We start from the raw sequence: 56,709 nt of genomic DNA, 5'->3' as shown, positions 1-56,709 counted from the left end.
CGACGCCTTCAAGGTGATGCAGGACTACCTGACGAAGTACCCGAAGATCGACGTCGTCTGGTGCCAGGACGACGATATGGCCGTTGGCGTTCTGCAGGCGATCGAGCAGGCCAAACGCACCGACATTCAATATGTCGTCGCCGGCGCCGGCTCCAAGGACATGGTCAAGAAGGTCATGGACGGCGACAAGCTGATCCCGGTCGACGTTCTCTATCCCCCGGCAATGGTCGGCACGGCAATGGAGTTGACGGCGGCGGCACTCTACGACCAGGTCCCGGTTCACGGCAACTACATCCTCGACGCGACGCTCGTCACCAAGGAGAATGCCAAGAACTTCTACTTCCCGGATTCTCCGTTCTGATCACTTGATCGGGCAGGTGCGCCCATTCGCAAGGATGGGCGCATTTTTATGCCCTCACCTGGCGGACGGCGAAAATGCTGCACGTACCTCTTGCCCGCCACAGCCCATCATGATTAGGTCGCAGCCATACCGCATCTGGCCTCGCGCCAATCCGGCGGCAAGTGCGAGGAGGCACCTTGCTCCCGCCGAAATGCGTGCTACAAGTTCTTCAGAAACGTTTACGGTCGATATTCAGGGAGGAATCTGACATGAAGACGATCAAGGGTCCCGGCCTTTTCCTTGGCCAGTTCGCGGGCGATACCGCGCCTTTCAATTCCTGGGACGCGATCACCAAATGGGCGGCCGACATCGGTTACAAGGGCGTTCAGGTTCCGACCTGGGCGAGCCAGCTGATCGATCTGAAAAAGGCAGCAACCTCCAAGGATTATTGCGACGAGTTCGCCGGCAAGGCCCGCGAAAACGGCATAGAAATCACTGAGCTCTCGACCCATCTGCAAGGCCAGCTGGTTGCCGTTCATCCCGCCTATGATGAAGCATTCGACGGCTTTGCGGCCCCCGAGGTGCGCGGCAATCCGAAAGCCCGCCAGGAATGGGCGGTCGAGCAGGTCAAGATGGCGCTGACAGCATCGAAAAACCTCGGCCTCAAGGCGCATGCGACCTTCTCCGGCGCGCTCGCCTGGCCCTTCATCTATCCCTGGCCGCAGCGTCCCGCCGGTCTGGTGGAGACGGCCTTCGACGAGCTTGCCCGCCGCTGGACGCCGATCCTCAACCATGCCGATGAGAACGGCATCGACGTCTGCTACGAGATCCATCCGGGCGAGGACCTGCATGACGGCATCACCTTCGAGATGTTCCTGGAGCGGGTGAAGAACCATCCGCGCGCCAACATGCTCTACGATCCCTCGCACTACATCCTGCAATGCCTCGACTATCTCGAGAACATCGACATCTACAAGGACCGCATCAAGATGTTCCACGTCAAGGATGCTGAGTTCAATCCGACCGGGCGCCAGGGCGTCTATGGCGGTTACCAAGGCTGGGTGGAACGCGCCGGCCGCTTCCGCTCGCTCGGCGACGGTCAGGTCGATTTCGGTGCGGTATTCTCGAAGATGACGGCCAATAATTTCGACGGCTGGGCTGTGGTCGAATGGGAGTGTGCGCTGAAACATCCGGAGGACGGCGCCCGGGAGGGGGCCGAATTCGTGGCCGCACATATCATCCGCGTCACGGAAAAGGCCTTCGACGATTTCGCGGCCGGCGGCACGGACCAGGCGGCCAATCGGCGGATGCTGGGGCTTTAAGATATAGGTTTTGCCGCGAGGCTGCCCCTCACCCTAACCCTCTCCCCGTTCTGACGGGGAGAGGGGACGTGCCTTGCGAGAGCGAGCGGGGAACGGAGAGACTGCGGCATATCCCTTCTCCCCGCGAGCGGGGAGAAAGGTGGCGGCAGCCGAATGAGGGGCGCGCATCCGCACCAGGTTAAATTTCAGGAGGACAAGAATGGCAATCGAAGCATCATCGGAACAGACACGCGAGCCGCGCATCCGGCTGGGGATGGTGGGCGGCGGCGCGGGCGCGTTCATCGGTGCGGTGCACCGCATCGCAGCCCGCATCGACGATCAGTACGATCTCATCGCCGGCGCATTGTCGTCGACGCCTGAGAAGGCGGTTCAGTCCGGCCGCGACCTTGGACTCGACCCGTCGCGGACCTATTCCAGCTACCGCGAAATGGCGATCCGCGAGGCGAAGCTGAAGAACGGCATCGAAGCGGTCGCGATCGTTACCCCGAACCATGTGCATTACGACGCGGCCAAGGAATTCCTGAAACGCGGCATCCATGTTATCTGCGACAAGCCGCTGACATCGAACCTTGCGGACGCGAAGAAGCTGAAGAAGGTGGCCGACGAGAGCGGCGCGCTCTTCGTGCTGACGCACAACTACACCGGGTATCCGATGGTCCGTCAGGCGCGCGAGATGGTCGCGAACGGTGAGCTCGGCGATATCAGAGTGGTCCAGGCCGAATATCCGCAGGACTGGCTGACGGAAGCGGTCGAACAGACCGGCCAAAAGCAGGCGGCTTGGCGCACCGATCCGGCCCAGTCCGGCGTCGGCGGGTCCACAGGCGATATCGGCACGCATGCCTATAATCTCGCTTCGTTCATAACTGGCCTGGAACTCGACAGCCTGGCTGCCGATCTCGACAGCTTTGTTCCCGGCCGCCGGCTTGATGACAATGCTCATGTCATGCTGCGTTTCAAGGCGAAGGGCGCGGAAAAGCCGGCCAAGGGCATGCTCTGGTGCAGCCAGGTGGCGCCCGGCCATGAAAACGGCCTGATGGTTCGCGTCTACGGAACCAAGGGCGGGCTGGAATGGACCCAGAAGGACCCGAACTATCTATGGTACACGCCGTTCGGCGAGCCGAAGCGGCTGATCACCCGCGGCGGCGCCGGCGCCGGAGCGGCGGCCGGTCGTGTCTCGCGGGTGCCGTCGGGGCATCCGGAAGGTTACCTTGAGGCATTCGCGACGATCTATACGGAAGCCGCACATGCGATCAACGCCCGCAAGAAGGGCAAGGCTGTCGACAAGGCTGTGGTCTACCCCACAGTCGATGACGGCGTGAAGGGCGTGGCCTTCGTCGAGGCCTGCGTTGCCTCTTCGAAGAAAAACGGCGCATGGGTCAAGGTCTGAGTTTACCGATCGGCGTGGCTCGAGGAAAATGCCGAGGTGGGCTCAGGTCGCCTCGGCGTTTTGCTTATGGTCATTAGGCAGCAGCGCGGCCACGCTTCAGCAGGTTATCGACGCTGAGCGGGCCGGCGCCTGCCGCCACCAGATAGAGAAACACGAAGCAGAACAGGATTGCAGCGACGCCGCCGTTCTGGGCGGGATAAAAGCTTTTGCCCGCATGACCGATAAAATAGGCGAATGCCATCAGCCCCGAGAGCACGAAGGCTGCGATGCGGGTCTGGAATCCCACCAGGACGAGGAAGCCGAGGATGAGTTCGATCAGTCCGGCAATCCAGGAGAGCGAGCCCATCGGCGGCACGCTTGCCGCGGCCGGAAAATGCAGGATCTTCTGCGTTCCATAGCTGAAAAGCACAAGCGACGAGACGATGCGCAGCAGGCTCAGCAGATGCGGCTGCAGCAGATGGATTGAAGAGAGCATTGGGTTCCTTTCATGTTTGGCGATGCCTTCGCTGTGTAGTGATCATGGGCTCGGCAGCAAGTCACGACTGCTGACATTCGCGTTATGAGAGCAATCGGAGGCGAAAAACGCGGCAAGTCGAAGCGGCTGGCTTGCCCAGTCTCCGCCGCTCGGCAGCCTATACTGTAACGTTGCAGTTTTTCTGCTGCCGGGCCTGTACTTTGCTTGCCGGCTTGGCTAAATCCGAGCCCCACGGTCAATTCAGATGCTGAGAGACAGGATTTACAGATGATCGATGCGAAGACGCTTGCAAGCCGCTTTCCCGGTGATTTCACCTTCGGTGTTGCCACCGCCGCCTTCCAGATCGAGGGCGCCGGTAAGGCCGATGGCCGCAAGCCGTCTATCTGGGATGCTTTCTGCAACATGCCCGGCCGCGTCTACAATCGCGACAACGGCGACGTTGCCTGCGACCACTATAACCGCCTGGAGCACGACCTCGATCTCATCAAGGAGATGGGTGTCGAAGCCTATCGCTTCTCCATTGCCTGGCCGCGTATCGTCCCGGAGGGCACGGGTCCCGTGAACGAGGCGGGCCTCGACTTCTACGATCGGCTGGTCGACGGTTGCAAGGCGCGCGGGATCAAGACCTTCGCGACGCTCTACCATTGGGACCTGCCCCTGCTGCTCGCGGGCGATGGCGGTTGGACGGCGCGCTCGACTGCCTATGCCTTTCAGCGTTACGCCAAGACTGTCATGAGCCGCCTCGGCGACCGCCTCGATGCCGTCGCCACCTTCAACGAGCCCTGGTGCATCGTCTGGCTGAGCCACCTCTACGGTATCCATGCTCCGGGTGAGCGCAATATGCAGGCTGCCCTTCACGCCATGCATTACATGAATCTTGCCCACGGACTCGGCGTCGAGGCAATCCGTTCGGAAGCTCCCAATGTGCCGGTCGGGCTTGTGCTCAACGCCGCCTCGATCATCCCGGGCTCCGACAGCCCGGCCGATCTTTCCGCCGCCGAACGTGCGCATCAGTTCCACAACGGCGCCTTCTTCGATCCCGTCTTCAAAGGCGAATATCCGAAGGAATTCGTCGAGGCGCTCGGTGACCGCATGCCCGTCATCGAAGACGGCGATCTGAAGCTCATCAGCCAGAAGCTCGATTGGTGGGGTCTGAATTACTACACGCCCGAGCGCGTCGTCGACGATGCCGAACGAAAAGGCGATTTCCCCTGGACGGTGAAAGCGCCGCCGAGAAGTGACATCAAGACCGATATCGGCTGGGAAATCTATGCGCCGGGGTTGAAGCTCCTGGTCGAGAACCTTTATCGTCGCTATGACCTGCCGGAATGCTACATCACCGAAAACGGCGCCTGCGACAATACTGGTGTTGTCGATGGCGAGGTCGACGATACGATGCGTCTCGATTATCTCGGCGATCATCTCGACGTCGTGGCCGACCTCATCAAGGACGGTTACCCCATGCGCGGCTATTTCGCCTGGAGCCTGATGGATAATTTCGAATGGGCCGAAGGCTACCGTATGCGCTTTGGCCTCGTCCATGTCGATTACCAAACGCAGGTCCGCACGGTGAAGAAGAGCGGCAAATGGTATAGCGCACTTGCGGCAGAATTTCCGAAAGGCAATCACCTGCCGGCTCAGCAGAACAAACTGAAAAAATAGACCGGCGGAAAGCTGCAACAGGCAGTTGCTTAAACGTTTCTGAACCCTTGACTGGCAAACTCCGCTGGTCAGGGAGCCGGAATGCAAATACTCGAAAAATTGCAGGGCAGGGGATCGGCCATAGGCCGTCACATCACCGTCACGGGCGTGCTGTTCTCCTTTGCTGTCATCGTCGCGGTCGCCACCATCATGGTTTTGACGGCACTCGAACGCGTCGCTGAGAACGCCAATGTCCTTGACGACGAGCGCTCGCGCGAAACGACGATCGGCGCGTTGAAGACCTTCGAGGATCAGCTCGGCGCGACGCTCGACGATTATGCCGCCTGGGATGATGCCGCCGCCAACGTCTATGCGTCCGATGGCATGGCGTGGACGGTCAGCAACTACGGCGAGATGTCGGTCAACAGCTCGCTTTTCGACATGGCGATCCTTGTCGATGATGCGAAGAATTCGATCATGGCCTATCGTGACGGCAAGCCGATGGAGGAGCCGCCGGCGGATTTCTTCGCGCCTTCGCTGTGGAAACTGTTCGACGCGGTCAAGACGGCCGGCACGGCCGAGACGCCCCAGGCGGTCGGTTTCATCACCAGCAAACGCGGCATTGCCGCTGTCGGCGTGGCATTGGTGCGGAAGAAATCCGGCGCGCTTGATGCGCCTGCCGGGCAGCACCGTTATCTTATTTTCGCCCGCCATCTCGATGACGACAGGGTGGCCGGGCTCGGGCAGACCTATGTGATCGGCGGACTGAGGCTAGCGCCGCCGAATTTCGCGGCCGAATATCTCGTACCTATCGCCGATCCGTCGGGGGCAACGATCGGCAAGCTCGTCTGGAATTCTCGCTCACCCGGCAATATCGCCTACGCGCAGGTGCGGCCGATGGTCATCCAGGCACTCGGTCTCGTTGGGCTCTTCTTCGTGGTGCTGCTGGCCATCGGCTGGTTGGCCGGCCGACGCCTGAAGGCGGAGGAGAACAGCGCGCGCGAAGAGGCGCTGCGCGACAGGCTGAGCGGCCTTTCCAATCGCGACGGCCTCGGGCTCGCCGTCGATCGTTTTGTCCTCGAAGCGCGCCAGAGCAAACGCAATGTGCTGCTCCTCTATCTCGACCTCGACGGTTTCAAGGAAGTCAATGACAGCTATGGCCATGGTACCGGCGACCAGTTGATCCGCGCGGTCGCGGCCGGCCTTAAGGTATTGATCCCGCAAGGCGCAGTTCTCGCCCGCATCGGCGGGGATGAATTTGCGATCGCCTTTCTCTCCGATGCCGAGAACGCTGCCGCCCTCCAGCTTGCCGAGCAGATCCTTGATTTTCTCGTCGAGCCGCTGGAGATCGGTCGCCGTGTTGTCGTCGTTGGCGCCAGCATCGGCATCGCCATGTCGCCTGCCGGTGCAATCGATCGCGAGGAACTGGTGCGCCGTTCCGACCTTGCCATGTACAAGGCGAAGGAGGCGGGCCGTGCGCGGATGACGCTTTACGATCCGTCGATGGATGCGGACCGGCAGCAGCGCAATGCGCTGGAGCTCGATCTCAGAATCGCCATTGAAAGCGGTGACCTGACGCTTGCCTATCAGCCGCTGGTCGATGCGGGGACGCATGCGCTGACCGGCGTCGAGGCGCTGGTGCGCTGGAACCGTCCGGGCCACGGCCCGGTTTCGCCCGAGGTGTTCATTCCGATCGCCGAGACCAGCGGCCTCATTGAATCGCTCGGCCTGTTCGTGCTGCGCAAGGCCTGCGAAACGGCCAAGCAGTGGCCGGAACTGAACGTCTCGGTCAATGTCTCGCCCGGCCAGTTTCGCAATCCCGCCTTCACCGATTATGTGCGCTACGTGTTGAAGCAGACGGAGATCGAGGCCAGCCGCATCACGCTCGAGATCACCGAAGGTTATATGATCCAGAATCCGCAGCGCACTCGCCAGTCGATTGAACGGCTGAAGGGGCTGGGGGTTAAAGTGGCGCTCGATGACTTCGGTTCCGGCTTCTCTTCGATCGGCTATCTCAGACAGTTCGGCTTCGACCGCATCAAGATCGACCGCTCACTGGTCATGGGCGTCAACGAGGACAAGCGCCAGCGCGAAATGCTGCAGGCAACGGTGGCGCTCGCCCGCTCTCTCGATATCCCAGTGACGGCGGAAGGCATCGAGACCGAGGGGCAGGCGGTTGCCATGCGCCTGTTCGGCTGCGACTGTCTGCAGGGCTATTTGTTCGGAAAGCCTCTGGCGGCCGAGCGAATTACCGAGATGCTGAACGAGCTTCGTACTGCGGAGCAATCAACCCGGCGCCTCGGCGCGGCCTGACGGCGAAATTCCCGGGGCGCGAGCTCATCAGCTGCCGATATGCCGTTGACCGCGTTTTTTCGCCAGCGCGATCTGATGCTGCCGCTGACGGTAGCGCAGCCGGTCTTCCTCTGTCCTCGTGTGATAACAGTGGCTGCAGGAAACGCCTTCCTCATAAAGCGGCGAGGCAATTTCCTCTGAAGTGATCGGGTTGCGGCAGGCGTGGCACAGCCGGTGCTCGCCTTCCTTCAAGCCGTGTTCGACGGATACACGCTCATCAAAGACGAAACAGGCGCCCTCCCAGAGGCTTTCTTCCTGCGGCACTTCCTCCAGATATTTCAGGATGCCGCCCTTTAGATGATAGACCTCATCGAAACCCTCGGCCTTCATGAAGGCGGTGGCCTTCTCGCAGCGTATGCCGCCGGTGCAATACATGGCGACTTTGGGCTTGTTGTGCAGCCCCGTATTCCGGCGCACCCAATCAGGAAATTCGCGGAATGTCTTGGTCTTGGGGTCGAGCGCGCCGCGAAAGGTACCGATTGCCGTCTCATAGTCGTTGCGGGTGTCGATGACGATCGTATCGGGATCGGAGATCAGCGCGTTCCAGTCCCGGGGCGCCACATAAGTACCGACAGTCTTATTGGGGTCGATGTCCTCGACGCCCATGGTGACGATTTCCTTCTTCAGCTTCACCTTCATGCGCAGGAAGGGCATTTTCGAGGCGCGGCTTTCCTTGTGCTCCAGGCCCGCAAATTCCGGCTGGGCACGCAGGAAGGCGAGCACGGCGTGAATGCCGGCATCCGGTCCCGCGATCGTACCGTTGATGCCCTCATGCGCCAGAAGCAGCGTTCCCTTGATGTCGTTTTCCTCGCACAGCGCCTGCAGCGGGGCCTGCAAGGTGGCAAAGCGCGGCACGGATACGAAATGGTAGAGCGCCGCTACGAGGAACGGGCCGGTGTGTGTCAGGCTGTCGGTCATGGGCGGGAAATACAGAAAATTGACCGTTCGCGCAATTGCCTTCCGCGCAGGCGGCCTACCGTCTTCAGGATCGCGCCTGCCCATCGCTCAATTCGCAGCCGTCAGCCAGAGAAGCTCGATACGCTCCGATTCCTCATCGGGATCATCGGCGAAGACGGTTTCGGCTTTGAGGAGGGCGTGCCGCCGGTCTTCCTGCTGGCGGAAGATGATCGCGTCAAGAAGATGCGCCAGATCGTCGTTGCGGGTGAAGAGCTGCGGTTCGGCTTCGACCAGCTCACAGAGTACGGCAAGGTCATGGATGTGGCCGAGATCCTCGACCAGTTCCTTGGCCGCATCGCGCTTGGCCTTCATCGCGGTCGGCCAGATGTCGCGCAAAAGAGCGTGGTAGAGCCGATAATCATAGGTGCGTTTGCGCAGATCATGGAAATCCCCGGCCGATGCATCGCCGTGACATCTGGCAAGTGCCGCCTTTGCCTTGCGCGCGGTGCGTCGCCAGCTCTTCGCCAGCATGCGTGCGTTCTTGCGGTGGCTGCCATCGAAGGAAATGCCATCCAAAGCCGCGATTGCCTCCTTCAGCACGCCTGGGGCTTCTATCAGCCGCTGTTGCAGGCCGCTCTCGGCCTCCGCCATCCAGTCGCGGCGTCCCTCGAGAATGGTGACGATCCGGCCGAGCGCCTCGCTTTCCTCTTGCCCGCGGGCTGAATGCTGCAAATATTGGGCGGTGCCGATGAGCGCGGCAGCGTCGCGGATTGCCGAAAGCGAGCGCGCGGCATCGCGCAGTCTTGCATTTTCCTGTTTCTGGAAATCCGGCACCTCGCGCGCGACGAGCCGGTAGAGCGAGCGCAATCGCTTCAGGTTTTTTCGGAAGGAATGGATCGCCTCGTGTGCACCGTCCGGCCGCTCTTCGAGAAAGGTAATGGCACCTTCCAGCTGCTCAGTCGCGACGCTCCTGAATGCCTCGGTGAAATCGTCGTCAGGCCGAATGCGATAGGCCATGCCTGTCGTGCCCGTATTCTGTGGCAAGGGCCTGGTTGGAGTAGCGGAAATCGCCGGTCACTTCGCGGCCAAGCCAGGCGGGCAGGACGGGTTTGTCAGTTTCTGCCGTCATCTCAACTTCGGCAATCACCAGTCCGCGATGCTCACCGGCAAAGACGTCGACTTCCCAGACGAAGCCTTGATGCGGGACGCGGTAGCGCGTCTTCTCGATGACGACGCCGATCGCGCTCTGCAACAGCTCCTCGGCATCGGCAATCGGGATGTCATATTCGAATTCGTCACGGGTGATGGCACTGCGGCCAATCTTGATCGTCAGCTTCGCTTTCCTGCCGTCGAGGGTGCGAACGCGAACGGAACGGTCGTCCATCGAGGCGATGTAACCCTGCCTCAGGACAGACTTGCTCTCGACGGCGGAACGCCATCCATCGCCGCGTACAAGAAACTTCCGCTCGATCTCTTTCGCCATGTCGGTGAACCTTTTGTGACGATCGCCGCACGGTAGACCAATTTCCAGGCATTTCATACCCTTCTTCTCACGCAGCCGGGTTTTATCTCGACAAGGTTCGGCGAGGGCGTTATTCGGAATGCAAATTTCAATCGTTTCAAGGAGGTCGTGCAATCATGGGCGAGAAAACAGAGAAGCTCCTTTCCATCCTGAAACTCCAGCCGGTCGTTCCAGTCCTGATCGTTGACGATGCCAGGTCGGCGGTGCCGCTGGCCCGCGCGCTCGTCGCAGGCGGCCTGAAAGCAATCGAGATCACCATGCGCACGCCGGCGGCACTCGATGCCGTGCGCGCCGTCGCCGCCGAGGTCGAGGGCGCCGAAGTCGGCGCCGGCACCATCCTGAATGCCGCCCATTGGCAAGCGGCTGTCGAGGCCGGCTCGAAGTTCATCGTCAGCCCGGGCACGACGCAGGAGCTGATTGATGCCGCCGCCGATTCCGACGTGCCGCTGCTTCCGGGAGCTGCGACCGCCAGTGAAGTCATGGCGCTGCGTGAGGAAGGCTATCAGGTGCTGAAGTTCTTTCCGGCTGAGCAGGCCGGGGGCGCCGCTTATCTCAAGGCACTCTCTTCGCCGCTCGCCGGCACGCTGTTCTGCCCGACCGGCAGCATTTCGCTGAAGAACGCCAGGGATTATCTTTCGCTGCCGAACGTCGTCTGTGTCGGCGGTTCGTGGGTTGCGCCAAAGGAAATGGTCGCAGCCGGCGACTGGACCGGCATTACCAAGCTTGCGACTGAGGCCGCCGCGCTGAAGGCCTGAGGTTGCATGGGCGGGGTATGAGCGCCAGGCACAGCCCCCACGCCCAATATTTGTATTTCAGCCGTCGCAAACCTATGTTCTCCTCCGGCCTCAAACAGGGAGACGACGAGGAATGTTCGACGCAAAGAAGCTTCTCGACCAGTTCTTGGGTTCGCAAGTGCCGGGTCTCGGCGGTTCAGTCCGCGACAGAGCGGACGGGGCTATACAGACGGCAAAGAACAATCCAATGAAGACCGGCGCGATCGCAGCCGTACTTCTCGGCACCAAGACCGGTCGCAGTATCGCCGGCAATGCATTGGCGATCGGCGGTCTTGCCGCTATCGCCGGCCTTGGCTATCAGGCCTACAAGAACTATCAGTCGGGCCAAGCGCCCGCGGCCCCCTCGGATGCGCCGTCGGCGAACAACCCAGTGCTGCTGCCGCCGCCCGTCGAATCCGGTTTCGGACCGGCATCGCCTGCTGGCAGCAACGAATTCGTGCTGGTGCTTATCCGGGCGATGATCGCCGCAGCCAAGGCCGACGGCCATATCGACGACGCCGAACGCGCCCTGATTATGGACAAGATCAAGGCCGCTGACGTCAGCGGCGAGGCCGCTGCTTTCATCGAGGGCGAACTTGCGTCACCGACGGATATCGACGCGCTCGTGGCTGCGGCGGTCACGGAAGAACAGCGCGTCGAGCTCTACACCGCCTCGCGGCTGACCATCGATCCGGATTCGCGCGCCGAGCGCGGTTATCTCGATCTGCTCGCCGGCCGGCTCGGCCTCGCCGATCAACTGGTCGACCATATCGAGGCGACGGTGTCATCCGCCAAGACGACCTTGTCACAGTGACATCCAGGCCGGTTGCCTTTATCGGGCGACTGGCCTATCCACTCCCGGAGCCTTCCCCGGTTAAATTGACGCTTTCGCCAATTTATCCGGGGAAGGCTCTGGAATAGGGGAGTGAACATGCGCGATCTTGCAAATTTCAAGGGCTGCCCGGCGCCGAAGCCGGTTACGCTGAAAGGCCGTTTCGTCACGGTCGAGCCCTATCGTCGCGAAGAACATCTCGAGGCGCTGTGGGACGGGCTCGGCGGCATGGGCATCAACCGGCTGCTTCTTTATTTCGCGCAAGACGACTTCTCCGGTATCGAGGATTTCGCCAACTGGCTGGAAAGCGTCTACACCAAGTCCGGCTGGCTCACCCATATCTTCCGTGACAACGCCACAGGCAAGGTCGTCGGCATGGCGAACTACATGCGCGCCGACCCGGCAAACGGCGTCGTCGAAATCGGCGGCGTGGCTCATGGTCCCGAGATGAGCCGTTCGCCGCTGTCCACCGAAGCGCATTACCTGATGGCCAAACATGTTTTCGAGGATCTCGGCTATCGCCGCTACGAATGGAAATGCGACAACAAGAACGAGGCGAGCAAGGCGACGGCACTGCGCTACGGCTTCAGCTTTGAAGGGGTGTTCCGTCAGCATATGATCTCCAAGCATCGCAATCGCGACACCGCCTGGTTCTCGATGATCGACGCCGAATGGCCGCTGATCAACGATGCTTTCGAGGCCTGGCTTTCCCCCGAAAATTTTGACGCGGCCGGCAAACAGATCCGCCGCCTGCAGGATATTCGTGCGGATCTGGAAAAGGAAAGGCTCGCGTGAGCCCGGAAAGCCGCTCGCAGGCGATCGCCGCCGCTGTCATCCTGCTCGGCGCGGGCATCGTCCTCTATTTTCTGCCGACCATCGTTCTATGGATCGGCAATTTCTCGCCGACGCTGGGAATTACAGTCGGCTTCTGCCTGATCATGGCGTTTTTTGCGGTCTTCTGGCTGCGGGCGCGCTATCAGCGCCACAGAGGAAAATAGTCTACCCTTGCAGGGAGGCCCCGAGCAGGACGGCGCCCATCAGGATGACTAGCAGGGCGCCGAGGATTTCAATGGCGTTGCCAACCCAGACGGAAGCCGTCGAGCCGCGTCCGGAGAGGCGGACCGCCGCACTCTTGGCGGTGACGGCAAGGGTCGCGAGCACGGAAACCGTGATCGCCGTGCCGAGCGACATGGCAGCGACCGAAAGCGCGCCGCCGAGATAGAGGCCGTTCAGCAGCGAAAACGTCATGACAAGCAAAGCCCCGGAGCAGGGTCGAAGGCCGACGGCTACGATCGCCGACCAGGCCTCGCGGACGCTGAACCTGTCGCCGGCGAGCAGCGCCGGATCGGGCACATGCGTATTGCCGCAGGTCTCGCAGGCCATGCCGGGAACCAAGCTGTGGCCGGCGTTCACGGCCTGCGCCTTCCCGTTGAAGGCATAGGACTGGCGTTCGGCTGCGTTATCCTTCCATTCCAGCATCATGGACACCGGACCGGCCGACGTCGCCACCAGCCGGCGGCGCGGCAGATGACTTGCCATCGAACGCAGTTTGCGGAACAGCAGCCAGCCACCGAAGAGGATGACCATGATGAAGCTCATGATTTCCATGGCATGAGTGGCTGTCGTCAGCGTAATCCCGGTGCCGCGCAGCACCAGCCAGGCGCCGCCGACCAGCGCCATGGCGACGACGCCCTGAATGAAAGCCGAAATGAAGGAAATAACCACGCCGCGCTTCAGCTCGACCTCGTTGGCGATCATGTAGGAGGAGATGACCGCCTTGCCGTGACCGGGGCCGGCGGCATGGAAGACGCCGTAGGCGAAGGAAAGGCCGATCAGCGATGTCAGCTGCCACGGATCTTCGCGCATGCCCTTCAGCGCACCAGTCAGCGCCCTGTAGAAGGCCTGCTGTTCATAGTTCACGTAGAGCAAAAGCGGCGCAAACGGTCCGCCTGTCGGTTGAAAACTCGGTTCGGCCGTGCCGATGCCGAGCGGCGATTGCGCGTGGGCGAGGCTTGCCGCCGTCAGGAGCGCGAGCAGTGCTGCGGAAAGGATGAGGGACGGGCGTTTGATCAGCATGTGAGCTCCAGCCGTGTGGCGAAGAGTTTGGACATGTTGGTGCCGGTGGGGTCGTTGAAGAAGGCGTCCGTCAGCGACTGCTTGTTTTGCGATATCACCTCGTCGGCATCCGGCCTTACCACCTGGTGTTTGCAGGCCTTGAAGCCGTCGCCCACCGTTGTCAGCTCGTTGTCTGTGGGAAAATCAATCGACGTATAGAGCGTCGGATCGTAGACGCCGAAGGTAAGCCTGCCCTTGAGCGGCATCTTCTCCGCCGGCTTGACCGCAAAGAACATCAGGAGCTGGCCGTTCTTATAGTCGACATGGATGATGTCCGGCTGCTGGACGGTGATGCTCTTCCCGTTGATCGTCAGGTTCATGTAATAATCGTAATCGGCAAGCGATTGCTTCACCGTTTTGCCGACCTGCGCGAGTTCGTTCGGCTCCAGCTTCAGATCGGTGTTCTTGTCGAAATCCATGACGACCGAAGAGGAAAAGACCTCGTCAAAGCGCCAGACATTACGCAGTTCCTCGACGCTGCCGTCAGCGCCAGCCACGACTTCGAGCCGCGCCTCCACGAAGATGTGCGGATGCGCAAAGGCGGCGGCCGGCGCCAGCGAAAGAAGCGCGGTGATCAATGGTATGGATTTGTTCATGCGTCCCGCTGCCTTATTCGCTCGACCCGAGTTCTTGCCAGAAATTGGGACGGAATTGGGACCGGTTTGTCGGTGAGTCCCCATCGGCACCGCTCCATCGTCCGACCGGACAGGTCCTGCCGTGCAGATCTCAAGGATGCTTCCTGAACCAATTGTGCAGGTAATCGACAAAGATCCTCACCTTGGCCGGCAGGTATCGACGGTGCGGATAGACGGCGTAGATGCCGCGGTCGGTCGGGATGTAATCGTTGAATAGCGTCACCAGCTCGCCACTTTCGATCGGCTTGCGGGCGATGAAATCGGGAATAAGGGCGATGCCGATGCCGGCAAGCGCTGCGCGCAGCGTCGCGTGCGGGCTGTTGACCTCAATCGGCCCGGAGACGGCGACGGCGAAGGTTGTGTTGTCAGGATTGTGGAAGCGGATGCTGCCCTGGGTGCGCGAATTGGTGTCGACGATAAAGGGGAGATTGGAAATGTCGCTTGGATGCTCCAGATCGGGATGGCGCTCCAGAAAATCCGGGGTGGCGCAGAGGTGGACGCGGAAATCGGAGATCTTGCGGGCAATCATGCCGGAATCTTCGAGCTTGCTGATGCGGATCGCCACGTCGAATCCTTCCTCGATCAGATCGACGAATCGGTCATCGGCAGAGATCTCCAGCGCAAGGTCCGGGTTCTCGCCGGCGAAATCGATCAGCGACTGGCCGACGTCGGCGTCGACGAAGGTGCGGGGGACGGAGACGCGCAACCGTCCCTTCAGCTGTGCATTGTTTTCGCGCACGAGATCGGCAAGGTTGTCGATCTCCTTCAAAATATCGGAGGCGCTGCGATAATAGGTGTGGCCGGCCTCCGTCATGGAGAACTGCCGGGTGGTGCGGTTGAGCAGCAGTGCGCCGAGCTCGTCTTCCAGTTCGCGCACATATTTGGACAGCAGAGCCTTTGAGCGGCCGGTGCGCCTGGCGGCGGCGGAAAAGCCCTCAGCCTCGACGACATCGATGAAGGCGCGTATGCGCGTCAAGGTATCCATGGTGCTTTCCTAGAACTGTTTCGGAACATTGAACAAATTGGCCCGTCCTGTTCAATTATTTTTTTGCCCACAGGATCAAAAAATCGCTTGATTATGAAGGCGAATATTCTTATCTCCCACTCAGCCCAAAGTCGCACGTGCCCATGGGTGTCCGCCGAACCCTCGAATTGGTGAGGAAATCGGTAAGGTACCTGGAATTAACCCCTCCAGTCGCTATTCCGGCCAACCGGAAAATGCGAGGACGCCTGAAGCAACGACGGTGCGGGCCTTTTTGTTCTCTCCCTGCTTTCCATCAGTGGGGGTTACTGAAGAGGCACACCATCATTGCCGGAAGTGCGGTTGGGACTCTCCCTCCAATCCATGGCAGACAAAGCCGAACTTACACCGCGTCCGCGGCGTTGGTTCACTATCCGCGCATCGAGCGCTTGCTATGGTTCCGGGGTCTCCACCGGCTGGTTCCAATGCGAGTTCTCGTATGCCCTTTGTCCTCCGGTTCATGCCGGAGCTCTGGAATTGGAAGAGGGAACTGAAATGACCACCCAGCGCATCCGCGACTTTCTCGCAACCCGACGCCCCGACGGTCCCTGCCTCGTGGTTGACCTCGATGTTATCAGAGACAATTTCCACGCCTTCCGTCACGCCATGCCGGATAGCGCCATTTACTACGCGGTCAAAGCCAACCCGGCTCCGGAAGTGCTGAAGCTGCTCGCAGGCCTCGGCTCCAATTTCGATTGCGCATCCGTTGCCGAAATCGAAATGGCGCTCGAAGCCGGTGCGACTGCTGCCCGCATCTCCTATGGCAACACGATCAAGAAGGAGCGTGACGTTGCTCGCGCCCACGCGCTCGGCGTCAGCCTCTTTGCGGTCGACAGCCACGAGGAAGTCGAGAAGATCTCGCGCGCCGCTCCCGGCGCCCGTGTCTTCTGCCGCGTGCTCACCGATGGCGAAGGCGCCGAATGGCCGCTGTCGCGCAAGTTCGGCTGCGTTCCGCAGATGGCGGTCGACGTTCTCGTCTACGCCCATCAGCTCGGCCTGCAGTCCTACGGCGTCTCGTTCCATGTCGGGTCACAGATGACCAAGGTCGATGCCTGGGATTCGGCTCTCGCCGATGCCAAGCGTGTCTTCGTCCAGCTTGCCAAGCAGGGCATCCACCTGCAGATGGTCAACATGGGCGGCGGCTTCCCGACCAAGTATCTGCGTGACGTTCCGTCCGCGGAAGCTTACGGCAAGTCGATCTATCAGGCGCTGCGCACGCATTTCGGCAACCAGATCCCGCAGACGATCATCGAGCCGGGTCGCGGCATGGTCGGCAATGCCGGTGTTATCAAGGCTGAAGTCGTGCTGATCTCCAAGAAGTCGGACAATGACGACGCCCGCTGGGTCTTCCTCGACATCGGCAAGTTCGGCGGTCTCGCCGAAACCATGGACGAGGCCATCCGTTACCCGATCCGCACGGAGCGCGACGGCGACGAGATGGAGCCCTGCGTGATCGCCGGCCCGACCTGCGACTCGGCCGACGTGCTGTATGAAAAGAACCTCTATCCGCTGCCGCTGTCTCTGACGATCGGCGACGAGGTGCTGATCGAAGGCACCGGCGCTTATACGACGACCTACTCGGCAGTCGCTTTTAACGGCTTCGAGCCGCTGAAGGCCTACGTCATCTAAGGTCTTGTTTCTGCTAGTCCCGTAACCAGCCGGGGCGGCAAATCCACAATTTTCCGAAGTCACCGTCTGAAACGGTTTTGAGTGCGGGAGGCCACGATGGCCGCTGTTCTTGATTCTGTCCGCGCATTCTTTGCGCCCTCCATTTTCACCATCGATGCCGAAAATCCGTCGGATGTCGTCGCGCGTGAAAACCTGCTCGATCGCGTCATGGGCACTGACCGCCGCAAGAAATCATCGGAGAAAATCCGTCGCAACCGCATTCCGGCCGAAGGACTTGCGCTGGTCGCGCGTGATCGCGACGGCCATCTGATCGGCACGGTACGGCTCTGGAACGTCGAGGCCGGCGTCAACGCCGAAGGCACGCCGATCAACGCGCTGCTGCTCGGTCCCCTGGCCGTCGATTGCCGTCACGGCGGCAAGGGCGTCGGCTCGGCCCTGATGCGCGCGGCAATTCTCGAGGCGAAGAACCGCGGGCATGGCGCCGTCCTGCTCGTCGGCGATGCCGCCTATTACGAGCGTTTCGGCTTCTTCGCCGAAAAGGCTCGCCATCTTGTCATGCCGGGCCCGTTCGAACGTTCGCGCTTTCTCGCGCTTGAGCTCACCGAAGGCTGGCTTGACGGCGCGGCCGGCATGATCGTTCCCTCGGGATGCATGCTGGCCAGCGCGCCGGTTCGCCGCGCAGCTTGAGCTGCGCGCCCGCCGGTGGGATAGGGAACTTTCCCTGCCGGTATTATCCGCGCCGCTGATCATGCGGGAGGCGGGCCTGTCGTGGTTTGCGGCGCGGATTGTCTTTCCAGCCGAGAGGATGAGGCGCAGGTATCGGCTCACCAGCAGACACGATCGCGTGAAAAGTGCCATGGGCACGCGAAGATACTGCGGCGATATCCTATCTTCGGCCGCATGATCCGTATTTTTTCCCTTCTCCTTTTCTTCTGCCTGCCGTTTGGCGCAACAGGCCTGGCGTCCGCCCAGACCATGGCGTCCGCCGCCGGGCTTGGTCCGCGGCTCGACCAAGCGGCGAGCGATCCGGCGCTGCGGCCGCTGAAGACGGTGATCGTCGCTCGCGACGGACGCGTGCTGACCGAACGCGGCTTCCGTGGTCATTCGCCGTCGGAATCGACCAATATCAAATCCGCTTCGAAATCCATCATTTCGGCGATCGTCGGTATCGCGATCGACAAAGGCTTGCTTGCTGGGCCGGACCAGAAGATCGCGCCGATCCTGAAGGCCGATCTTCCCTCATCGCCCGACCCGCGGCTCAACGACATCACCATCGGCAATCTTCTCTCCATGCAGGCGGGGCTCGACCGTATGTCCGGGCCGAATTATGGCCGCTGGGTCTCCTCGCGCAACTGGGTGCGCTTTGCACTCTCGCAGCCTTTCGTCGATCAGCCCGGCGGGGAGATGCTCTATTCCACCGCATCCACGCATCTGCTTTCGGCCATTCTGACCAAGGTCAGCGGCCGCTCGACCCTGGCGCTCGCCCGCGAATGGCTCGGTCCTGTCGAGGGTTTCCGCATCGGCGCATGGGAGCGCGACCCGCAGGGGATCTATCTCGGCGGCAATCAGATGGCGATGAGCGCCCGGTCTCTGCTTGCTTTCGGCGAGCTCTATCGCCAGGGCGGGCGCACGGCCGACGGAGAGCAGGTGGTGCCTGCCGACTGGATCGCGCAATCGTGGCAGCATCGCACCAATTCGCGCTTCTCCGGCGACGAATATGGCTATGGCTGGTTCACCCGCGTGATCGGCGGTGAACAGGTGCATTTCGCCTGGGGTTATGGCGGTCAGATGCTCTACATCGTGCCGTCGCTGGGTTTGACCGTCGTCATGACCTCGGAAGAGAGCGGTCCCTCGGCTCGAAACGGCTATCGGGATCTGCTGCACGGTCTGCTGGCCGATATCATCGGCACGGTGCGGGCCGCTTGATTCCAGCGCCGCGCCGTTTCAGACGCGCAAAATCCGGCGATTGTTCAATTTTTAACGAAGGCTCCAATCAAACCGCAAAATGCTTGCTGTAGGTTCCGCAACCAGAACCACGGAAAACCCCATGCTGCTGGATCTCAGGACGATCTATTTCATTGTTGCCGTGAGCTGCTTCGTGCTGGGCATTCTCCAGCTTGCAGCCTATGCAACCGGCCGCTTCGAGAGGTGGCCGCTTTGGTGGGGCTTGAGCAACCTCTTCGTCGGCGTCGGTTCGTTCCTCGTCGCGCTGCGCAATTTCGTTCCCTACGCGGTTTCGGTCGACGGCGGCAATGTCGTCACCATCGCCGGCTATATGCTGATGTTTTTTGCCGTGCGCATCTTTTCAGGCAGGGTTCTCGACCAGCGCACTTTCTGGCTTGCCATCTTTCTCGTCAGCGTTCCCGTCGTGCTGATCGTCAGCGATCCCTCGGCGGTTTCGGCAAGGCTTCTTTACGTCTCCGTCATCTGCTGCTTCTGCGATCTTGCCGTCGCAAGGGAGGCGATGAGCATCGTCCGCCGTGAGAAGCTCTATTCGGCCGGACTGCTCGTCGGCCTCTATGTCTGCACCGCCACGATCTTTGCGGTCCGCAGCATTCTCGCGGCGACCGGCGAGATCGGCGGCCCGGATCCCTTCGGCGGCAGTGCGGTCCATAGCTGGATGGCGGTATCGGCGGTCGCTTTCATCATGCTGCGCAGTATGGCCATGGTGCTGATGGCGGCCGAGCGCAGCCGAAATCAGTTGATGGAACTCGCTCACCATGATCCACTGACCGGCGCGCTCAATCGGGGCGGTCTTGCCCAGCACGTGCCCACTTTCGCTTCCCAGCCGATATCGCTGCTGATCATCGACATCGACCATTTCAAGCAGCTGAACGACAGGCACGGCCACGGCGCCGGCGACGAGATCCTGCGGCTCTTCGCCAACATTTCCAGGGGCATCATGCGCTCAGGCGATCTGCTCGCCCGGCAAGGCGGGGACGAGTTCCTGGCGGTGCTGAAAAACATCTCCCAGGAAGGCGCGGTGACGATTGCCGAGCGTCTCCGTCTCGACTTCTCCGCCGCCGTCATACAGCGGCCGGATCTCGCCGTCTTCCCGACGCTGAGCATCGGGGTCGCCACGCGGGAAAACGGCGGAGAGTTCGAACGGCTCGTGCACAAGGCCGATGAGGCGCTTTATCGCGCGAAGCGCGAAGGGCGCAACCGGGTTGAAGCCTTCGGAGAAAATCAGCAGGCTGCCTAAGGGCCGTACATATCGGCGAAGCCTCAGGGGCCGCCGTTGATGTATTTGGACGTCGTAGAAAAGCCTCACTTGAAATCGCATTTGCGCAGGGCGAACGCATCGCGTCGCATACTGAACCTGACTATTTGCTTATAGAGAATTTTGATGTCGGTAATTCGCAAACTCCTATTCGGGCTGGCCGCAGCTTTGGTCGTTATGATTGTTGTCGGTGCCGGTTGGCTTTGGCAGGTTGCCGGCGTTTATGGGTTCAACACGATATTGCGCCGTGGCGGAACCTACTGGATCACCGTGAAGCCTGACGATGAGCGGCTGTCGGCCTCGATGCAACTGGCGCTGAAGAGCCCAGTCCCGGCCGCGCAGCCGGGGGCGCTGGTCTGGCAAGAACCTGAGGTTGGCTTCGAGGTGGCGGAGCTGCTGGTGCTTGCCGATGGTCGCGAAGTCGATCACATTTTCCTCAGCAGGATAGATCCCACGCGCTTCCGCTTCGTCGTCCACAATGCGCACAGGGGTGATAGGGGCATTGACGAATGGGAGCATGCCTTGCCCCAGGCCGTGCTGATCGTCAACGGCAGCTACTACGACATGCATGGCCGGCCCGACACGCCCTTCATCAGTGAGGGTGTAGCAATGGGTCCCCAGCAGTATGATGCGAAGGCCGGCGCCTTCGTCGCGGACGCTGCCTCCGCCGACATCCGTGACCTGACCCATCAAGATTGGGGAAGCGCCTTTGCCGGGGCGACCAATGCGATGGTTTCTTATCCGCTCCTAATCGGCGACGATGGTCAGACTCATGTGAATGTGAAAAGCCGCTGGCTGGCCAATCGAACCTTTGTCGCTAGGGATGGCTCAGGTCGCATCGTGATCGGCACGACGAAGGAGGCGTTCTTTTCTCTCGATCGGTTGGCGGAATTTCTCAAGGCGTCGCCGCTGGATCTCAAGGTAGCCCTTAATCTCGACGGTGGCCCCCTCGCGCACCGCAGCGTCCGGCTGAACGGATATAGCCAGAAATTTTATGCGCGATGGGAGGCGCAGGTCGAGGGTGACAATGTCAAATTGCTACGTTGGCCGCTTCTTCAGGCCACTTGGGCTATGCCGATGGTTTTGGCGGTCGAGCGGAGATAGTTTGAGGTCAAAGCCGCAACTCGAATACTTGCCGATCTCCGCCGATATTTCGCTCGCCCGCACCCAATACAAGTTGTCGATTTCCTCTGTCGGTCGCAGCGTGACTGAGACCTGCTAAGCGCGCTCGGCACCAGGTTTCGCGAGTTCGGCTTTCGTCAAGGCATCATTCAATGCCCGTAACGCGACCTCAAGCCGAGATATCGATGACGCCGCAATCGCCGGCTTCCGAGGCGAAGGCGAGCAGCTTGCCGTTTGCGCTCCAGCTCATCGCCGTGATCGCGCCCTTGCCGGGGCGGCGCAGCAGCGCTTCCTTATTGTCGGCAACGCGTACAGCGAGGATCATGCCGTCGACGAAGCCAATGGCGAGGATATCCTCCAGCGGATGGAACTTCACCGAGGTCGCCATGATATTGGCGCGGGTGCCGAGCTCCAGCGGTGCCTTGCCCATCGGCCCGTCCTTGCCTTGGAAAGGCCAGACGATGGCAGCCGGCGCCCCCGAGGAGGCGAGCCATTTGCCCTTGACCGACCAGGAGAGGGATTTCACCTTGGCGGGATAGCCGGTCATGCGCATGTGCCGGGCCTCGGCGCCGGGCTTGCTGTCGAGCTTCCAGCCGTGCAGCGCGTTTTCCTGCATCGAGGTGACGAGAAAGTTGCCATCCGGCGAGAAGGTCACGCCGGTATGCGCGCCTTTCCATTCGAGATCGACCGGTTTGGCGCTCATGCCGACCCAGTGGAGCGACACGCCGTTGTAACGGGCGGCGGCGATGCGCAGACCCTTCGGCGCGAAGGCGATGCCTTCGACCGTGCGCTCCTCTGCGAATTCCTTGGTCGTGCCGTCGGCAAGACGCACGAGCGTACTCTTGCCATAGGAATAGGCGATGGTGCCCTGGGGCCCGGCCGCGACCTGCGAGATCCATTTGCGCGGCGCGCTCGCGAGTTCGCTGACGCTGCCGTCGGCCGCGATGCGCAGGACCTTGCCGTCCTCGCCGCCGGAGATCAGGCTTTCGCTATAGGGATCGCGGATCGCTGTGAGCATGCCTTGATGGGCTTCTGAGACCCTCTCGCCGCCATCCAGCCGGTGAAACGTGCCGTTTGCGCTTGCGAAGAAGGGAACATCACCTAAAAATTCGACGGCCAGAACGTGGCCGTCGAGATCAAGCGGTGCAACTGTCGGCATCAGGCGGCTGCCTCGCAGGCCTTGAACGAAGCCTCGAGTTTTTCGCGGTCAAGATCGCGGCCGATGAAAACGAGACGGCTTTCATGCTTCTCGCCATCCTTCCACGGACGCTGGTGATCACCCTCGATGATCATGTGCACGCCCTGGACGACGTAACGCTGGGGATCGTCCTTGAAGGCGATGATGCCCTTGAGGCGAAGAATGTTCGGGCCCTGCATCTGGGTGATCTTCTGGATCCAGGGGAAGAAGCGTTCGGGGTTCATCTGGCCGCCGCGCAGCGACACCGACTGCACTGTCACATCGTGGATCGCCGACATGGCGCCATGATGATGATGATCGTGCCCGTGGTGATCATGGTGATGATCATGATCATGATGATGGTGGTCGTGATCGCAGTCCGGGCCGCAGACATGGTCGTCATGGTCGTGTTCCAGGAAATGCGGATCGTTTTCGAGTGCGCGTTCCAGGTTGAAGGCGCCCTGATCGAGCACGCGGGCGAGGTCGACGCCGGAGCGGCTGGTCTTGTAGACGCGGGCGGCCGGGTTGATGGCGCGGACGATGTCTTCGATCACATCCAGTTCTTCCGGGGTGACGAGGTCGCTCTTGTTGATGACGACGACGTCGGCGAAGGCGATCTGGTCCTCGGCCTCGCGGCTGTCCTTCAGGCGCAGCGGCAGGTGCTTGGCGTCGACAAGCGCGATGACGGCGTCGAGCTCGGTCTTGGCGCGCACGTCGTCGTCCATGAAGAAAGTCTGAGCGACGGGTACCGGATCGGCAAGGCCCGTCGTCTCGACGATGATGCCGTCGAAACGGCCGGGGCGGCGCATCAGGCCTTCGACGACGCGGATCAGGTCGCCGCGCACCGTGCAACAGACGCAGCCATTGTTCATCTCGTAGATTTCTTCATCCGATTCGACGATCAGGTCGTTATCGATGCCGATTTCGCCGAACTCGTTGACGATGACCGCATATTTCTTGCCGTGGTTTTCGGAGAGGATGCGGTTGAGCAAGGTCGTCTTGCCGGCACCGAGATAACCGGTGAGCACGGTGACGGGAACAGGCTTCTGGGTGGAGATCGCGTCGGTCATGAGAACCTCTAAATTAGGCGTACGGCCGAACGGCTAGGGATCGGCCTTTGAGCGGTTGGTCTCATATAATGGCATGGGCACCGCAGTTCAAAGGATTTTATATGTTATAAGATCACGTCGCCGCCCGATGCAGACGATCGCTTTTTCAACGGAGTTCGCCGACGTCGAATGCATCGACATCCTCCAAAAGTTCCACCAGTCCCTTCACCGCATGGGCAATCAGCGCCTCGCCCTTTTCGGCCGTCGCAGCCGCGGCATTGCCAGCCACGCCTTGTTCGTTAATGTCCGACATCTTCCAGCCGAAGGCATGCTGGCCGTAGGCGCGCAGGTGCTTGAAGCGGGTGGCGAATTCCGTCTGCCTCGAGGAAAAATCCCCAGCCTTTGCCATGTCTACCTTGTCGGGGTGAAGCGCCAGCATGACCGAGGTCTCGATATCGCCGCCATGGATGCCGATCGCCTTTTCCTCCGGCGCAATCACGCCATCTGGCAGGCCGAAGCGGGTCCAGCTCGTCGCCACCGCCAGCATGGCAAAGCGGACCCGCGCCTCGGTCGCGACGACCGATATCAGAGGCGAATTGCCGCCATGGGCGTTCAGCATAACGAATTTGCGAATGTCTCTCTTCGCCAGCCCTTCGGCAATGCCGAGCCAGCGGTTGACCGCTTCGTCGAAGGCGAGCGTCTTCGTTCCTTCAACATCCATATGTTCTACGGAATAGCCGACCGATTCGGTGGGAAGGAAGGTGACCGACAGTCCGGCGGGCAGGGCCTTCTTCAATCTTCCGGCGATGCCGTCGGCAATTAGCGTGTCGGTTTCGAAGGGCAGGTGAGGGCCATGCTGCTCATGGGCACCGAGCGGCAGCAGGGCGATCGGGCGGCCTGCGCCGGAGGCACGGACCGAGCCGCTGTCGTCGAAGCGGGGCGAAGGCGTCATCATCCGGTCGTTGCCTCTTGTTTATGACGAGATCATGGGCAATGTCATATCGCAGCGGCGTCGGGGCTTAAAGATCAAAGGGATGGCTATGGGAAAGAAGCATAAGGACGGCAAGAAGAGCAAGTCCAAGAAGAAGGACCAGACGGAGTACACGCTCGTCGATCTTTCTCCGGCGCTCACCCAGGCGGCCCGTTCCATGCGCACGGTGCTCTCGCGCAACCTGTTCGAAAGCGGTCTCTATGCCGGCCAGGACGGCGTCATTCTCTCGCTTGCCGAGAGCGACGGTATGACGGCGGGCGGCCTTGCGCAAAAGCTCGGGGTCAAGGCGCCGACGATGACGCGGACGATCGGCCGCATGGAGGCGCAGGGCTTTCTCGAGCGCAAGCCCGATGCCGAGGATGCGCGCCTCACCAAGGTCTATCTCACTGCGCTCGGACGTGACAGCGTGCGGGCGATCGAAATGGCGGCCTCGGCCTGTGACAGACTGGCGACGCAGGAATTTTCAGAAAAGGAAATCCGCAATCTGGTTCGCCTGCTGAAGGCGATCGACGCCAATCTGCAAGCCGAAGCGCATGGTATCGAAGAACCGGACGAAGACTGAAATTTCTCCTGAAAGACGAATTGCTTCCGCCGGTTAAATCTTTTAATTAAACATTTTAAGGGACCGCGCCGGTTGCCGTGCGGTCTTGCTGTCTTGCGTGCTGCCTGGAGGAGGACACGTGGTCCAGAAGATCAAGCTATCGACAATCGCCGAAACGCTCGGCATTTCAACAGCGACCGTATCGCTCGCCTTGCGCGACAGCCCGCTGGTGGCCGGCAATACGCGGGAGAAGATCAAGGAGCAGGCGCGCGCGCTTGGCTATATCTACAACCGGCGTGCCGCCAGCCTGCGCACCTCACGCTCGGGCATCATCGGTGTCGTCGTGCACGACATCATGAACCCTTTCTACGGCGAAATCCTGAAGGCGATCGAAAGCGAGCTCGACCGCAGCCGCCATACCTTCATTCTCTCCAATCATTATGACAATGTCGAAAAGCAGCGCACCTTCATCGAGACGCTTCTGCAGCTCGGCGGCGACGGCGTCATCATGTCGCCGGCGATCGGTACGCCGCCGGAAGATCTGCAGTTGGCGGAAGAGAACGGCATGCCGGCGATCCTCGTCGCCCGCTCGATGGACGGTCTGGAGCTGCCGACCTATCGCGGTGACGACAGCTATGGCATCTCGCTCGCCACCAATCACCTGATCGGTCTCGGTCACCGCTCGATCGCCATGATCGGCGGTACGGACCAGACATCCACCGGCCGCGACCGCTACCAGGGTTATGTCAACGCCCTGCGCAAGGCGGGCATCGAAGTCGATCCGAATCTGCGCATTTCCGGGCCCCGCTCGAAGCAGGGCGGTTTCGAGGCGGCGGTGCATTTCCTCTCGCTGCCGCAGAAGCCGACGGCGGCGGTCTGCTGGAACGATCTCGTCGCGATCGGCCTGATGAACGGCATTGCCCGCGCCGGTCTGGTGCCGGGCCGCGATATTTCCGTCACGGGTTATGACGATCTCGAGGAAGCCTCGATCGCCACGCCGGCGTTGACGACCGTCTGGAACGGCCAGACCGAAGTCGGCCGTCTGGCTGCGCGCGCACTTCTCGATCGTCTTGCCGGCAGCCACGAACCTGACGGCATGCATCTCATCAAGCCGGAAATGCGCATCCGCCAGTCGACCAGCCCCCATCGGCCCCGCGCCTGAACCAGACCCCGTCCAAGAGGAAAAGCCATGTCCCGCATCGCCATTCTCGTTCCAGGGAAGATACACGAGCGTGTTCTCGAAAGGCTGAAGGATCGTTTTGAGATCATTGCTGTCGCCCGCGAGGAAAAGCTGGCGCTCGACAGCGAGACCGCCGGCCGCATCCGCGGCGTTGCCGTCTCCGGCGCTTTTCCCGGCGCCTGGATGGATCAGTTGCCTGGTGTCGAAGTGATCGCCAGTTTCGGCGTCGGTTATGACGGCATGGATGTGAAGCGTGCGGTCGAAAAGGGCATTGTCGTCACCAATACGCCAGACGTTTTGAACGACGAGGTTGCCGATACGGCGATCGGCCTGCTCCTGAACACGATCCGCGAGCTGCCGCGGGCTGAAGCCTGGCTGCGTGCCGGCAATTGGAAGCCGGGCACGGCTTATCCGCTGTCACGTTTCTCGCTCAAGGGCCGCCATGTCGGGCTCTACGGCCTAGGCCGCATCGGTCTTGAGATCGCCAAGCGGCTGGAACCGTTCAAGGTGAAGATCAGTTATCACACGCGTTCGCGCCATGCGGAGGCGCCCTACGATTATCACCCGACGTTGAAGGGATTGGCGGAGGCGGTGGACACGCTGATCGCCATCGTTCCGAAGACGCCGCAGACGCATAAGACGATCGACGCCGATGTCCTGGCCGCTCTCGGTCCGGATGGGGTTCTCGTCAATGTCGGCCGCGGCTGGACCGTCGACGAAGAGGCGCTGAGTGCCGCCCTCGCATCAGGCGCGCTCGGTGCGGCCGGCCTCGACGTCTTCTACGAAGAGCCGAGCGTGCCGTCCGGCCTGCTGGAACCGGCCAATGCGGTGCTGCTGCCGCACGTTGCCTCGGCCTCCGTGCCCACGCGCATGGCGATGGCCGATCTGGTTGCCGACAATCTCATCGCCTGGTTCGAGAAGGGGGCAGCGCTGACGCCGGTGCCGGAGACGCCGCAAAAAATTCAGCGCGGCTGAGCTCGACTACCTCCTAGGCGGTCGCCGGTGCCGTGATAACCGGGCGTTTGCCGCCGGCGTAGCTGCGGACGGCGTCGCCGAAGGCGGCAAACAGCTTGTTCGACGCCTTGTCGGTTTCGGCCCAATATTCCGGGTGCCATTGCACGCCGACGGCGAAGGCCTTGGCATCGATGACGGAAACGGCTTCCACGGTGCCGTCTTCGGCGATGGCTTCCACCTGCAGGCGCGGTGCGGTTCTGGCGATCGCCTGGCGATGCAGCGAATTCACGCGGATATCGCCTGGACCGAGAATGCCTGCTATGCAGGAGCCTTCCTTAACATGGACGGTCTGGCGGATGGCATACATGCCGTCACGGTCGACACCTTCCGGCCGGCGATGATCCCAGATGCCGGGCTGCTCATGGATCTCGCTTGCCAGCGAGCCGCCGAGAGCGACGTTCAGTTCCTGAATGCCGCGGCAGATGGCAAGCAGCGGGATGGCACGGTCGATGGCGCGGCGGATCAGCGGCAAACTGGTGGCGTCGCGGGCGGGGTCGAAGGGGCCGTCCCTGTCAGTCGCCTCGGCGCCATAGAGCGAGGGATGCACATTGCTGGCAGAGCCTGATACCAGCAGACCATCGACGCGGTCGAGCACCGGGTCGGGATCGTAGCCTGCCTCGAAGGCGGGAATCACGAAAGCCATCACGCCGGCCGCATTCAATGCGGCACCGACATATTGATGCTGCACGGCATGCCAGGTCGCGCCGTCGAAGCTGCGGATATCGGCAGGAATGGCAACGATTGGTTTCGTCATGTTTGCACCGGTAAAATCTTCTGCTCGTCGTTTTTGCCGCCAGAACGGCGGTGGAGTCAACGCCTGGCTTTGTCCGACGACCAATTGCACCGCAAACGGCGTCGCGGCTCTGGGGCTCGCGCTAAGCTGCTGATTTTGATGGACGCGCTCGCGCGCTCCCTATTGCTATCCTGATGCCAAAGGCTAATAGACTAAAGCTTGAATCGCGGCCCCCTCCATGCTTAGCTCTGCCCTCGCTGCGGGTAGGGATGGATTGGCCGCGCAGTGCCATCTATACGGGAGGTTTTTTGATGGATCGTCGTTCGTTTTTCAAGAAGGCGGGAACCGCCAGTGCCGGCGCGGTTGCCGCAACGGCGCTGGCGGCGCCTGCGATCGCGCAAGAAAATCCGAAGATCGCTTGGCGCATGACGTCTTCGTTTCCGAAGAGCCTGGATACGATCTATGGCGGTGCCGAAGACATCGCCAAGCATGTTGCCGCTGCGACCGACGGCAATTTCACCATCCAGCCTTTCGCGGCCGGTGAAGTCGTGCCGGGCCTGCAGGCTGTCGATGCGGTGGCCGCCGGTACGGTCGAGGCAGCCCACACCACCTCCTATTATTTCGTCGGCAAGGATCCGGCCTATGCCTTCGGAACAGCCATCCCGTTTGGATTGAACAGCCGCCTGACCAACGCCTGGTTCTACGAAGGCAATGGCAATACGCTGATGAACGAGTTCTACGCCACGCAGGGCATGTATGCCCTGCCGGCCGGCAATACCGGCGCACAGATGGGCGGCTGGTTCCGCAAGGAAATCAACACGCTTGACGATCTGAAGGGCGTGAAGATGCGCATTGCCGGCCTTGCCGGACGCATTATGGAGAAGGTCGGCGTCGTCCCACAGCAGATCGCCGGCGGCGACATCTACCCGGCGCTCGAAAAGGGCACGATCGATGCGGCGGAATTCGTCGGCCCCTATGACGACCTGAAGCTCGGCTTCCACAAGGTGGCGAAGTACTACTATTACCCGGGCTGGTGGGAAGGCGGCCCGACGGTGCACGCCTTCTTCAATCTGGATAAATGGAGCAACCTGCCGAAGCACTATCAGGCAGCGCTCACCGACGCCTGCGCCTTCGCCAACACCAACATGCTGGCGAAATACGACATGAAAAACCCGACGGCGCTGAAACAACTCGTTGCCGAGGGTGCGACGTTGCGCCCGTTCAGCCAGGAGATCATGGAAGCCTGCTTCCAGGCGGCAATGGGCATCTACGGCGAAATCTCGGCCAACAACCAGTATTTCAAGAAGATCTACGAGGATCAGACCGCCTTCAAGCGCGACGCCTATCTGTGGATGCAGCTTTCGGAATACACCTTCGATACGTTCATGATGATCCAGCAGCGGGCCGGGAAGCTTTAGGCTTTCCGCGAGCGACATCGGCGCTTTAGGCGAATGCAAGAAAAACCCCGGATCGTTGATCCGGGGTTTATTTTTGTTTGGCTATTTGGCAGGCGCGGGCGGAGCTCCCGGCAGGCCGTTCAGCGGCGGCAGGGTGAGGCCCGGTATCTGCGGCGAGCCCTTGCCGCCGCCCACCGGCGGCAGGCCGAGCTGGCCGCCAAATCCCGGCACTTCGATCTTGATCGAGTTCGGGTCGACCTTGGGGCCATGGTCCAGCCAGTAGGTGACCGATTGCGGCCAGAAGATCACGATCGCAACCAGAATAATCTGCATGCCGACCCAGGGCAGCGCGCCCATGTAGATATCGGAGGTCTTGACGTCCTTGCTGGCGATCGAGCGGAGGTAGAACAGAGCGAAGCCGAAAGGCGGATGCATGAAGCTGGTCTGCATGTTGACGCAGATCAGGACACCGAACCAGATCAGGTCGATTCCAAGGCTGGAGGCAACGGGCGCGAGCATTGGAATGACGATGAAAGCGATCTCGAAGAAATCGAGAAAGAAAGCCAGCACGAAGATGAAGATGTTGACGAAGATCAGGAAACCGACCGGGCCGCCGGGGATGCCCGACAGCATGTGCTCGATCCACCGCGAACCATCCATGCCCTGGAAGACCAGGCTGAAGCAGGTGGAGCCGACCAGGATCATCACCACCATTGATGTAATATGCGTGGTCGATGTCATTGCTTCGCGGATTAGCGGCCAGGTGAGACGGCGGTTCATGGCTGCCAGCGCCATGGCGCCGACGACGCCGAGCGCGCCGGCTTCCGTCGGTGTCGCAAGGCCCATAAAAATCGTACCGAGCACGAGGAAGATCAGCACGATTGAGGGCACCATGCCCATCAGCACTTTCGCCAAAAGCGCCCAGTTGAAGTCGCCGCGCACCTCTTTCGGCAGCGGCGGCATCGATTTCGGCTGGATGATCGACATCACCAGGATGAAGAGCACGAAAATCGTCACCTGCAGGATCGAGGGGCCGATGGCGCCGAGATACATGTCGCCGACCGATCTGCCAAGCTGGTCGGCGAGAACGACGAGCACGAGCGAGGGCGGGATCACCTGGGTGATGGTGCCAGAAGCGGCGATGACGCCGGTGGCAAGGCGCGGGCTGTAGCCGTAGCGCAGCATGATCGGCAGCGAGATCACCCCCATGGTAATGACGGAGGCGGCTACCGTGCCGGTGATGGCGCCGAGCACGGCGCCGACGAGGATGACGGCATAGGCGAGTCCGCCGGGAACGCCGCCGAAGAGCTTGCCGGTGCCTTCGAGCAGATCCTCGGCAAGACCGCAGCGTTCCAATATCGCGCCCATGAAGGTGAAGAAGGGAATGGCGAGCAAGAGGTCGTTGGAGACGATGCCGAAAAAGCGCAGCGGCAGCGCTTGCAGAAAGGCTTCGCTGAAATGGCCGGTGACGATGCCGATGATGCCGAAGAACAGGCCGACGGCCGCGAGTGAAAAGGCGACCGGAAAGCCGTAGAGCATGAAGATGACCATGCCCAGGAACATGGCCGGCGGAATGATGCCGAAATCAAACAAATCCGTTCCTCCCGGGAGCGCTACTGCAGTGGCTTTTCGTATTTGGTGTCGATGCTGATTTGGCCGGTCAGCGCTGCGATCCGCTTGATCAGCTCGGAAACGCCCTGGAGCGAAAGCAGCGCGAAGCCGGCGACGAGGATCAGCTTTACGGGCCAGCGGATCAGCCCGCCGGCATTGGCCGATATTTCCCCCTGCCGGTAGGAAAGCGCGAAGAAGGGCCAGCAGAGCCAGGTGAGGAAGACGCAGACGGGGATGAGGAACAGGATGAGGCCGACAATGTCGATCCAGATCTTCGCCTTGTCGGACACTGCGCCATAAATCAGATCGACACGAACGTGCTCATTGTTGCGCAGAGCATGCGAGGCGCCGAGCATGACGACGAAGGCAAAGAGGTACCACTGGATCTCAAGCCAGCCGTTCGAACTGTAGTTGAAGGTGTAGCGAACGATGGCATTACCGGCGCTGATGAGACAGCAGAACAGGACCATATATTCGGAAAGTTTGCCCATGATCCGACTGATCGAATCAATCAGCCGGCTTGCCGCCAAAAGTGTCGACATTCGTTTCCCTTGTTCTTGTCCTGCCATTTTTCGGCAGCTTTCCCTCTTTCGAATCGGTGTAGACCACGGCTTTTGAAATTGGAAGGATAAATGCCTCTGGTTAGAGCATAGTCTAAGTCGCGACAGGCGGCCGTCGATGTTTTAACAACCTAGGCGTGGATAAATTATTTCCTTATTCTCGCCAGGAGGATGCATGATCTCGCGTAGGCTGTGATGTTCATCCGCTGGTTTTAGAAAATTTGACCAAATGTTTGATTCGATTGAAATCAATTTTTAAAGGGTTGGCCTTAGAATCCCCGCGCACAGGGAAAGTGTGGATGAAGCCAGATAACCCGAACAGGGTCCCTATTGATGTGTACTTGTCGTTTGTGAGCTCCCTTTCCGGGAATCGCATGACGCTTCTTGTCGGCGTGATCGTCCATGTCGCGACGTGCCTTGCAGTGGCTGCCAAGACACAGTACTCCATCTACATCCTGCTGTCGGTCGCCTTCCTTCTGGTCTTCAGCGCTCGCATGGCCATCTTCCGGCAGTTCGATCGTGTCGACAAGCAGAGCCTGTCGCGCGCGGGAATCGAGCGTTGGGAGCGGATTCTTGTTGCCGCCGGATCCTGCACCACCGCACTTCTTGGCATCGCCAGCGGCTATGCTATCTTCGTCGTGCACGATTCCTTTGCGGAGCTTGCCTGCATTTCCGTCACCATGGCGACCATGGTTTCCGTTGTCGGGCGCAACTACGGCTCGCGCTTCGCAGTCGACCTCCAGACGGCCTTCTGCTGCCTGCCGATGATCGTCGGCAGCCTGCTGGCGCTCGATTTCTATCGCGGCGTGCTGTCGATCTTTCTCATCCCCTTCTGGCTGACGACGCGGGCGATGGCGAACGGCGTGCGCGAATTTCTGTACGAGAATGTTATCGCGCGTCGGGAAATCACCATCATCGCCGACCGTTTCGACACGGCGCTCAACAACATGCCGCATGGCCTCGTCATGGTCGATGACGAAAACCGCATCCAGGTCGTCAACCGCAAGGCCTGCGAACTGCTGAAAATCGGCGCGCCGGAGCGGCTGAAGGACCGTGATCTTGGCGCCGTGCTGCGCTATGGCGCACGCTACAGCTTCATGGACGCCTCACAGCCGGAGCTCATTCTGCGCCAGCTCACCCAGGTGGCCGAAGGCAACTTGTCGCGCACGCTCATTCATTTTCCCGAGGGCCTGTCGCTCGAATTCTCCGCCAGCCGCAGGGCCGACGGTGGCGCGGTGCTGATCTTCGAAGACGTATCCAGCCGTGTGAAGGCCGAGCAGAAGATCATGCATATGGTCCGCTTCGATGCGCTGACCGGCCTGCCGAACCGCGAATATTTCGGCCAGCTGGTGCAGGAGTATCTCGCCAAACATCCGAGGAAATCGGGGCCGCTTGGCTTTATGGTGCTCGATATCGACGAGTTCAAACATGTCAACGACATGCGCGGTCACGTCACCGGCGACCATCTGCTTTGCTCCATCGCCGCCCGCATCAAACAGGTCTGTGGCAACGCCATCCTCGGCCGGCTGATGGGCGACCAGTTCATCCTGTTCTTCCCGCATGCGAAGGAGCCGGCCTCACTCGACCTCGAGATCCGTCGCGTGCACGCTGCGATCCAAGGCCATTATGAGGTCGACGAGCTGACCTTCCTCATTTCGCTCAGTGCTGGTTACGCCATTCTCGAAAGTTCCGCTTTCGCGATGGACGAATGGAGCGTCAAGGCGGATCTTGCGCTGTTCGAGAGCAAGTCGCGTTTCAAGGGCGGCATATCAGGCTTCGAGCGCGAGATGGACGGGCGCTATATCGAGCAGCAGAAGCTGAAAGCAGACCTTCGCGAGGCAGTCGCGGCGCAGTCGCTGCACCTCGTCTTTCAGCCGATGTTTCGGGCCGACGGTTCGCGCATCGAATGCGCCGAGGCGTTGGCGCGCTGGGTGCATCCGGAGAAGGGCTCGATTCCGCCCGACGTCTTCATTCGGCTCGCCGAGGATATGGGCATCATCTCCGACATCACCCGTTTCGTGCTGTCCCAGGCCTGCAGCGAATGCATGACCTGGCCGGAGCACATCGCCGTCTCGGTTAACCTCTCGGCACGGGATTTGCGCGATGCCGACATTCTGTCGGTGGTCGCCGACGCGCTTGCCGATTCGGGGCTCAACGCGGCGCGGCTGCATCTCGAAGTCACCGAAAGCTGCCTGATCGACGAGCCGCAGGCTGTGCGCGCCATCCTGGCGGAACTCAGAGCCCGCGGCATCACCATCGCGATCGACGATTTCGGCACCGGCTTCTCCAGCCTCAGTTATCTCGACACGCTGCCGCTCGATATCGTCAAAATCGACCGCTCCTTCGTGCGGAATATCGTCGAGGATACTCGCCGCCTCAAGCTGCTGCGAGGGACGGTCAATCTCGCCCGGGAACTCGGTCTGAAGATCGTCATCGAAGGTGTCGAGACTGAAGAGCAGCTCGCTCTGCTCAACAAACACCGCAGCACCGATCTGGTGCAGGGCTATGTTTTCTCGCAGCCGGTGCCTTCCCAGAACATCCCACTCCTGCAACAGGGCGTCGGCCGCCGCGCCGTCCAACGTCGCCGCAACAAGGTCGCCTGAGACTTCGGTCGACGCCGATTTTCCTTGTGATACCCCCGCCGTTAACCTTAATACTTTATAAACGGTCCGAATTATCGGATTTCCTTGCCTAAATGTCGCTGGCGTATGATTAATGATCCGTTAACGAGTGGATCAAAATATGTCAGACACACTGTTCACGCGTAGTGATTTCAGTACGAAAATTTTGGAAATTCTGGATCATGTCGAATATCGCCGTGTCGAAAGCAGCGAAGACATGGAGGAGGTGGAGCGGTTGCGCTACAAAGCCTACAAGGCCCACGGCGCGCTGTCGCTTGCCCCGGAAGGCCTGTTGGACGATGTCGATTTCGACAGCCATGCCTATATCTTCGGTCTCTACTATTATGGCGAACTGGTCAGTACGATCCGAATTCATTATGTGACGCCGGAGCATCGTATCAGCCGGTCCGGAGAGGCCTTTCCCGAGGCGATGGATGAACTTCTGGACGCCGGACTAACCTTGATCGACCCGGCGCGTTTCGCGGCCGACCCGGAGCTCACCGCCAATATGCCATGGGTTCCCTACCTGACGCTGAGACCCGCCATCGTTGCGGCAGCGTATTTCCGGGCTGACCGTGTTATTCAGTCCGTTCGGCCCCCGCATGCCGCCTTCTACAAACGGGTCTTCTATGCCGATACTATTGTGCCCGGCCGACTGGCGGAGAGTTACGGGGTTGATGTGACGCTGATGGCGACGAATGTGGTGGAGGTCGGGCGCAAGCTATTGACGCGCTATCCCTTCTTCATCTCCAGCGCCAGCGAACAGCGCATGATGTTTTCGCGCAATCCCCACGATACGCTGCCGCCGCTTACCATCATCCCGACGGCGCGCTTCGTGCCGCAAGGTGAACTTGGCACCGACCTGCCGCTGTAATTTCTCCTGCTCTGCGAATGAGGAGAGGTTATGCAGCGTGACGAGATCCGCAGCCGGCGCCCTCACGTTTTTCCTTGCGGAAGAAGGTGGCTTGGAACCCGCGGCTGCGGCATTCTCATGCATTGCGCTTTCGCCTGTCATTGTGTAATTCCTGCAGGCAGGGACTTCCCTCGGCCTAAGAGGGAATCAGGCAGCGCAAAAGCATTTCAGGGAGACGATATTTATGGCCGAACATCATACCGGACCGGTCGAGACCGGCGCGCCGATGGATTACAAGGAACATGAGCAGACCTACAACATGTTCATTGCCGGCACGAAATACGGCACGATGCTTCTCGTCGTTCTCCTGCTCGCGATGACCGCCGGTTTCTTCGGCGGCGCCGGCCTTCTCGGCGGTCTCTTCGTCTTCATCGTTCTTCTCGCCGCCGGCATCTTCCTGTTCCGCTGATCGCGGCTGGCGCATCGGCCTGAAAATCGCAATCGATTTTCGGCAAACACGATGTGTCTATTCAAGGGAGCTGGAGCGTCTTTGTGCGTCCAGGGGGGACGCAGGCGCTCTAAGGGGAGGGGAGGCTTCTCCGAAGCCTTGTGAATTAGGTGCTTGGCCTGCGCAGGCGAGCCTGCGGCGGTCTGGCTGACCCGGAGGAGGGGGCAGTTGGGCAATATTGTTTTCGTTGCAAGGGAAACCACGGACGGGGAGACGCGTGTCGCGGCCTCCGCCGAGACCGTGAAGAAGATGAAGGGTTTCGGTTTCGACGTCGTCGTCGAGGCCGGCGCCGGTGCGGCTTCGCGCATTCCGGACGCCGAGTTCGAGGCCGTAGGCGCCAGGATCGGCAGTTTTGCCGATGCAGCCTCCGCCGACGTGGTGCTGAAGGTGCGCCGCCCGAGCCCATCGGAAATCGCGGGTTACAAGAGCGGCGCCGTTGTCATCGCGATCATGGACCCCTACGGCAATGACGAGGCGATTGCCGCACTCGCAAGCGCCGGGCTTTCGACCTTCGCCATGGAGCTAATGCCGCGCATCACCCGTGCGCAGTCCATGGACGTGCTCTCCTCTCAGGCCAATCTCGCCGGCTACCAGGCCGTCATCGAGGCCGCGGCGGTCTACGACCGCGCCATGCCAATGATGATGACGGCGGCAGGCACCGTGCCGGCGGCCAGGGTCTTCGTCATGGGAGCCGGCGTCGCCGGTCTTCAGGCGATCGCCACCGCGCGCCGCCTGGGTGCCGCAGTCTCGGCGACCGACGTGCGCCCGGCCGCCAAAGAGCAGGTCGCCTCACTCGGCGCCAAGTTCATCGCCGTCGAGGACGAGGAGTTCAAGGCGGCGGAAACGGCCGGCGGTTATGCCAAGGAAATGTCCGCAGACTATCAGGCGAAGCAGGCAGCCCTCGTCGCCGAACACATCGCCAAGCAGGATATCGTCATCACCACGGCTCTCATTCCCGGCCGGCCGGCGCCGCGGCTCGTTTCGCGCGCCATGCTTTCCTCGATGAAGCCAGGTGCGGTCGCCGTCGACCTCGCGGTCGAGCGCGGCGGCAATATCGAGGGGGTCGTTGCCGGCGAGGTCGCCGACGTCGACGGCGTCAGCGTGATCGGCTTTGCGAATATGCCGGGCCGGGTCGCGGCCAGCGCCTCGGCGCTTTACGCCAAGAACCTCGTCACCTTCCTCGAGACGATGGTCAACAAGGAAACGAAGGCGGTCGTCGTCAACCTCGACGACGAGCTCGTCAAGGCGACGATGCTGACCTATGCCGGCGACGTGGTTCATCCCGCCTTCGGCGGCGCGAAGAAGGGAGATATGTGATGGCCAGTGAAGCAATGGACAGAGCGCTGCAGCAGTTGAACGACGCGGTGACGGCCGTTGCCACTGCAGCCGCGCAGGCTCCGGAAGCGGCTAGTGCGGCGACGGGCGGGGCGATCGATCCCTTCGTCTTCCAGCTGGCGATCTTCGTCTTGTCGATTTTCGTCGGCTATTACGTCGTCTGGTCGGTGACGCCGGCGCTGCATACGCCGCTGATGGCAGTGACCAACGCGATCTCGTCGGTCATCGTCGTCGGCGCGCTGCTGGCGGTCGGCATCTCCACAAGCGGTCTTGCGACCGGTTTCGGTTTCGTCGCCCTGGTGCTGGTTTCGGTCAACATCTTCGGCGGCTTCCTGGTCACGCAGCGCATGCTTTCGATGTACCGCAAGAAGGACAGGTGAGGGATCGATGACCAGTATCGCAGCTTTCCTCTACCTCGTTTCCGGCGTTCTCTTCATTCTGGCGCTGCGCGGCCTCTCCCATCCGGCCACCAGCCGCAAGGGAAATCTCTTCGGCATGATCGGCATGGGTATCGCCATCCTGACGACGCTGGTGCTGGCGACGCCCAACTTCGGCGGGTTCGTGCTGATCATCCTCGGCCTTGCCATCGGCGGCAGCGTCGGCGCCTATGTCGCCCGCACCATCGCCATGACCTCGATGCCGCAGCTCGTCGCCGGCTTCCACTCGCTGGTCGGGCTTGCCGCCGTGCTGGTGGCTGCCTCGGCGCTCTATACACCAGCTTCTTTCCGTATCGGCGAGATCGGCTATATCCACACCGAGGCGCGCATCGAAATGGCGCTCGGCGTGGCGATCGGGGCGCTGACCTTCACCGGCTCGATCATCGCCTTCCTGAAGCTTGACGGGCGCATGTCCGGCAAGCCGATCCTTCTGCCCTACCGGCACCTGATCAATGCAACCCTGCTGGCGCTGATCGTGCTCTTCATCATCGGCCTTGCCGCGACCGAAAGCCATTTCGACTTCTGGGCGGTCGTGGCACTGTCGCTGGCGCTCGGTGTTCTGCTGATCGTGCCGATCGGTGGCGCCGACATGCCCGTCGTCGTATCGATGCTGAACTCCTATTCCGGATGGGCTGCGGCCGGCATCGGCTTCACGCTCGGCAATCTGGCGCTGATCATCACCGGCGCGCTCGTCGGCTCCTCCGGCGCCATCCTGTCGTATATCATGTGCAAGGGCATGAACCGCTCCTTCATATCCGTCATTCTCGGCGGTTTCGGCGGCGAGACGGCGTCCGGCGGGACCGATACGTCAGACAGGACGGTCAAGCTCGGCTCCGCCGAGGATGCGGCCTATCTGATGGCCAATGCCTCGAAGGTCATCATCGTGCCGGGATACGGCATGGCGGTCGCTCAGGCTCAGCATGCGCTGCGCGAATTGGCCGATAATCTCAAGAAGAACGGCGTCGAGGTGAAATATGCGATCCACCCGGTCGCAGGCCGCATGCCCGGCCATATGAACGTGCTGCTGGCCGAAGCCAATGTTCCCTATGACGAGGTCTTCGAGCTCGAGGACATCAATTCGGAATTTGCCCAGGCCGACGTCGCCTATGTCATCGGCGCCAATGACGTCACCAATCCGGCTGCGCGCGACGACAAGACCTCGCCGATCTACGGCATGCCGATCCTCGACGTCGATCGGGCGAAGACCTGCCTTTTTGTCAAGCGCTCGCTTGGTTCGGGTTATGCCGGCATCGACAACACGCTGTTCTACAAGGACGGCACGATGATGCTGCTCGGCGACGCCAAGAAAATGACCGAGGATATCAACAAGGCGATCGCGCATTGAGCCGATGAGCCGCCCTTCGGGGCGGCTTTCTCATATCTCGCCCGGCACCAGCGTCATCTTCTCGACGCCGATCGCCAGGTTCAGCCCTTCCTGGGCCTGAACATTCAGCGGCTGCAGCATGAAAGCCTTATTGGTGCCGCCGGCGATTACTTTGGCGCCGGCGCCCGCACCAATGCTCGCATCAGCGCCGACTCCGTAATATTCGCCGGCAAGGGCGAATTGCGGCATATCGGTGCCGGTCTTTGCCAGGACCTGCCAGATCATCACGCTCTTGCCCGTCTGGCCGATGTCGAGGCCGAATTTCTCGATTTTGCCGGCATAGACCACCTTGGCGCCGCCGGCTGCCGGTGTATAGGTGCAGATGAGGTTCTTCTGCGAGGTGACGATCAGACCCTGACCGCCATCCGATCCGCAGACCAGACGGCCAAGCGTCACATAATTTTCCGCGCTCGCCGGGCTTGCCCAGGCAGCCGCGGTCAGAGCCGCGGTGGCGATCATCGTTTGCTTGAACATGGTCCTTCTCCTTGAAAACGACCTGTCCGAAACGGGTTGAGGTGGCGATTGTTCCTGGGTTATTCCCGCTCCAGCGTGGCGCGCTGGGCTATCAGTACCCATAACAGGCCTTCAGGCCGGAAATCGACCTGCACCGTGCCACGGAAGGCGGCAGCGGCATGCGCCTTGATGACGGTCGTGCCGAAGCCCGAGCGCGACGGCTCGGTGACCGCCGGGCCGCCGCGCTCCTCCCAGGTGAAGCGGAGCAGGGCATCCGGCTTGCCTTCGTCCCTAACATCGTGCCAGTCGAAGCGGACGCGCCCCTGCGGAACGGAGAGCGCACCATATTTCACTGAATTGGTGGCGAGCTCATGCAGGGTAAGGCCCAGGTTCTGCACCGCATCCGGCTTCAGGACGAAATCTTCGCCTGTGATTTCGATCTGGTCGCGCGATTGCGGGAAGGCCTGCAGATGGATATCAACGACCCGCCGGAGCGACACGCCTCCCCATTGCTCGCTCGTCAGGAGCTCTATTGAACGCGCCAGCCCCTCAAGGCGGTCGGCGACGGCAGCCTGAAAGGTTTCGACGCTGTCGGCCTGTTTGGCCAGCTGGCGCATCATGGCCTGAGCAAGCGTGAGAAGGTTCTTGGTACGATGGACGAGTTCATGCATGACGAACCGCAGCCGGTCCTCGGTCTGGCTGCGATCGAATGAGGCGTTCGAAAGAGCGATCGCCACCTGGTTCGCCTCGATGACGCTTGTTTCAACCGGTGAGACGATGTGGCCCTGACCCATGCGGTTCGCCATGTCGGCAATCTCGCGAATGGTGGTGCGGACCTGTCTCGCGACGGCATAGGCGGCCAGTACGGCAACGAGCACGAGGGCAACTCCTCCGATGATGAGGAAACGCCAGGTGCTGAGAATCGACGCCTGCGCCACCGGCCCCCAGATCACCGTCTTCCAGGACCAGCCGGGAATTTGTGCATAACCGAGGAGCATGTGCGGCAGGATCGTCTTGTCTTCGAACACGCCCCGGGAAAAACTGAGCGCCGGCAGGATGCGCGGATCGAAGGGCGTGCCGGGTTCGAGGGCAGTCGGGCCGGCGGCAACGACCACGTGACCACTTTGATCAAGCACAGCCGCCGACCATCCAGGGGCTAGACCCTGGGTCGTTACGAGCCGGCCGAGATCCTGGGCATCCTGTGTGATGATGAGGGCGGAAACGGGATCGTTCTTTCTCGGCAGGATGACATTGTAGGCCCAGTCGCCGCTGGTTCTGCCGCGGACCACATCCGACGCTTCGATGTGACCGGATTTCATTGCGGCATCGAGGGCGGCGATGTTTGTCGTCTTTCCGAGCTCCGCGCCGAAAGGTCGGCGTGTGTTCAGCAGTTGCTGGCCAGTTGCGTCGACCGCTTGGACGTAGAGCGCATTGTTCCGCAGAGCTGCTTCCGTGCGCTGGTGGAAGGAGGCGAGATCGCCGTTTTCGAGTTCCGGGGAGCTCGACAGCAGCCGCAACGTCGTCGCCATATCCTGAAGCTGGCGATCGATGATGCGCGACAGGGCAAGCGCGTCCTGCGCCGTCTCGCGCTTTAGCGCGGAGCGCTGGTTGTCCTCCAACTGCAGCAGAAGCAGCGTCACGAAGGCAAAGATCGGCAACGCGATCGCCACCGCCATGGCAACCAGATAGGTGCCGATCGAAGCTTTGGGAAAAAACAGCGCCACGATCTTCATTTATTGCGCGCCGCCGCCACAAGTCCCGATATTGCCGCGTCCTTTGTGCGTCTTGAAAGATGTGCGGCGCTGCTGTGCGCGCTGTCCGCAACAGTTTTCGTCTGCGGTCAGGAAAGCAAAGATCCGCATCTCTCGCAAACCGCCCTCAACATGTTTTCGCACACCCCGATAGCGGGCTATCGAAGCAGCCGCATGTTAGGGGGAGCAAAAGCAGGTTGCAACATCGTATAACATGCCACGGAAGACGGTGGCGGTCTTTCCGTCTCTCTTTTCAAAGCGATGCGGCGCCTTCATAACAACTTATTCCGCCAACCGTTGCTGCACGCGCACCGGGCCCGGTCATCGATAAAGATTCTGCCGGAGATTTTCTGCAACGCCAAGGTTCTGGGCATCCGATGGCCCGGCCGCCCCAATTCACATCCTTAGCCGGCTGGAGCGCCCACTCGGGCGAGACCATCGCGGGCTGGCTGGTATTTCGGGTCAAGCCCGACCGCATGGCGATAGGAGCGGGCAGCCTTGGCCTTGTCGCCGCGACGTTCGTAGACAAGAGCCTGGTTGGCCCAGGATTCGGCGATATTGCCGTTGAGATCGATCGCGTGATTGAAATCGGCAAATGCGTTGTCGTCGTCATTCAGCGCGATGTAGGAGATGCCGCGGCCATTATAGGGCTCCGGCGAATTCGGGGCGAGCGAGATGGCCTTCGAGAAATCGTCGATTGCCTTATCCTGCTGATTGCGCTTCTGATAGATCAGGCCACGATTGTGATAGGCGCGGCCATCGGTCGTGCCGAGCTGGATCGCCTTGCTGAAATCGTTGAAAGCTGCATCGTCCTGTCCGGCCATGCGATAGACATTGCCGCGGCCGATATAGGCGACGTCGTAGCTCGGATTGATCTGCAGGGCGGCATTGTAGTCGGCAATCGCCTGCTGCTGCTGGCCCATGTTGCGATAGACGAGCGCGCGATTGGCATAGGCCTGGAAGAAGCGCGGGTTGATCTGCAATGCTGTATTGAAATCGTTCAGCGCCTGGCGGAACTGGCCGCTGCGGCCGTAGGCGGAACCGCGGACATTATACCCTTCGGGATCCCTCGGATTGGCGTTGATAACAGCCGTCAGCGACGCGATGTTCTCTTCCGAGCCCTGCGCCTTGTCGATGCGGATTACGGCATCCGTGGTGTTGGTCGTCTCGCAGCCGGCAAGGCCGACCATGGCCGCCAGGGTCAAAGCCGGCAGGAACGCGGATTTCTGAAAGCGCCAGGCGCGGGACGGATTGAAGGTGGTATCAGCCATTCGGGCTCGCTTTCCCCATGCGGCATATCCGATTTCTGGATATGCGATCTTCAGCGGCAAACTAAAAAGGCGGCGGCGAACCCATCGCCCCCGCCACAATACATCTGAAAACGTCGAAAAAACGACGGCAACGCTTAGCGTGCGACCAGGCCTTCGCGCTGGGCGCGCTTGCGGGCCAGCTTGCGAACACGGCGAACAGCTTCGGCCTTTTCGCGAGCGCGCTTCTGCGAAGGCTTCTCGTAGTAGTCGCGCATCTTCATTTCGCGGAAAATGCCTTCGCGCTGCATCTTCTTCTTGAGAGCGCGGAGAGCCTGATCGACATTGTTATCGCGGACAAGTACCTGCACGAGAATCACGTTCCTTTGGTTTGGTTGATGCCTGAGGCAGCGCAGCGCCAGGGGCAAAAATATAACGTTCGCGCGGCCGCGGCCTTGCGATTGGTGATGCGGGATAGCAGATCGAGTAGGGGAAGTCCAGATGGATATCGGCGGCAGTTGGAAAAATCATCCCTGCCCGGCATCCTGTCTCAAGCGAGCCGCTTCCGGCGGGGCCTCGTCCAGGGCGGCGATTGCCTCCTTGAGCGCCGTCCTGACCCGGAGTCGATCGGCAGGCTCCAGCCGGCTCATATCCAGATGCAGGTCGAGACCCGAGAGATGTTCGCTGAGGACGCGGCTTTTGTGGTCGGCGCCGAGCCTCAGCCCGTCGACGGCATAGGGCACGACCTCGCGCTGGATGCCCTTCATGGTGATCTGCGGCAAGGGATGGGCGTCGACGATCTCGTTCACCAGCGCATAGGTTTCGTAGCTGATGACGATTTCTCCGCCCTGGGCGATCGACTGCAGCCTGGCTGCGAGATTGGCCTCCGCGCCGATGATCGTATAGTCCATGCGATCGTTGCTGCCGAAATTGCCGACGTTGCAATAACCGCTGTTGATTCCCATGCGCACGACGAAAGGCTCCTCGGTGCCGTTTCTGCGCCATCTGTCCTTGAGTTCGCCGAGGCGACGCTGCATGTCGACGGCCATGCGCAGGCAGGCTTTCGCATCTTCCTCCGGACCCTTCGTTTCCGGGTCGCCGAAGAAGACCAGCATGGCGTCGCCGATGAACTTGTCCACCGTGCCGCCATGGGCGAGGGCAATGTTCGACATTTCGGTCAGATATTCGTTGAGCATATCCGTCAGCGCTTCCGGCTGCAGCCGCTCGGTGGTCGCGGTGAAATCCTTGATGTCGGAGAAGAAAATCGTCAGGCGCTTGCGCTCGGTATGGACGACGACGTCTTTCTGTCCGCTGAAGATGCTCTTGTAGATCTGCGGCGAGAGATAACGTGAAATCTTCAGGGAAACGCTCGCCAGAAATTCGTTCGCCGCTTCGAGATCGCGGTTGGCGCCATGGATGGCGCGGGCCTGCTGGCGCTGCAGCAGAATGAAGCTGAGGCCGATGATGGCGACAAAAAGGAAATAGCAGAGCAGATATTTGAAGGCGAAGACGTTGCTTGCATAGGGCTGCTTGATGACCACTTCCTGGATGCCGCGCACATCGCCGACCTTCCAGTCGGTCTTCGGACTTTCCGGGTGGCTGTTGTGACAGGCAACGCAAGCCTGGCCCATGACGACCGGCGTGACGAAGCGCAAGGTATCGGTCAATCCGACGCGGGTGAGGTCGCTCAACGTCTGCTGTGGATTGGCGCGCAGTGCGACAAGCGCTCGTTTCTCGAAATCGTCGAGCTCGTGGGAAGCGCGACTTTTGAACGGCAGATCGGAGACGAAGCGGTATGTGATGTTGGCCTGCTGCTCTTTTATGACGTCGCCGAGTTCCAGCGAAAGTGTCGCCGGCAGCGGGATGGCGCCGGGGATATTGGCGTAGTTGTGGGAGACGACCGTGCCTGCGGTCGCGCCGCTGGCGTGCGCGGCCAGAACGCGTCCGACGACATTGGCGGAATAGTAGGAGCGGATGCTCGATATCAGCGAGCTCATATCGCGCGCCTGGCGTCTGAGGGTATTTCCTGAGAGGTCGCTGATGTCGAGCCAGACGGCAAGCGGCAGTCCTGCAAGCATCGCCAGCACGACGACGATCAGCCAATAGCCGCTGCGGCGCACGGCGGTTTCGGAAATCACGGGAGCCCCTCACTCTTCCATAAAAAAGCATTCGCGCTTCGCGCCGTTACAAGAACATTTCACCGCGCGTCCGACAAGATCGAAGCCGTGTCGTCCAAGCAAAAGCGTGGTCGAAACGACGGCGTCGCCAAATTTGAAGATGCCGTTGCGCCGACCGGCGGGAAGCGGAAGGCTGGAAAGCGAAAAGAAGCGTCGGGGCGCATGAGTGAATGGCGTCCGGGCACAAAGCGGCGTAGCCTGTCGTTTGGGAGAGGGACACCGGTTGAGATGATGACGCGCGTGCAGCAAATCGGTGTCGTTGTCGGACTGGTGATCGTGGCTGCGCTGACGATGCTGCGGGCAGACGATCCCGGGATCTTCAAGCTGATCCGTGGGGTGACCTTCGACGAGTACCAACGCCTGCTTCCGCGGACATTCGAGCCCATGCCGGTCCATGTGATCGATATTGATGAGGCGTCGCTGCGCGAGTTCGGCCAATGGCCGTGGCCACGGGACCGGTTGGCCCTGCTGGTGGACCGGCTTTCTGACATGGGCGCTGCGGCCATCGCCTTCGACGTTCTCTTTTCAGAGCCGGACCGGCTGTCGCCGCGCAACGTCGTGCGCGAGGTGGCGGGGGTTGATCCGTCCCTGGCAGAGAAGCTTCCCGACAATGACGAGATTTTTGCCCGCTCGATCTCCGGCAAACCCGTCGTGCTCGGTTTCGGCCTTTCCAACGAGGGCAGTTACCGGCCGCCTGTCAAGGCTGGTTTTGCTTTCACCGGGGAAAGCCCCGTCTCGGCTCCGCCCTATCTTGCGGCATCGACGCCGCTCAGGCCGCAATTGGAAGCCAATGCCGCAGGGCTCGGCCACATCAGCCTCAATCCCGGCAATCCTTCGCCGGTGGTGCGGGCGGTGCCGTTGTTCCTGACCGACGGCGTGCAGCTCTATCCCAATCTCGCGGTCGAGGCGCTGCGCGTCGCGCAAGGTGTATCGACCTATGTGTTGGCCGGCGCGCCCGATCGCGCCGGCGTGATGACATCGGCAAAGATCGGCGATTTCGTCGTGCCCGTGACGGCGGCGGGCGAATTTTGGCTCTATGTCAGCCCCGACCGAGCCGAGCGCTATATCTCCGCCCGCCAGGTGCTCGCCGCCGGAGGCGCCTCTCCCGAGATCTCCGCCGCCATTGACGGCAGCATCGTCTTCATCGGCACCTCGGCGGCAGGCCTGCAGGACATCCGCGTCACGGCGCTCGGCGAGAACGTTCCCGGCGTTTCGATGCATGCGCAGGTCGTCGAACAGATTCTCTCCGGCCGTTTCCTGTCGCGGCCCGACTGGGCGGACGGGCTGGAAATTCTCACGATCGCGGTGCTCGGATGCCTGCTCGTCGTGGTGACGACCTTCGTCAGTCCCGCCGTCGCACTGGTCTGCGGCCTGCTCATTACCGCAATGGCGCTCGTGGCCTCCTGGCTCTCCTTTCTTTATGCGGGGCTTCTTCTCGATCCATTGGCTCCGATCGTCAGCGGATCGGTTATCCATTTTGCCGCAACCTCGTTCCGCATTCTGGTGATCGACCGGGAAAGGCGCGAGGTGCGGCGCGCCTTCGGACATTATCTTTCTCCGTCTCTGCTGCATCGCATCGAGCATAACCGCGATGCCTTGCGCCTCGGTGGAGATGACCGGGAACTGACGGTAATGTTCGTCGACGTCAGGAACTTCACTGAAATCAGCGAACGGCTGGCGCCGACTGATGTCGTTGCCTTCCTGAATACATTGCTCGACGCGCTGAGCCGTCATGTCGTGGCTAACGAAGGTACTCTCGACAAGTTTATCGGCGATTCGATCATGGCATTCTGGAATGCGCCGGTTGATGTAGCGGATCACGAAATCAAGGCGGTTCGCACGGCGCTCGCCATGCGCGAGACACTCGCCGAACTGAACGCCGGCGACGCCTTCGGCTTCGGACCCGATCAGGAGGTCGGCATCGGCATCGGCATCCATACCGGCGTTGCCTGTGTCGGCAATATGGGCGCCAAAACCCGCTTCAACTATTCGGCTGTCGGAGATGCGGTCAACGTCGCGGCCCGCATCGAGTCGTCCTGCAAGGAGGTCGGCTTTGATATCCTCATCTCCGACAGCACGGCTCGCTCCGTTCAGGGGATGGCGGTGATCGAGGCCGGCGCCCTCTCGCTCAAAGGGAAGAGCAGCCGGACGCAGATCCTTGCGGTCGTCGGCGATGAACGCGTCGCAGCATCCCAGGAATTCGCCGCGCTCGAGCTCGCCCACAAGCAGCTGATGCAGGCCCTGCAATCGCATTCGCGGAACAGCCGGAAGCTTATCGGCGCGTCAAAGCTCAGGGCCGTGCAAGTGCTCGGCGGTCTGGCGGAATTCTACGAGCGTGTATCGGGCAGGACCGATCATTTTCGCGAAGTGCCGAGGGCGGTCGAAGAGAGCGCCGCAGACTGACCGGCCTCAGCGACCGCGATTGAAATCGCGGCTCCTATGGTGGTTCCGATCATTGTCACCATCACCATCACCAGCACCATCATGATCATGATGGTGATCGCGACCTCCATCATGCTGGCGGTCGTGCCCCCGATGATCCAGACCGTGATTTCCCGGCTTGCCGTCCTCGTCATGCCGGCCATGACCCTCATGCTTATCGGGCCTGTCCGGCTTATCGTGGTCGGGTCTATCATGATGGGGCTTGTCGTGGTGCGGCATTTCCGGCTTCTGCGGTCGCTCCTTTTGTGGCTCGGCCTCTCTCTGTGGCGGATCCTGTCTTTGCGGAGCGGGTGCAATTGCCGGCGGCGGCCGGTCTCGTTCGCTTCTTTCCGGCACCAGCGAAGCCATATTGCATCCGCCGAGCAGGCCGAGGCCACCCGAAAGCCGCTGGTTGCCGGAGAGGAAGGGCAGAGCGCGTTCATTTCCAAGCTTCTGGAGGACGTTACGCTCCACTCGCCGGGCCGCCGTCATGTCGCCGTTCGGTTTGGCGATAACGCAGTCGCAGCGTTGCTGCAGCTGCCGGCAGCCGCCGGGGCCGCAAAAGCGGGCCGCGCCGTTCAACAGGACGACGGCCGTGGTGCCGTCAGGGCCGACATAAAAATCGAATGCGGTGCCGCGCACGCCGATCGTGCCTGCAGGCGTCAGAATTTGATAGGCCGAGGACTTCGAAGTGCCGCTTACCCAGCGGAAGGTCCCCTTGGCGGCCTTGATGGTGAGTTGCCTGACCGATTGGGTGTCGTCGAAAACATATCTGTCGATGACGACGGAGGACCCCCAGCCGACCGCAAGTTTGGTGCCGTCTCTAAATACAAACTGGCCCAGCCCAGACTGCGAAGTCTTGATGCGTTCGTCGCGGTGAACGCTTGTGTTGACTTCGATCGGGCCTGCTTGTCCAGTCACCTCGGTCTTGATGACCACAGCCTGGCCGACCGGCTCGGCGGCAGTTGCCAGCCGGAAGCCGCATAGCGCAATGAAAAGCGCCTGGAATAAAAGCCGCCCCCGTATGCACATGATACACCAATCCCGGCAACGGGGAAAAATTAACATCATACTAACTGCTTGTCTTTTCACCCTCTTGGGCTAGGCAGGTCTGCCGCCAAGGGGAAGGCCGGACCTTCGCAAGATCCTGCAGGATGATGTTCGTTTGAGTTTGGGAAGCGGCGCTTAACACCATCGCAAATTGCTCAGTTTTCGACACGATGTCGTTCAGTGTCAAAAGTGAAGCTCTCGCGCGTCGCAAAACAGCCGTTGTGCCGCATTTGGATTTGCGATTTGTATGGGCGCGAGTACAGCCCTTGCCCGAAGGAGAAGAAGGCGGATGCGGAAATATTCGGTTTTTGCCGTGGCGCGGGAGGCCCTTCGCGGCCACAGAGGTTGGGAGAAGCAGTGGACTTCGCCGGAGCCGCGCGCCGAATACGACGTCGTTATCATCGGCGCTGGCGGACATGGCCTGGGCGCCGCCTATTATCTTGCGAAGGAGCACGGCATCACCAATGTGGCGGTGCTCGAGAAGGGCTGGCTCGGCGGCGGCAATACCGGGCGCAATACCACCATCATCCGTTCGAACTATCTCTATGAAGAGAGCATGCACATTTACGAGCATTCGATGAAGCTCTGGGAAGGGCTTTCACAGGAGCTCAACTACAATGTGATGTATTCGCCGCGCGGCGTGATGATGCTCTCGCACAATATTCACGACCAGCAGTCGTTCAAGCGACACATCCACGCCAACCGGCTCTACGGCATCGATAATGAATGGCTGACGCCGGAGCAGGCCAAGGCTTATTGTCCGCCGCTCGACATCTCCGCCAGCGCGCGCTATCCGATCAACGGTGCGGCGCTGCAGCGCCGCGGCGGCACGGCGCGGCACGATGCGGTGGCCTGGGGATATGCGCGCGCAGCCTCCGATCGAGGCGTGCACATCATCCAGAACTGCGAAGTGACTGGCATCCGGCGCGGTCCTGACGGACGGGTGACCGGGGTCGAGACCTCGCGCGGCTTCATCGGCGCCAGAAAGGTCGGCGTATCGGCCGCGGGCCATACCTCGACAATCATGAAGATGGCGGATGTGCGCGTGCCGCTGCAGTCGAGCCCGCTGCAGGCGCTGGTCTCCGAGCCGCTGAAGCCGATCTTCCCCTGCGTCGTCATGTCGAACACGGTGCATGCCTACATCTCCCAGTCCGACAAGGGCGAGCTCGTCATCGGCGCCGGTACCGACCAGTATAATTCCTATTCCCAGACCGGCGGGTTGCAGATCATCACGCATACCCTCGACGCCATCTGCGAACTCTTTCCGATGTTCCGGCGCGTGAAGATGATGCGGCAATGGGGCGGCATCGTCGACAATACGCCGGACCGTTCGGCGATCCAGTCAAAGACGCCGGTTCCCGGGCTTTACGTCAATTGCGGTTGGGGCACCGGCGGCTTCAAGGCAACGCCGGGCTCGGCCAATCTCTTTGCGCACCTCATCGCCCGCGATGAAGCGCACAAGTTCAATGCCGGCCTGACGCTGGAACGCTTCCGCAGCGGCCGGCTGATTGATGAAGCGGCGGCTGCGGCGGTGGCGCACTGATGATGAACGTGTTCGCTCAGACGCTCGCTTCTTTCGTTATTCACGCCCTCATCCGCCTTGAAAGCACCTTCTCCCTGCTGGGGAGAAGGGGAGGAGAAGGAAATCTCACATGCTGCTGATCCATTGCCCTTACTGTCAGGAAGAGCGTTCCGAGCTCGAATTCCGCGGCGCGGGTGACGCGCATATTGTGCGGCCCGCTGACATCGCCTCGGTCTCGGACGAGGAATTTGAAGAATACTTCTTCCTGCGCGACAACCCGAAGGGGCTGATCTTCGAACGCTGGCGGCATATTCACGGCTGCGGCCGGTTCTTCAACGCGGCGCGCGATACGGTGAGCGACAAGTTCATCATGACCTACAAGGCGGGCGAGCCGAAGCCGCGGATCGGTGCCGAGGCCGAACAGCATAGCCCTGTCGAGACCTATGAAGCGGTGGAAGGAGAGGCCCAATGAGCGGTGCTAATCGTATCACCGGGAAGGGGCGTCTGACGCCTGCAAAGACCGCGCGCTTCAGCTTCGACGGCAAGAGCTATACGGCGCTGGAAGGCGATACCGTCGCTTCGGCGCTGATCGCCAACGGCATTCATCTCGTCGGCCGTTCGTTCAAATATCATCGGGCTCGCGGCATCCTCTCGGCAGGCGCCGAAGAGCCGAACGCGCTGATCGATGTCGCGCGTGACAAGGCGCGCAAGCAGCCGAACGTCCGCGCTACGGTGCAGGAAATCTTCGACGGCATGATCGTCCAGTCGCAGAACCGCTGGCCTTCGCTTGCCTATGACGTCGGTGCGGTCAACAACCTGATGTCGCCGTTCTTCGCCGCCGGCTTCTACTACAAGACCTTCATGTGGCCGCGCGCTGCCTGGAAACACGTCTACGAGCCGTTCATTCGCCGTGCTGCCGGTCTCGGCGTCGCACCGACGGAAGAAGATCCGGACCATTATGCCAGCCGCTACGCCCATTGCGACGTCCTGGTCGTCGGCGCCGGGGTGGCCGGGCTTTCGGCAGCGCTGGCCGCGGCCGAGACCGGCGCGAAGGTGATCCTGTGCGACGAGCAGGCGGAAGCCGGCGGTGCGCTGCGCTACGATGCCGGCGTCAGGATCGACGGACAGGATGGTTACGCCTGGGCGCAGAAGACCGTGGCGCGGCTGAAGGCGATGGACAATGTCGAAGTGCTCACCCGCACGACCGCCTTCGGCTACTACAACCATAATTTCGTCGGCCTTGCCGAGCGCGTCACCGATCACATGGCCAAGCCTTCCCGTGATCTGCCGCGCGAGCGGCTGTGGCAGGTCCGGGCCAAGCGGGTGATTCTCGCCACCGGCTCGATCGAGCGGCACATGGTATTTCCCAACAACGACCGGCCCGGCATCATGCTCGCCTCGGCGGGGCGGATGTACCTCAATCATTACGGTGTCGCCGTCGGAAACAATGTCGGCATCTACACGGCGCACGACTCTGCCTATGAGGCGGCTTTCGATCTCAAGCGGGCCGGTGTTTCGGTCGCCGCCATCGTCGATTGCAGGCAGGCGCCGGGTGCTGCAGTGCTGGCGGAGGCGCGTGCACTCGGCATAGATGTTCTTACCGGCCAGTCGGTCATCAATACGGCGGGGCGGCTGCGCATCTCATCGATGACAGTAGCGCGCAACGGCGGCGGTTCGCCGCGCAAGATCCCGGTCGATGCGCTTCTGGTTTCGGCCGGCTGGACGCCATCCGTGCATCTGTTCTCGCAGTCCCGCGGCAAGGTGGCCTTCGAAGCGGAAAGCCAGCGTTTCCTGCCCGGCACCTATGCGCAGGATTGCCTTTCGGTGGGCGCCTGTAACGGCACCGACGACCTGCAGCGAACGGTCGAGGAATCGCTTGCCGCAGGCGAACTGATGGCGCAGGCCGCTGGCAAGAGCGGCAGCGGGAAAATCACGATTTCGGCCGAGCAGCCCTATGACTGGACGGGCGGGATGATCGGCGCTGCCGAAGGCGCCGGACCGAAGACGAACGCCAAGGCGTTCATCGATTTCCAGCATGACGTCTGCGCCAAGGATATCCGCCTTGCCGTGCGCGAAGGCATGCATTCGATCGAGCATATCAAGCGGTTCACGACCAACGGCATGGCCTCGGATCAGGGCAAGCTTTCGAATATGCATGGCCTGGCAATTGCCGCCGAAATGCTCGGCAAGGAAATCCCGCGGGTCGGTCTCACGACTTTCCGCGCACCCTATACGCCGGTGACCTATGGTACGCTGATCGGCCATTCACGCGGAAAGCTGTTCGATCCGACGCGCAAGACGCCGCTGCACGACTGGGAAGAAGCGCATGGCGCCGTTTTCGAGGATGTCGGCAACTGGAAGCGCGCCTGGTTCTATCCGCGCTCGGGCGAGAACATGCACCAGGCGGTCGCGCGCGAGTGCCGGACGGCCCGCGAGTCGGCAGGCATCTTCGATGCCTCTACGCTCGGCAAGATCGAAGTGGTAGGCCCGGATGCGGCGAAATTCCTCAATCTGATCTACACCAATGCCTGGGACACGCTGAAGCCCGGCAAGGCGCGCTACGGCATCATGACACGTGAGGACGGCTTCGTTTATGACGACGGCGTCGTCGGGCGTCTGGCAGAGGATCGTTTTCACGTGACGACGACGACAGGCGGAGCACCGCGTGTTCTCCATCACATGGAAGATTACCTGCAGACGGAATTCCCCGATCTGAAGGTGTGGCTGACCTCGGTGACCGAACAATGGGCTGTCATCGCCGTCCAGGGACCGAAGGCGCGCGAGATCGTCGAGCCTCTCGTCGAAGGGGTCGATCTTTCCAACGAGGCCTTCCCGCATATGAGCGTTGCCGAGTGCACGGTCTGCGGCGTACCGGCGCGGCTCTTCCGCGTTTCCTTCACGGGAGAAATCGGTTTCGAAATCAACGTGCCGGCCGACTACGGCCAGTCGGTGCTGGAAGCGGTCTGGGCCAATGCCGAACCGCTCGGCGCCTGCGTCTACGGCACTGAGACCATGCACGTCCTCCGCGCCGAGAAGGGGTATATCATCGTCGGCCAGGATACGGACGGGACCGTAACCCCCGACGACGCGGGCGTCGCCTGGGCCGTTTCGAAGAAGAAGAAGGACTTCGTCGGCATTCGCGGGCTGCAGCGGCCGGACCTCGTCAAGGAGGGACGCAAGCAGCTCGTCGGCCTCGTTACCAAGGATCCGAAGTTGGTGCTCGAAGAAGGCGCGCAGGTCGTCGCTAGCCCGAACGAGCCGAAGCCGATGACGATGCTCGGCCATGTCACATCGGCCTATTGGTCGGAAAATTGCGGCAGGTCGATCGCCTTCGCTCTGGTCGCCGGCGGCCGGGCGCGGATGGGCGAGACGCTTTATGTGCCGATGCCGGATCGGACGATCGCCGTCGAAGTGACGGATCTGGTATTCTTTGACAAGGAAGGAGGCCGCATCCATGGCTGATGTCGCAATTCGCAAGCCGGCGCTGGCCGGCCGTCTCGGCGGCTCCGCCACTGTGCGTCTGGCCGTCGCACCGCCCGCAAGCCGCGTGGCGCTGCGCACGCCGGCGGGGTCGCTCAAAGCACTTTCTTTGGCTCTCGGCCTCTCTGTGCCGACCACGCCGAAGACGTCCGGCCGCGCCGGTGCGCGCTCGGCGCTCTGGCTCGGGCCGGACGAGTGGCTGTTGATCGATGAGGCCGGTGGCGATCTGATGGCGGCATGTTCCAGCGCCGGCGCGCTGCATTCGGCGACCGACGTTTCCCACCGCAACGTGGCGGTCATCGTCTCCGGGCCGGGTGCGGAGGCGACGCTTGCGGCCGGCTGCCCCCAGGACCTGTCGCTGTCGTCCTTTCCAGTCGGCGCGGCCTCGCGCACGGTCTTCGGCAAGGCGGAGATCGTACTTTTCCGCACGGAAGAAGACACGTTTCGGGTGGAGTGCTGGCGGTCGTTTTCCGATTACGTCTTCGGGCTGCTGGCCGAGGCGGCGGAAGATGCCGGGCATTGAGGCTTTTGGGCCGGTGGCTTAAGAGCCAGATGAAATTTGCAGGGGCCGCAAATGACAGTTGCGGCCCCATTCGTGCCAATGCCTGGCATCTGTGATGGATACGGCGAAGCCATCAATCCGGGTGCGTAGGAAAGCGGCTCTTGCCTACGCGTCTTCCGGCCGGTCCTTCGGGTCGAACTGGATGATGGTGATCCATCTTGCCGTCAGGGCCGGCTTCTTCTCGTTTTCGATTTCGATCGTCACATCGTAGGTGGTCATCAGCATGCCGCCGCCGCGGAAGCGGGCGTCGGAGAGCAGGAAGCGGCCGCGAACACGGGCGCCGCTCCTGACCGGGGTCATGAAGCGGACCCGGTCGAAGCCGTAGTTGATGCCCATGGTCTGCTCGCGCACCCTCGGCAGGCAGTTGTAGTTCATCGCCGACAGCAGGGACAGCGTCAGGAAACCATGGGCGATCGTGCCGCCGAAGGGGCTTTCAGCGGCGGCGCGCTCGGGATCGACATGAATGAACTGATGGTCGTCGGTCGCCCCCGCAAAGGCGTCGATCATTGTCTGATCGACGGTGATCCAATCCGAAAGACCCGTTTCCATGCCGATCAATCCCCGCACGTCGGAGAGTGAAATTTCCGTGACCATGAATTCCTCGTGAGAAAAGCCGCCGGGCAAAGCCTTATCTTGCATTCATGACGATTGCGACAAGGATTTGAGTGAGTTGGGGGAGGCGGTCATTTTTCTACGAAAAAGGCGACGGAGCGTGGCTCGACGGTCACGCTGGCACCCGCCTTCTTCGCTCCCTCCTGCGTCAACTGGCGCCAGCCCGGCTCATTCTCTGACGGGAGCGTAAAGAGCTGGCGGCTCTCGGAACGATTGAAAAGCACGGCAAGGCGGGTCTGATTGCCGCGCGAGGAGCGGTCGCCTGTGGTAAGCAGCATGCCGAGGGTCGAGAGCGACGGCGTCTCCCATTCCGCAACGGTCATCGGTTCGCCGGAGAGTGAGATCCATTCGACGTCGCCGTTGCCGGAAAGGAAGCCCGTTTCGGAAAAGACGGTAAAGCGGCGGCGCAGTCCTGCGACGAAAGCGGTATGGGCGACGAGATCCTCGTTCAGCGCCTTCCAGTCCAGCCAGGTGATCTCATTGTCCTGGCAATAGGCATTGTTGTTGCCGCGCTGGCTGCGGCCGCCCTCGTCGCCCGCCGTCAGCATGATGCTGCCGCGGGTGGCAAAGAGCGTCGAGATCAGCGCCATGACGTCATGGATCCGGCGCTTGCGGATACTGGGATAGAGGGTCTCGCCTTCGACGCCGTTGTTCCAGGAATGGTTCTCGTTGTGACCGTCCCGATTGTGCTCGCCGTTGGCGTCATTGTGCTTGCCGGCGTAGGAGACGAGGTCGATCAGCGTGAAGCCGTCATGGGCGGCGAGGAAATTGACGCTGCGCGTCTCTTTGCCGTCGTTGCGGGAGAAGATGTCGGAGGAACCGGCAAGCGCCGTTGCGAGCGAGCCGGTCTTCCATTGGTCGCCACGCCAGTAACAGCGCAGATCGTCGCGAACCCTGTCATTCCATTCGAGGAAGGACAGCGGGAAGTTGCCGAGCTGGTAACCGCCCGGACCGATATCCCAGGGTTCTGCGATCATGATGCGGTCGGCAAGCAGATCATCGGCAAGGATCGCAGCGAGCGTTCCGCCGTCGCGCTCGAAGCCGCTCGCGGTGCGGCCCAGCACCGGGGCGAGATCGAAACGGAAACCATCGACGCCGGCGTTGAGCACGAAATGCCGCAGGCTGTCGATGACGAGGCGCCTGACCTCGGGATGGTCGCAGGCGATCGTGTTGCCGGTACCGGTGTCGTTGATCAGTTCGCCGGGGCTGTTTCGGGCGTGGCGGTAATAATGCAGGTTGTCGAGGCCGCGCAGCGACAGCGTCGTGCCATAGCGGTCGCTCTCGCCGGTATGGTTGAAGACGAGATCGAGGATGACGGCGATGCCTTCGGCATGGAGAGCGGCGACCGTCCTGCGCAGTTCCGCCATGCCGCGGGGGACAATCCGCGGATCGAGCGCCATCAGGCCGACGGGGTTATAGCCCCAGCCGTTTGTGAGACCGAGCGGCGGCAGATGGCGCTCATCGATCCAGGCGGTAATCGGCATCAGTTCGATGGCATCGACCCCGATCCGCTTCAGATGCGCGATAACGGAGGGATGGGCAAGGGCTGCGACCGTGCCGCGTTCGGCTTCCGGCACATCGGGGTGAAGGATGGTGAAGGGCCGCACCGCCACTTCATAGATAAAACCGCCCGGTTTGAAGAGCGGCTTGTCGATTGCGGCCGGGGTGTCGGTGGTGACGATCGCCTTCGGCATCAGATCCTGGCTGTCCTCGCCGTAGAGCCCGAGGCGGGGATCGTAGCGGAACGGCCGGTCGATTTCCTTGGCGTAGGGATCGATCAGCAGTTTGGACGGGTCAAACCAGAGGCCGTTGTCGGGCGCATAGATGCCGTCGGCGCGATAGCCGTAGCGGGCGCCTTGACCGAGGCCGTCGACGAAGAGGCGATGGATGTGGTTGCCATCGCGGGCCATCGGCAGGCGCGCAAATTCCCTGTTGCCGTCACCGTCGAAGAGGCAGAGTTCGATCTGCGCGGCGTGATGCGACCACACGGCAAATTCGACGCCGGTCTCGAAGACGATCGCACCCCGCGCCGAATTGCTGTCCCGCATGTCCCGCCCCGGATCAGGTGATCACGGTTGGCTCATCGCGTCCCGTGCGCTCACGAATGCTGGCAATGCTTTCGGCGGCCGCAATCAGATCGGCGAGCGCTTCCTGCGTTTCGATGTTGTGACGAGTCGAATCCGGCTCGTAGCGCTCGATATAGACGCGCAAGGTTGCGCCAGACGTGCCGGTGCCGGAGAGACGGTAGACGACGCGGGAGCCGCCCTCGAAGAGCACGCGGATGCCCTGATGCTCGCTCACCGACTTATCGATCGGGTCGTGGTAGGCGAAGTCGTCGGCTTTCTCGACCTTCAGGCTGCCGATGTTCTTGCCGGCCAAGGTGGAAAGCTGGCTGCGGAGATTGTCCATCAGGCCATTCGCCGCGTCGGTGTCCAGGCCTTCATAATCGTGGCGCGAGTAATAGTTGCGGCCGTAGGTCTGCCAGTGCTGGGTGACGATGTCGGCGACGCTCTCGCCGCGCACGGCAAGGATGTTCAGCCACAGCAGCACGGCCCAGAGGCCATCCTTCTCACGGACGTGATTGGAGCCCGTGCCGGAGCTTTCCTCACCGCAGATCGTCGCCATGCCGGCGTCGAGCAGGTTGCCGAAGAATTTCCAGCCGGTCGGCGTCTCATACATGCCGATGCCGCGCTTTTCGGCGACGCGGTCGGCCGCGCCCGATGTCGGCATCGACCGGGCGATGCCGGCGAGACCGCCGGA

51 protein-coding genes (2 of these 51 cut by a window edge) are annotated in these 56,709 nt (G+C 61.4%); 29 read left to right on the top strand and 22 right to left on the bottom strand.

From position 1 onward, the window contains the following. From NMA58_RS17760 to NMA58_RS17750, 3 genes are all read left to right on the top strand, one after another. On the top strand, positions 1–361 hold the 3' portion of the coding sequence (locus tag NMA58_RS17760; RefSeq protein ID WP_011426857.1) for a substrate-binding domain-containing protein. The gene continues 587 nt to the left of window position 1, outside the view; only the last 361 of its 948 coding nucleotides appear in the window; its start codon lies beyond the left edge, outside the window; the stop codon is at positions 359–361. Between the two features lie 248 nt (positions 362–609). Then, positions 610–1,662 (top strand): sugar phosphate isomerase/epimerase family protein, encoded by a 1,053-nt coding sequence (locus NMA58_RS17755; RefSeq protein WP_183698642.1) that lies wholly within the window; start codon positions 610–612, stop codon positions 1,660–1,662. A gap of 199 nt (positions 1,663–1,861) precedes the next feature. Further along, entirely contained in the window at positions 1,862–3,049 is a 1,188-nt protein-coding gene (locus NMA58_RS17750; RefSeq protein ID WP_097597198.1) for a Gfo/Idh/MocA family protein, read from the top strand. A 73-nt stretch (positions 3,050–3,122) separates the two neighbouring features. Here the strand turns inward: NMA58_RS17750 and NMA58_RS17745 are convergent, their stop codons facing one another. After that, positions 3,123–3,524 (bottom strand): DoxX family protein, encoded by a 402-nt coding sequence (locus tag NMA58_RS17745; RefSeq protein WP_097597199.1) that lies wholly within the window; start codon positions 3,522–3,524, stop codon positions 3,123–3,125. 267 nt (positions 3,525–3,791) lie between these two features. Between NMA58_RS17745 and NMA58_RS17740 the strand changes: the two genes are divergently transcribed. Both NMA58_RS17740 and NMA58_RS17735 read left to right on the top strand, forming a co-directional pair. Continuing rightward, positions 3,792–5,186 (top strand): GH1 family beta-glucosidase, encoded by a 1,395-nt coding sequence (locus NMA58_RS17740; RefSeq protein WP_434711483.1) that lies wholly within the window; start codon positions 3,792–3,794, stop codon positions 5,184–5,186. 81 nt (positions 5,187–5,267) lie between these two features. Then, complete coding sequence (locus tag NMA58_RS17735) at positions 5,268–7,478, top strand: putative bifunctional diguanylate cyclase/phosphodiesterase (RefSeq protein WP_434711482.1); 2,211 nt, start codon at positions 5,268–5,270, stop codon at positions 7,476–7,478. A 27-nt stretch (positions 7,479–7,505) separates the two neighbouring features. On the opposite strand, the gene NMA58_RS17730 is transcribed toward NMA58_RS17735, so the two are convergent. From NMA58_RS17730 to NMA58_RS17720, 3 genes are all read right to left on the bottom strand, one after another. Continuing rightward, entirely contained in the window at positions 7,506–8,435 is a 930-nt protein-coding gene (locus tag NMA58_RS17730) for a rhodanese-related sulfurtransferase (protein WP_434711481.1), read from the bottom strand. Between the two features lie 87 nt (positions 8,436–8,522). Continuing rightward, positions 8,523–9,431: a CHAD domain-containing protein gene (locus NMA58_RS17725; protein WP_434711480.1), complete on the bottom strand. Its 909-nt coding sequence runs from the start codon at positions 9,429–9,431 to the stop codon at positions 8,523–8,525. Continuing rightward, positions 9,409–9,897, bottom strand: a complete 489-nt coding sequence (locus NMA58_RS17720) for a CYTH domain-containing protein (RefSeq protein ID WP_221112661.1) — start codon at positions 9,895–9,897, stop codon at positions 9,409–9,411. The genes NMA58_RS17725 and NMA58_RS17720 overlap by 23 nt, the downstream gene beginning before the upstream one ends. 155 nt (positions 9,898–10,052) lie before the next feature. Here NMA58_RS17720 and NMA58_RS17715 point away from each other — a divergent pair, with 155 nt between their 5' ends. The 4 genes from NMA58_RS17715 to NMA58_RS17700 all read left to right on the top strand — a co-directional run bounded on the left by NMA58_RS17715 (position 10,053) and on the right by NMA58_RS17700 (position 12,539). Then, positions 10,053–10,691, top strand: a complete 639-nt coding sequence (locus NMA58_RS17715; RefSeq protein WP_430958027.1) for a 2-dehydro-3-deoxy-phosphogluconate aldolase — start codon at positions 10,053–10,055, stop codon at positions 10,689–10,691. Positions 10,692–10,803: 112 nt separating this feature from the next. Beyond that, a complete protein-coding gene (locus tag NMA58_RS17710; RefSeq protein ID WP_430958026.1) occupies positions 10,804–11,523 on the top strand; it encodes a tellurite resistance TerB family protein in 720 nt (239 codons plus the stop codon). 117 nt (positions 11,524–11,640) lie between these two features. Next, a complete protein-coding gene (locus NMA58_RS17705) occupies positions 11,641–12,336 on the top strand; it encodes a GNAT family N-acetyltransferase (protein ID WP_434711479.1) in 696 nt (231 codons plus the stop codon). After that, the gene (locus NMA58_RS17700; protein WP_085779506.1) at positions 12,333–12,539 is read left to right on the top strand and encodes a hypothetical protein; all 207 of its coding nucleotides are present in this window, start codon (positions 12,333–12,335) and stop codon (positions 12,537–12,539) included. The genes NMA58_RS17705 and NMA58_RS17700 overlap by 4 nt, the downstream gene beginning before the upstream one ends. A gap of 1 nt (position 12,540) precedes the next feature. Here the strand turns inward: NMA58_RS17700 and NMA58_RS17695 are convergent, their stop codons facing one another. From NMA58_RS17695 to NMA58_RS17685, 3 genes are all read right to left on the bottom strand, one after another. Then, positions 12,541–13,617 carry a nickel/cobalt transporter gene (locus NMA58_RS17695; RefSeq protein WP_434711478.1) on the bottom strand — a complete coding sequence of 359 codons (1,077 nt, stop codon included), beginning with the start codon at positions 13,615–13,617 and terminating at the stop codon, positions 12,541–12,543. Next, positions 13,611–14,252: a DUF1007 family protein gene (locus NMA58_RS17690; RefSeq protein WP_434711477.1), complete on the bottom strand. Its 642-nt coding sequence runs from the start codon at positions 14,250–14,252 to the stop codon at positions 13,611–13,613. Before NMA58_RS17690 ends, NMA58_RS17695 begins: the two co-directional genes overlap by 7 nt. A 130-nt stretch (positions 14,253–14,382) precedes the next feature. Next, positions 14,383–15,276 carry a LysR family transcriptional regulator gene (locus NMA58_RS17685; protein ID WP_221157116.1) on the bottom strand — a complete coding sequence of 298 codons (894 nt, stop codon included), beginning with the start codon at positions 15,274–15,276 and terminating at the stop codon, positions 14,383–14,385. A 531-nt stretch (positions 15,277–15,807) separates the two neighbouring features. On the opposite strand from NMA58_RS17685, the gene odc2 reads away from it, so the two are divergent. From odc2 to NMA58_RS17660, 5 genes are all read left to right on the top strand, one after another. Further along, on the top strand, positions 15,808–16,941 hold the full coding sequence (gene odc2 / locus NMA58_RS17680; RefSeq protein ID WP_085779503.1) for an ornithine/lysine decarboxylase: 1,134 nt from the start codon (positions 15,808–15,810) through the stop codon (positions 16,939–16,941). Between the two features lie 96 nt (positions 16,942–17,037). Then, positions 17,038–17,628, top strand: a complete 591-nt coding sequence (locus tag NMA58_RS17675) for a GNAT family N-acetyltransferase (RefSeq protein WP_097597209.1) — start codon at positions 17,038–17,040, stop codon at positions 17,626–17,628. A gap of 213 nt (positions 17,629–17,841) precedes the next feature. After that, positions 17,842–18,867, top strand: coding sequence for a serine hydrolase domain-containing protein (locus tag NMA58_RS17670; protein WP_434711476.1), 1,026 nt, complete (start codon positions 17,842–17,844; stop codon positions 18,865–18,867). Positions 18,868–18,988: 121 nt separating this feature from the next. Continuing rightward, the gene (locus NMA58_RS17665; protein WP_434711475.1) at positions 18,989–20,143 is read left to right on the top strand and encodes a GGDEF domain-containing protein; all 1,155 of its coding nucleotides are present in this window, start codon (positions 18,989–18,991) and stop codon (positions 20,141–20,143) included. Positions 20,144–20,287: 144 nt separating this feature from the next. Next, entirely contained in the window at positions 20,288–21,265 is a 978-nt protein-coding gene (locus tag NMA58_RS17660; protein ID WP_434711474.1) for a phosphodiester glycosidase family protein, read from the top strand. A 187-nt stretch (positions 21,266–21,452) separates the two neighbouring features. On the opposite strand, the gene NMA58_RS17655 is transcribed toward NMA58_RS17660, so the two are convergent. The 3 genes from NMA58_RS17655 to NMA58_RS17645 form a co-directional block, all read right to left on the bottom strand. Further along, the gene (locus NMA58_RS17655) at positions 21,453–22,442 is read right to left on the bottom strand and encodes a WD40 repeat domain-containing protein (protein ID WP_434711473.1); all 990 of its coding nucleotides are present in this window, start codon (positions 22,440–22,442) and stop codon (positions 21,453–21,455) included. After that, positions 22,442–23,530, bottom strand: a complete 1,089-nt coding sequence (locus NMA58_RS17650) for a CobW family GTP-binding protein (RefSeq protein ID WP_434711472.1) — start codon at positions 23,528–23,530, stop codon at positions 22,442–22,444. Before NMA58_RS17650 ends, NMA58_RS17655 begins: the two co-directional genes overlap by 1 nt. A 145-nt stretch (positions 23,531–23,675) precedes the next feature. Beyond that, positions 23,676–24,464: a creatininase family protein gene (locus NMA58_RS17645; RefSeq protein WP_434711471.1), complete on the bottom strand. Its 789-nt coding sequence runs from the start codon at positions 24,462–24,464 to the stop codon at positions 23,676–23,678. Between the two features lie 85 nt (positions 24,465–24,549). On the opposite strand from NMA58_RS17645, the gene NMA58_RS17640 reads away from it, so the two are divergent. The 3 genes from NMA58_RS17640 to NMA58_RS17630 all read left to right on the top strand — a co-directional run bounded on the left by NMA58_RS17640 (position 24,550) and on the right by NMA58_RS17630 (position 27,196). Continuing rightward, entirely contained in the window at positions 24,550–25,062 is a 513-nt protein-coding gene (locus NMA58_RS17640; RefSeq protein WP_183698678.1) for a MarR family winged helix-turn-helix transcriptional regulator, read from the top strand. Between the two features lie 118 nt (positions 25,063–25,180). Next, on the top strand, positions 25,181–26,203 hold the full coding sequence (locus NMA58_RS17635; protein ID WP_434711470.1) for a LacI family DNA-binding transcriptional regulator: 1,023 nt from the start codon (positions 25,181–25,183) through the stop codon (positions 26,201–26,203). Positions 26,204–26,230: 27 nt separating this feature from the next. Next, positions 26,231–27,196: a 2-hydroxyacid dehydrogenase gene (locus NMA58_RS17630; protein ID WP_097597216.1), complete on the top strand. Its 966-nt coding sequence runs from the start codon at positions 26,231–26,233 to the stop codon at positions 27,194–27,196. 13 nt (positions 27,197–27,209) lie between these two features. On the opposite strand, the gene NMA58_RS17625 is transcribed toward NMA58_RS17630, so the two are convergent. Continuing rightward, the gene (locus NMA58_RS17625) at positions 27,210–27,989 is read right to left on the bottom strand and encodes a gamma-glutamyl-gamma-aminobutyrate hydrolase family protein (protein ID WP_434711469.1); all 780 of its coding nucleotides are present in this window, start codon (positions 27,987–27,989) and stop codon (positions 27,210–27,212) included. A 290-nt stretch (positions 27,990–28,279) separates the two neighbouring features. Between NMA58_RS17625 and NMA58_RS17620 the strand changes: the two genes are divergently transcribed. Then, on the top strand, positions 28,280–29,386 hold the full coding sequence (locus NMA58_RS17620) for a TRAP transporter substrate-binding protein (protein WP_064804998.1): 1,107 nt from the start codon (positions 28,280–28,282) through the stop codon (positions 29,384–29,386). An 81-nt stretch (positions 29,387–29,467) separates the two neighbouring features. On the opposite strand, the gene NMA58_RS17615 is transcribed toward NMA58_RS17620, so the two are convergent. Together NMA58_RS17615 and NMA58_RS17610 are read right to left on the bottom strand one after the other, a co-directional pair. Continuing rightward, positions 29,468–30,958: a TRAP transporter large permease gene (locus NMA58_RS17615; protein ID WP_430958015.1), complete on the bottom strand. Its 1,491-nt coding sequence runs from the start codon at positions 30,956–30,958 to the stop codon at positions 29,468–29,470. 20 nt (positions 30,959–30,978) lie between these two features. Continuing rightward, positions 30,979–31,518: a TRAP transporter small permease subunit gene (locus tag NMA58_RS17610; RefSeq protein ID WP_085779491.1), complete on the bottom strand. Its 540-nt coding sequence runs from the start codon at positions 31,516–31,518 to the stop codon at positions 30,979–30,981. A 317-nt stretch (positions 31,519–31,835) separates the two neighbouring features. Here NMA58_RS17610 and NMA58_RS17605 point away from each other — a divergent pair, with 317 nt between their 5' ends. From NMA58_RS17605 to NMA58_RS17580, 6 genes are all read left to right on the top strand, one after another. Then, positions 31,836–34,139, top strand: a complete 2,304-nt coding sequence (locus NMA58_RS17605; RefSeq protein ID WP_430958014.1) for a putative bifunctional diguanylate cyclase/phosphodiesterase — start codon at positions 31,836–31,838, stop codon at positions 34,137–34,139. Positions 34,140–34,278: 139 nt separating this feature from the next. After that, on the top strand, positions 34,279–35,031 hold the full coding sequence (locus NMA58_RS17600; RefSeq protein ID WP_085779489.1) for an N-acyl amino acid synthase FeeM domain-containing protein: 753 nt from the start codon (positions 34,279–34,281) through the stop codon (positions 35,029–35,031). Between the two features lie 223 nt (positions 35,032–35,254). Further along, positions 35,255–35,479, top strand: coding sequence for an aa3-type cytochrome c oxidase subunit IV (locus NMA58_RS17595; RefSeq protein WP_011426827.1), 225 nt, complete (start codon positions 35,255–35,257; stop codon positions 35,477–35,479). A gap of 207 nt (positions 35,480–35,686) precedes the next feature. Beyond that, a complete protein-coding gene (locus NMA58_RS17590; protein ID WP_430958013.1) occupies positions 35,687–36,835 on the top strand; it encodes a Re/Si-specific NAD(P)(+) transhydrogenase subunit alpha in 1,149 nt (382 codons plus the stop codon). Then, on the top strand, positions 36,835–37,233 hold the full coding sequence (locus NMA58_RS17585; RefSeq protein ID WP_430958012.1) for a proton-translocating transhydrogenase family protein: 399 nt from the start codon (positions 36,835–36,837) through the stop codon (positions 37,231–37,233). The genes NMA58_RS17590 and NMA58_RS17585 overlap by 1 nt, the downstream gene beginning before the upstream one ends. Positions 37,234–37,240: 7 nt before the next feature. Then, complete coding sequence (locus NMA58_RS17580) at positions 37,241–38,635, top strand: NAD(P)(+) transhydrogenase (Re/Si-specific) subunit beta (protein ID WP_434711468.1); 1,395 nt, start codon at positions 37,241–37,243, stop codon at positions 38,633–38,635. A gap of 30 nt (positions 38,636–38,665) precedes the next feature. On the opposite strand, the gene NMA58_RS17575 is transcribed toward NMA58_RS17580, so the two are convergent. The 5 genes from NMA58_RS17575 to NMA58_RS17555 all read right to left on the bottom strand — a co-directional run bounded on the left by NMA58_RS17575 (position 38,666) and on the right by NMA58_RS17555 (position 44,203). After that, positions 38,666–39,148, bottom strand: coding sequence for a DUF992 domain-containing protein (locus NMA58_RS17575; protein WP_434711467.1), 483 nt, complete (start codon positions 39,146–39,148; stop codon positions 38,666–38,668). Positions 39,149–39,207: 59 nt separating this feature from the next. Continuing rightward, positions 39,208–40,860, bottom strand: a complete 1,653-nt coding sequence (locus tag NMA58_RS17570; RefSeq protein WP_434711466.1) for a sensor histidine kinase — start codon at positions 40,858–40,860, stop codon at positions 39,208–39,210. Positions 40,861–41,282: 422 nt separating this feature from the next. Continuing rightward, complete coding sequence (locus NMA58_RS17565; protein WP_085779483.1) at positions 41,283–42,149, bottom strand: tetratricopeptide repeat protein; 867 nt, start codon at positions 42,147–42,149, stop codon at positions 41,283–41,285. A gap of 134 nt (positions 42,150–42,283) precedes the next feature. Then, positions 42,284–42,496 (bottom strand): 30S ribosomal protein S21, encoded by a 213-nt coding sequence (gene rpsU, locus NMA58_RS17560; RefSeq protein ID WP_003585885.1) that lies wholly within the window; start codon positions 42,494–42,496, stop codon positions 42,284–42,286. A 156-nt stretch (positions 42,497–42,652) separates the two neighbouring features. Continuing rightward, on the bottom strand, positions 42,653–44,203 hold the full coding sequence (locus NMA58_RS17555; RefSeq protein ID WP_245421288.1) for an adenylate/guanylate cyclase domain-containing protein: 1,551 nt from the start codon (positions 44,201–44,203) through the stop codon (positions 42,653–42,655). Positions 44,204–44,533: 330 nt separating this feature from the next. Between NMA58_RS17555 and NMA58_RS17550 the strand changes: the two genes are divergently transcribed. Beyond that, entirely contained in the window at positions 44,534–46,705 is a 2,172-nt protein-coding gene (locus tag NMA58_RS17550; protein WP_434713448.1) for a CHASE2 domain-containing protein, read from the top strand. Positions 46,706–46,711: 6 nt separating this feature from the next. On the opposite strand, the gene NMA58_RS17545 is transcribed toward NMA58_RS17550, so the two are convergent. Next, positions 46,712–47,755: a FecR domain-containing protein gene (locus NMA58_RS17545; RefSeq protein WP_434711465.1), complete on the bottom strand. Its 1,044-nt coding sequence runs from the start codon at positions 47,753–47,755 to the stop codon at positions 46,712–46,714. A 307-nt stretch (positions 47,756–48,062) separates the two neighbouring features. Between NMA58_RS17545 and NMA58_RS17540 the strand changes: the two genes are divergently transcribed. From NMA58_RS17540 to NMA58_RS17525, 4 genes are all read left to right on the top strand, one after another. Then, positions 48,063–49,316 carry a sarcosine oxidase subunit beta family protein gene (locus tag NMA58_RS17540; protein WP_085779480.1) on the top strand — a complete coding sequence of 418 codons (1,254 nt, stop codon included), beginning with the start codon at positions 48,063–48,065 and terminating at the stop codon, positions 49,314–49,316. Between the two features lie 109 nt (positions 49,317–49,425). Continuing rightward, a complete protein-coding gene (locus NMA58_RS17535; protein WP_085779479.1) occupies positions 49,426–49,767 on the top strand; it encodes a sarcosine oxidase subunit delta in 342 nt (113 codons plus the stop codon). Continuing rightward, positions 49,764–52,757: a sarcosine oxidase subunit alpha gene (locus NMA58_RS17530; protein ID WP_434711464.1), complete on the top strand. Its 2,994-nt coding sequence runs from the start codon at positions 49,764–49,766 to the stop codon at positions 52,755–52,757. Before NMA58_RS17535 ends, NMA58_RS17530 begins: the two co-directional genes overlap by 4 nt. Further along, positions 52,750–53,298, top strand: coding sequence for a sarcosine oxidase subunit gamma (locus NMA58_RS17525; RefSeq protein WP_430958007.1), 549 nt, complete (start codon positions 52,750–52,752; stop codon positions 53,296–53,298). The genes NMA58_RS17530 and NMA58_RS17525 overlap by 8 nt, the downstream gene beginning before the upstream one ends. A 144-nt stretch (positions 53,299–53,442) precedes the next feature. On the opposite strand, the gene NMA58_RS17520 is transcribed toward NMA58_RS17525, so the two are convergent. From NMA58_RS17520 to NMA58_RS17510, 3 genes are all read right to left on the bottom strand, one after another. Next, complete coding sequence (locus tag NMA58_RS17520) at positions 53,443–53,931, bottom strand: MaoC family dehydratase (RefSeq protein ID WP_097597230.1); 489 nt, start codon at positions 53,929–53,931, stop codon at positions 53,443–53,445. An 89-nt stretch (positions 53,932–54,020) separates the two neighbouring features. Beyond that, on the bottom strand, positions 54,021–55,997 hold the full coding sequence (gene glgX / locus NMA58_RS17515) for a glycogen debranching protein GlgX (protein WP_434711463.1): 1,977 nt from the start codon (positions 55,995–55,997) through the stop codon (positions 54,021–54,023). A 13-nt stretch (positions 55,998–56,010) separates the two neighbouring features. Beyond that, positions 56,011–56,709, bottom strand: the 3' end of a protein-coding gene (locus tag NMA58_RS17510) for an alpha-D-glucose phosphate-specific phosphoglucomutase (RefSeq protein ID WP_085779474.1). The gene runs 933 nt beyond the window's last position; 699 of the gene's 1,632 nt are visible here — the last part of the coding sequence; the start codon falls outside the window, past its right edge — the gene reads right to left on this strand; it ends in the stop codon at positions 56,011–56,013.

Origin of the sequence: Rhizobium sp. YTUHZ045 (genome assembly GCF_051124255.1) — a bacterium.
Lineage (GTDB): Bacteria > Pseudomonadota > Alphaproteobacteria > Rhizobiales > Rhizobiaceae > Rhizobium.
The sequence above is the reverse complement of the archived record's forward strand: the minus strand, read 5'-3'. Positions and strand labels throughout refer to the sequence as shown.

Coding starts and splice junctions, on each gene's coding strand:
- NMA58_RS17755 (WP_183698642.1), top strand. CDS start 610: ATGAAGACGATCAAGGGTCCCGGCCTTTTCCTTGGCCAGTTCGCGGGC.
- NMA58_RS17750 (WP_097597198.1), top strand. CDS start 1,862: ATGGCAATCGAAGCATCATCGGAACAGACACGCGAGCCGCGCATCCGG.
- NMA58_RS17745 (WP_097597199.1), bottom strand. CDS start 3,524: ATGCTCTCTTCAATCCATCTGCTGCAGCCGCATCTGCTGAGCCTGCTG.
- NMA58_RS17740 (WP_434711483.1), top strand. CDS start 3,792: ATGATCGATGCGAAGACGCTTGCAAGCCGCTTTCCCGGTGATTTCACC.
- NMA58_RS17735 (WP_434711482.1), top strand. CDS start 5,268: ATGCAAATACTCGAAAAATTGCAGGGCAGGGGATCGGCCATAGGCCGT.
- NMA58_RS17730 (WP_434711481.1), bottom strand. CDS start 8,435: ATGACCGACAGCCTGACACACACCGGCCCGTTCCTCGTAGCGGCGCTC.
- NMA58_RS17725 (WP_434711480.1), bottom strand. CDS start 9,431: ATGGCCTATCGCATTCGGCCTGACGACGATTTCACCGAGGCATTCAGG.
- NMA58_RS17720 (WP_221112661.1), bottom strand. CDS start 9,897: ATGGCGAAAGAGATCGAGCGGAAGTTTCTTGTACGCGGCGATGGATGG.
- NMA58_RS17715 (WP_430958027.1), top strand. CDS start 10,053: ATGGGCGAGAAAACAGAGAAGCTCCTTTCCATCCTGAAACTCCAGCCG.
- NMA58_RS17710 (WP_430958026.1), top strand. CDS start 10,804: ATGTTCGACGCAAAGAAGCTTCTCGACCAGTTCTTGGGTTCGCAAGTG.
- NMA58_RS17705 (WP_434711479.1), top strand. CDS start 11,641: ATGCGCGATCTTGCAAATTTCAAGGGCTGCCCGGCGCCGAAGCCGGTT.
- NMA58_RS17695 (WP_434711478.1), bottom strand. CDS start 13,617: ATGCTGATCAAACGCCCGTCCCTCATCCTTTCCGCAGCACTGCTCGCG.
- NMA58_RS17690 (WP_434711477.1), bottom strand. CDS start 14,252: ATGAACAAATCCATACCATTGATCACCGCGCTTCTTTCGCTGGCGCCG.
- NMA58_RS17685 (WP_221157116.1), bottom strand. CDS start 15,276: ATGGATACCTTGACGCGCATACGCGCCTTCATCGATGTCGTCGAGGCT.
- odc2 (WP_085779503.1), top strand. CDS start 15,808: ATGACCACCCAGCGCATCCGCGACTTTCTCGCAACCCGACGCCCCGAC.
- NMA58_RS17675 (WP_097597209.1), top strand. CDS start 17,038: ATGGCCGCTGTTCTTGATTCTGTCCGCGCATTCTTTGCGCCCTCCATT.
- NMA58_RS17670 (WP_434711476.1), top strand. CDS start 17,842: ATGATCCGTATTTTTTCCCTTCTCCTTTTCTTCTGCCTGCCGTTTGGC.
- NMA58_RS17665 (WP_434711475.1), top strand. CDS start 18,989: ATGCTGCTGGATCTCAGGACGATCTATTTCATTGTTGCCGTGAGCTGC.
- NMA58_RS17660 (WP_434711474.1), top strand. CDS start 20,288: ATGTCGGTAATTCGCAAACTCCTATTCGGGCTGGCCGCAGCTTTGGTC.
- NMA58_RS17655 (WP_434711473.1), bottom strand. CDS start 22,442: ATGCCGACAGTTGCACCGCTTGATCTCGACGGCCACGTTCTGGCCGTC.
- NMA58_RS17650 (WP_434711472.1), bottom strand. CDS start 23,530: ATGACCGACGCGATCTCCACCCAGAAGCCTGTTCCCGTCACCGTGCTC.
- NMA58_RS17645 (WP_434711471.1), bottom strand. CDS start 24,464: ATGATGACGCCTTCGCCCCGCTTCGACGACAGCGGCTCGGTCCGTGCC.
- NMA58_RS17640 (WP_183698678.1), top strand. CDS start 24,550: ATGGGAAAGAAGCATAAGGACGGCAAGAAGAGCAAGTCCAAGAAGAAG.
- NMA58_RS17630 (WP_097597216.1), top strand. CDS start 26,231: ATGTCCCGCATCGCCATTCTCGTTCCAGGGAAGATACACGAGCGTGTT.
- NMA58_RS17625 (WP_434711469.1), bottom strand. CDS start 27,989: ATGACGAAACCAATCGTTGCCATTCCTGCCGATATCCGCAGCTTCGAC.
- NMA58_RS17620 (WP_064804998.1), top strand. CDS start 28,280: ATGGATCGTCGTTCGTTTTTCAAGAAGGCGGGAACCGCCAGTGCCGGC.
- NMA58_RS17610 (WP_085779491.1), bottom strand. CDS start 31,518: ATGTCGACACTTTTGGCGGCAAGCCGGCTGATTGATTCGATCAGTCGG.
- NMA58_RS17605 (WP_430958014.1), top strand. CDS start 31,836: ATGAAGCCAGATAACCCGAACAGGGTCCCTATTGATGTGTACTTGTCG.
- NMA58_RS17600 (WP_085779489.1), top strand. CDS start 34,279: ATGTCAGACACACTGTTCACGCGTAGTGATTTCAGTACGAAAATTTTG.
- NMA58_RS17595 (WP_011426827.1), top strand. CDS start 35,255: ATGGCCGAACATCATACCGGACCGGTCGAGACCGGCGCGCCGATGGAT.
- NMA58_RS17585 (WP_430958012.1), top strand. CDS start 36,835: ATGGCCAGTGAAGCAATGGACAGAGCGCTGCAGCAGTTGAACGACGCG.
- NMA58_RS17580 (WP_434711468.1), top strand. CDS start 37,241: ATGACCAGTATCGCAGCTTTCCTCTACCTCGTTTCCGGCGTTCTCTTC.
- NMA58_RS17575 (WP_434711467.1), bottom strand. CDS start 39,148: ATGTTCAAGCAAACGATGATCGCCACCGCGGCTCTGACCGCGGCTGCC.
- NMA58_RS17570 (WP_434711466.1), bottom strand. CDS start 40,860: ATGAAGATCGTGGCGCTGTTTTTTCCCAAAGCTTCGATCGGCACCTAT.
- NMA58_RS17565 (WP_085779483.1), bottom strand. CDS start 42,149: ATGGCTGATACCACCTTCAATCCGTCCCGCGCCTGGCGCTTTCAGAAA.
- NMA58_RS17555 (WP_245421288.1), bottom strand. CDS start 44,203: ATGCTTGCAGGACTGCCGCTTGCCGTCTGGCTCGACATCAGCGACCTC.
- NMA58_RS17550 (WP_434713448.1), top strand. CDS start 44,534: ATGACGCGCGTGCAGCAAATCGGTGTCGTTGTCGGACTGGTGATCGTG.
- NMA58_RS17545 (WP_434711465.1), bottom strand. CDS start 47,755: ATGTGCATACGGGGGCGGCTTTTATTCCAGGCGCTTTTCATTGCGCTA.
- NMA58_RS17540 (WP_085779480.1), top strand. CDS start 48,063: ATGCGGAAATATTCGGTTTTTGCCGTGGCGCGGGAGGCCCTTCGCGGC.
- NMA58_RS17535 (WP_085779479.1), top strand. CDS start 49,426: ATGCTGCTGATCCATTGCCCTTACTGTCAGGAAGAGCGTTCCGAGCTC.
- NMA58_RS17530 (WP_434711464.1), top strand. CDS start 49,764: ATGAGCGGTGCTAATCGTATCACCGGGAAGGGGCGTCTGACGCCTGCA.
- NMA58_RS17525 (WP_430958007.1), top strand. CDS start 52,750: ATGGCTGATGTCGCAATTCGCAAGCCGGCGCTGGCCGGCCGTCTCGGC.
- NMA58_RS17520 (WP_097597230.1), bottom strand. CDS start 53,931: ATGGTCACGGAAATTTCACTCTCCGACGTGCGGGGATTGATCGGCATG.
- glgX (WP_434711463.1), bottom strand. CDS start 55,997: ATGCGGGACAGCAATTCGGCGCGGGGTGCGATCGTCTTCGAGACCGGC.